This is a genomic window from Gammaproteobacteria bacterium (genome assembly GCA_029884425.1).
In the GTDB taxonomy this organism is placed as follows: Bacteria; Pseudomonadota; Gammaproteobacteria; order S012-40; family S012-40; genus JAOUHV01.
In genome coordinates, this window is sequence record JAOUHV010000013.1 from 1 (window position 1) to 56,926 (window position 56,926).

At 54.6% G+C, this 56,926-nt stretch carries 54 protein-coding genes and 1 riboswitch; of the genes, 34 read left to right on the forward strand and 20 right to left on the reverse strand.

Features of this window, described 5'->3' with window-relative positions:
• The 3 genes from gatB to gatC form a co-directional block, all read right to left on the reverse strand.
• A partial coding sequence (gene gatB, locus OEW58_05370; protein ID MDH5300776.1) for an Asp-tRNA(Asn)/Glu-tRNA(Gln) amidotransferase subunit GatB occupies positions 1-1,230 on the reverse strand: 1,230 nt, incomplete at its 3' end.
• A gap of 33 nt (positions 1,231-1,263) precedes the next feature.
• Positions 1,264-2,712, reverse strand: coding sequence for an Asp-tRNA(Asn)/Glu-tRNA(Gln) amidotransferase subunit GatA (gatA, locus tag OEW58_05375; GenBank protein ID MDH5300777.1), 1,449 nt, complete (start codon positions 2,710-2,712; stop codon positions 1,264-1,266).
• A 110-nt stretch (positions 2,713-2,822) separates the two neighbouring features.
• Complete coding sequence (gene gatC / locus OEW58_05380; GenBank protein ID MDH5300778.1) at positions 2,823-3,110, reverse strand: Asp-tRNA(Asn)/Glu-tRNA(Gln) amidotransferase subunit GatC; 288 nt, start codon at positions 3,108-3,110, stop codon at positions 2,823-2,825.
• A gap of 116 nt (positions 3,111-3,226) precedes the next feature.
• On the opposite strand from gatC, the gene OEW58_05385 reads away from it, so the two are divergent.
• The 16 genes from OEW58_05385 to OEW58_05460 all read left to right on the forward strand — a co-directional run bounded on the left by OEW58_05385 (position 3,227) and on the right by OEW58_05460 (position 19,497).
• Positions 3,227-4,273 (forward strand): rod shape-determining protein, encoded by a 1,047-nt coding sequence (locus OEW58_05385; protein ID MDH5300779.1) that lies wholly within the window; start codon positions 3,227-3,229, stop codon positions 4,271-4,273.
• A gap of 63 nt (positions 4,274-4,336) precedes the next feature.
• Positions 4,337-5,134 (forward strand): rod shape-determining protein MreC, encoded by a 798-nt coding sequence (mreC, locus tag OEW58_05390; GenBank protein ID MDH5300780.1) that lies wholly within the window; start codon positions 4,337-4,339, stop codon positions 5,132-5,134.
• Complete coding sequence (gene mreD / locus OEW58_05395; protein MDH5300781.1) at positions 5,131-5,616, forward strand: rod shape-determining protein MreD; 486 nt, start codon at positions 5,131-5,133, stop codon at positions 5,614-5,616. Before mreC ends, mreD begins: the two co-directional genes overlap by 4 nt.
• Before the next feature lie 16 nt (positions 5,617-5,632).
• Positions 5,633-7,480: a penicillin-binding protein 2 gene (gene mrdA / locus OEW58_05400; protein ID MDH5300782.1), complete on the forward strand. Its 1,848-nt coding sequence runs from the start codon at positions 5,633-5,635 to the stop codon at positions 7,478-7,480.
• 71 nt (positions 7,481-7,551) lie between these two features.
• Complete coding sequence (gene rodA / locus OEW58_05405; protein MDH5300783.1) at positions 7,552-8,619, forward strand: rod shape-determining protein RodA; 1,068 nt, start codon at positions 7,552-7,554, stop codon at positions 8,617-8,619.
• Between the two features lie 27 nt (positions 8,620-8,646).
• On the forward strand, positions 8,647-9,675 hold the full coding sequence (mltB, locus tag OEW58_05410; GenBank protein ID MDH5300784.1) for a lytic murein transglycosylase B: 1,029 nt from the start codon (positions 8,647-8,649) through the stop codon (positions 9,673-9,675).
• A gap of 76 nt (positions 9,676-9,751) precedes the next feature.
• The gene (locus tag OEW58_05415) at positions 9,752-10,525 is read left to right on the forward strand and encodes a septal ring lytic transglycosylase RlpA family protein (protein MDH5300785.1); all 774 of its coding nucleotides are present in this window, start codon (positions 9,752-9,754) and stop codon (positions 10,523-10,525) included.
• Between the two features lie 23 nt (positions 10,526-10,548).
• The gene (locus tag OEW58_05420; protein ID MDH5300786.1) at positions 10,549-11,697 is read left to right on the forward strand and encodes a D-alanyl-D-alanine carboxypeptidase; all 1,149 of its coding nucleotides are present in this window, start codon (positions 10,549-10,551) and stop codon (positions 11,695-11,697) included.
• A 2-nt stretch (positions 11,698-11,699) separates the two neighbouring features.
• Entirely contained in the window at positions 11,700-12,551 is an 852-nt protein-coding gene (locus tag OEW58_05425) for a D-amino acid aminotransferase (GenBank protein ID MDH5300787.1), read from the forward strand.
• Positions 12,552-12,583: 32 nt separating this feature from the next.
• Positions 12,584-12,856 carry a DUF493 domain-containing protein gene (locus OEW58_05430; GenBank protein MDH5300788.1) on the forward strand — a complete coding sequence of 91 codons (273 nt, stop codon included), beginning with the start codon at positions 12,584-12,586 and terminating at the stop codon, positions 12,854-12,856.
• A gap of 2 nt (positions 12,857-12,858) precedes the next feature.
• Positions 12,859-13,494, forward strand: a complete 636-nt coding sequence (gene lipB, locus OEW58_05435; protein ID MDH5300789.1) for a lipoyl(octanoyl) transferase LipB — start codon at positions 12,859-12,861, stop codon at positions 13,492-13,494.
• On the forward strand, positions 13,484-14,425 hold the full coding sequence (gene lipA, locus OEW58_05440; GenBank protein MDH5300790.1) for a lipoyl synthase: 942 nt from the start codon (positions 13,484-13,486) through the stop codon (positions 14,423-14,425). The genes lipB and lipA overlap by 11 nt, the downstream gene beginning before the upstream one ends.
• 23 nt (positions 14,426-14,448) lie before the next feature.
• Positions 14,449-15,648, forward strand: coding sequence for a ChaN family lipoprotein (locus OEW58_05445; protein ID MDH5300791.1), 1,200 nt, complete (start codon positions 14,449-14,451; stop codon positions 15,646-15,648).
• 8 nt (positions 15,649-15,656) lie between these two features.
• Positions 15,657-15,869, forward strand: a complete 213-nt coding sequence (locus tag OEW58_05450) for a DUF4266 domain-containing protein (protein MDH5300792.1) — start codon at positions 15,657-15,659, stop codon at positions 15,867-15,869.
• A complete protein-coding gene (locus tag OEW58_05455) occupies positions 15,860-17,113 on the forward strand; it encodes a DUF3570 domain-containing protein (GenBank protein MDH5300793.1) in 1,254 nt (417 codons plus the stop codon). Before OEW58_05450 ends, OEW58_05455 begins: the two co-directional genes overlap by 10 nt.
• Before the next feature lie 140 nt (positions 17,114-17,253).
• Positions 17,254-19,497 carry an ATP-binding protein gene (locus OEW58_05460; GenBank protein MDH5300794.1) on the forward strand — a complete coding sequence of 748 codons (2,244 nt, stop codon included), beginning with the start codon at positions 17,254-17,256 and terminating at the stop codon, positions 19,495-19,497.
• Positions 19,498-19,515: 18 nt separating this feature from the next.
• Here OEW58_05460 and ubiD read toward each other — a convergent pair whose 3' ends face one another.
• Positions 19,516-20,982 carry a 4-hydroxy-3-polyprenylbenzoate decarboxylase gene (gene ubiD / locus OEW58_05465; protein ID MDH5300795.1) on the reverse strand — a complete coding sequence of 489 codons (1,467 nt, stop codon included), beginning with the start codon at positions 20,980-20,982 and terminating at the stop codon, positions 19,516-19,518.
• Positions 20,983-21,028: 46 nt separating this feature from the next.
• Positions 21,029-21,232 (reverse strand): SlyX family protein, encoded by a 204-nt coding sequence (locus OEW58_05470; protein ID MDH5300796.1) that lies wholly within the window; start codon positions 21,230-21,232, stop codon positions 21,029-21,031.
• Positions 21,233-21,386: 154 nt separating this feature from the next.
• On the opposite strand from OEW58_05470, the gene OEW58_05475 reads away from it, so the two are divergent.
• From OEW58_05475 to OEW58_05490, 4 genes are all read left to right on the forward strand, one after another.
• Positions 21,387-22,286: a hypothetical protein gene (locus OEW58_05475; protein ID MDH5300797.1), complete on the forward strand. Its 900-nt coding sequence runs from the start codon at positions 21,387-21,389 to the stop codon at positions 22,284-22,286.
• A 265-nt stretch (positions 22,287-22,551) separates the two neighbouring features.
• The gene (locus OEW58_05480) at positions 22,552-23,157 is read left to right on the forward strand and encodes a peroxiredoxin C (protein MDH5300798.1); all 606 of its coding nucleotides are present in this window, start codon (positions 22,552-22,554) and stop codon (positions 23,155-23,157) included.
• 212 nt (positions 23,158-23,369) lie between these two features.
• Entirely contained in the window at positions 23,370-24,569 is a 1,200-nt protein-coding gene (locus tag OEW58_05485; protein MDH5300799.1) for a trans-2-enoyl-CoA reductase family protein, read from the forward strand.
• A gap of 137 nt (positions 24,570-24,706) precedes the next feature.
• A complete protein-coding gene (locus tag OEW58_05490) occupies positions 24,707-25,741 on the forward strand; it encodes a phosphatidylglycerol lysyltransferase domain-containing protein (GenBank protein ID MDH5300800.1) in 1,035 nt (344 codons plus the stop codon).
• 42 nt (positions 25,742-25,783) lie between these two features.
• On the opposite strand, the gene OEW58_05495 is transcribed toward OEW58_05490, so the two are convergent.
• The 4 genes from OEW58_05495 to zapE form a co-directional block, all read right to left on the reverse strand.
• Positions 25,784-26,290: a hypothetical protein gene (locus OEW58_05495; GenBank protein ID MDH5300801.1), complete on the reverse strand. Its 507-nt coding sequence runs from the start codon at positions 26,288-26,290 to the stop codon at positions 25,784-25,786.
• Position 26,291: 1 nt separating this feature from the next.
• On the reverse strand, positions 26,292-26,825 hold the full coding sequence (locus OEW58_05500) for an N-acetylmuramidase (GenBank protein MDH5300802.1): 534 nt from the start codon (positions 26,823-26,825) through the stop codon (positions 26,292-26,294).
• Between the two features lie 311 nt (positions 26,826-27,136).
• A complete protein-coding gene (locus OEW58_05505) occupies positions 27,137-27,424 on the reverse strand; it encodes a hypothetical protein (protein MDH5300803.1) in 288 nt (95 codons plus the stop codon).
• A gap of 20 nt (positions 27,425-27,444) precedes the next feature.
• Complete coding sequence (gene zapE / locus OEW58_05510) at positions 27,445-28,539, reverse strand: cell division protein ZapE (protein MDH5300804.1); 1,095 nt, start codon at positions 28,537-28,539, stop codon at positions 27,445-27,447.
• A gap of 200 nt (positions 28,540-28,739) precedes the next feature.
• Here zapE and OEW58_05515 point away from each other — a divergent pair, with 200 nt between their 5' ends.
• From OEW58_05515 to OEW58_05525, 3 genes are read left to right on the forward strand one after another with little or no spacing between them, the layout of a single operon-like run.
• Positions 28,740-29,306: a hypothetical protein gene (locus OEW58_05515; GenBank protein ID MDH5300805.1), complete on the forward strand. Its 567-nt coding sequence runs from the start codon at positions 28,740-28,742 to the stop codon at positions 29,304-29,306.
• A 19-nt stretch (positions 29,307-29,325) separates the two neighbouring features.
• A complete protein-coding gene (locus tag OEW58_05520) occupies positions 29,326-32,340 on the forward strand; it encodes a hypothetical protein (protein MDH5300806.1) in 3,015 nt (1,004 codons plus the stop codon).
• Positions 32,341-32,389: 49 nt separating this feature from the next.
• Positions 32,390-33,595, forward strand: a complete 1,206-nt coding sequence (locus OEW58_05525) for a sensor domain-containing diguanylate cyclase (GenBank protein MDH5300807.1) — start codon at positions 32,390-32,392, stop codon at positions 33,593-33,595.
• 55 nt (positions 33,596-33,650) lie between these two features.
• On the opposite strand, the gene OEW58_05530 is transcribed toward OEW58_05525, so the two are convergent.
• Entirely contained in the window at positions 33,651-34,118 is a 468-nt protein-coding gene (locus tag OEW58_05530) for an HU family DNA-binding protein (protein ID MDH5300808.1), read from the reverse strand.
• A gap of 194 nt (positions 34,119-34,312) precedes the next feature.
• Here OEW58_05530 and OEW58_05535 point away from each other — a divergent pair, with 194 nt between their 5' ends.
• Positions 34,313-35,044, forward strand: coding sequence for an ankyrin repeat domain-containing protein (locus OEW58_05535; GenBank protein ID MDH5300809.1), 732 nt, complete (start codon positions 34,313-34,315; stop codon positions 35,042-35,044).
• A 1-nt stretch (position 35,045) separates the two neighbouring features.
• Positions 35,046-35,453, forward strand: a complete 408-nt coding sequence (locus OEW58_05540; GenBank protein MDH5300810.1) for a secondary thiamine-phosphate synthase enzyme YjbQ — start codon at positions 35,046-35,048, stop codon at positions 35,451-35,453.
• A gap of 40 nt (positions 35,454-35,493) precedes the next feature.
• On the opposite strand, the gene OEW58_05545 is transcribed toward OEW58_05540, so the two are convergent.
• From OEW58_05545 to OEW58_05560, 4 genes are all read right to left on the reverse strand, one after another.
• A complete protein-coding gene (locus tag OEW58_05545; protein ID MDH5300811.1) occupies positions 35,494-36,153 on the reverse strand; it encodes a hypothetical protein in 660 nt (219 codons plus the stop codon).
• Between the two features lie 25 nt (positions 36,154-36,178).
• A complete protein-coding gene (locus OEW58_05550) occupies positions 36,179-36,712 on the reverse strand; it encodes an ankyrin repeat domain-containing protein (protein ID MDH5300812.1) in 534 nt (177 codons plus the stop codon).
• 247 nt (positions 36,713-36,959) lie between these two features.
• A complete protein-coding gene (locus OEW58_05555; protein MDH5300813.1) occupies positions 36,960-37,910 on the reverse strand; it encodes a hypothetical protein in 951 nt (316 codons plus the stop codon).
• 209 nt (positions 37,911-38,119) lie between these two features.
• A complete protein-coding gene (locus OEW58_05560) occupies positions 38,120-39,544 on the reverse strand; it encodes an FGGY family carbohydrate kinase (GenBank protein MDH5300814.1) in 1,425 nt (474 codons plus the stop codon).
• Positions 39,545-39,558: 14 nt separating this feature from the next.
• Between OEW58_05560 and OEW58_05565 the strand changes: the two genes are divergently transcribed.
• Complete coding sequence (locus OEW58_05565; GenBank protein ID MDH5300815.1) at positions 39,559-39,936, forward strand: VOC family protein; 378 nt, start codon at positions 39,559-39,561, stop codon at positions 39,934-39,936.
• On the opposite strand, the gene OEW58_05570 is transcribed toward OEW58_05565, so the two are convergent.
• Both OEW58_05570 and OEW58_05575 read right to left on the reverse strand, forming a co-directional pair.
• The gene (locus OEW58_05570; GenBank protein MDH5300816.1) at positions 39,933-41,336 is read right to left on the reverse strand and encodes an L-glutamate gamma-semialdehyde dehydrogenase; all 1,404 of its coding nucleotides are present in this window, start codon (positions 41,334-41,336) and stop codon (positions 39,933-39,935) included. The genes OEW58_05565 and OEW58_05570 overlap by 4 nt on opposite strands.
• 1 nt (position 41,337) lies before the next feature.
• Positions 41,338-43,035: a proline dehydrogenase family protein gene (locus tag OEW58_05575; GenBank protein MDH5300817.1), complete on the reverse strand. Its 1,698-nt coding sequence runs from the start codon at positions 43,033-43,035 to the stop codon at positions 41,338-41,340.
• 145 nt (positions 43,036-43,180) lie between these two features.
• Between OEW58_05575 and OEW58_05580 the strand changes: the two genes are divergently transcribed.
• The 3 genes from OEW58_05580 (at position 43,181) to OEW58_05590 (ending at position 47,565) form a co-directional block, all read left to right on the forward strand.
• The gene (locus OEW58_05580; protein ID MDH5300818.1) at positions 43,181-44,059 is read left to right on the forward strand and encodes an arginase; all 879 of its coding nucleotides are present in this window, start codon (positions 43,181-43,183) and stop codon (positions 44,057-44,059) included.
• A complete protein-coding gene (rocD, locus tag OEW58_05585) occupies positions 44,040-45,254 on the forward strand; it encodes an ornithine--oxo-acid transaminase (GenBank protein MDH5300819.1) in 1,215 nt (404 codons plus the stop codon). Before OEW58_05580 ends, rocD begins: the two co-directional genes overlap by 20 nt.
• A gap of 202 nt (positions 45,255-45,456) precedes the next feature.
• On the forward strand, positions 45,457-47,565 hold the full coding sequence (locus OEW58_05590; protein MDH5300820.1) for a PAS domain S-box protein: 2,109 nt from the start codon (positions 45,457-45,459) through the stop codon (positions 47,563-47,565).
• Here OEW58_05590 and OEW58_05595 read toward each other — a convergent pair.
• The 4 genes from OEW58_05595 to OEW58_05610 are packed head-to-tail and all read right to left on the reverse strand — an operon-like array spanning position 47,546 to position 51,532.
• Positions 47,546-48,208, reverse strand: a complete 663-nt coding sequence (locus OEW58_05595) for a TonB family protein (GenBank protein MDH5300821.1) — start codon at positions 48,206-48,208, stop codon at positions 47,546-47,548. The two genes, OEW58_05590 and OEW58_05595, sit on opposite strands and share 20 nt — an antisense overlap.
• Complete coding sequence (locus OEW58_05600; protein ID MDH5300822.1) at positions 48,180-48,620, reverse strand: biopolymer transporter ExbD; 441 nt, start codon at positions 48,618-48,620, stop codon at positions 48,180-48,182. The genes OEW58_05595 and OEW58_05600 overlap by 29 nt, the downstream gene beginning before the upstream one ends.
• Positions 48,620-49,219 carry a MotA/TolQ/ExbB proton channel family protein gene (locus tag OEW58_05605; GenBank protein ID MDH5300823.1) on the reverse strand — a complete coding sequence of 200 codons (600 nt, stop codon included), beginning with the start codon at positions 49,217-49,219 and terminating at the stop codon, positions 48,620-48,622. The genes OEW58_05600 and OEW58_05605 overlap by 1 nt, the downstream gene beginning before the upstream one ends.
• Positions 49,220-49,222: 3 nt before the next feature.
• Complete coding sequence (locus tag OEW58_05610; GenBank protein ID MDH5300824.1) at positions 49,223-51,532, reverse strand: TonB-dependent receptor plug domain-containing protein; 2,310 nt, start codon at positions 51,530-51,532, stop codon at positions 49,223-49,225.
• A 194-nt stretch (positions 51,533-51,726) separates the two neighbouring features.
• A riboswitch (glycine riboswitch) is annotated at positions 51,727-51,813 on the forward strand.
• 145 nt (positions 51,814-51,958) lie between these two features.
• Here OEW58_05610 and gcvT point away from each other — a divergent pair.
• Genes gcvT through OEW58_05635 form a run of 5 tightly spaced genes read left to right on the forward strand, consistent with a single transcriptional unit; the run spans position 51,959 to position 56,671 of the window.
• Positions 51,959-53,044 (forward strand): glycine cleavage system aminomethyltransferase GcvT, encoded by a 1,086-nt coding sequence (gcvT, locus tag OEW58_05615; GenBank protein ID MDH5300825.1) that lies wholly within the window; start codon positions 51,959-51,961, stop codon positions 53,042-53,044.
• Positions 53,045-53,072: 28 nt separating this feature from the next.
• Positions 53,073-53,468, forward strand: coding sequence for a glycine cleavage system protein GcvH (gene gcvH / locus OEW58_05620; GenBank protein ID MDH5300826.1), 396 nt, complete (start codon positions 53,073-53,075; stop codon positions 53,466-53,468).
• A gap of 17 nt (positions 53,469-53,485) precedes the next feature.
• A complete protein-coding gene (gcvPA, locus tag OEW58_05625; GenBank protein MDH5300827.1) occupies positions 53,486-54,838 on the forward strand; it encodes an aminomethyl-transferring glycine dehydrogenase subunit GcvPA in 1,353 nt (450 codons plus the stop codon).
• Between the two features lie 10 nt (positions 54,839-54,848).
• Positions 54,849-56,309 carry an aminomethyl-transferring glycine dehydrogenase subunit GcvPB gene (gcvPB, locus tag OEW58_05630; protein MDH5300828.1) on the forward strand — a complete coding sequence of 487 codons (1,461 nt, stop codon included), beginning with the start codon at positions 54,849-54,851 and terminating at the stop codon, positions 56,307-56,309.
• Complete coding sequence (locus tag OEW58_05635) at positions 56,309-56,671, forward strand: diacylglycerol kinase (protein MDH5300829.1); 363 nt, start codon at positions 56,309-56,311, stop codon at positions 56,669-56,671. The genes gcvPB and OEW58_05635 overlap by 1 nt, the downstream gene beginning before the upstream one ends.
• Positions 56,672-56,926: the final 255 nt, after the last annotated feature.

The following is a 56,926-nucleotide window of genomic DNA, read 5'->3' on the forward strand; positions in this document are numbered from 1 at the left end:
AGCATCAATAATTTGATCTGCATCACCTTCGCCATTCCACATCGCCTCAAACACAGTCTTGGCAATTTTGCCGGAGATGGTATTGTCCGCAATGCGCTTGATCATGCCACCCAGCATTTGCGCGCTGACTGGCGCATCTGGAATTTCCTTGCCTTCCTTGTTCAGGAAACCAGAGAAATCACCCATTACCCAGTTGGCACACAGCTTGGGCTCACCACCAGCCGCCTTGATTGTTGCTTCGTAATAGTCAGCAATTTCCCGACTCGCGGTCAGCACGCCCGCATCGTAGGCACTCAAACCAAACTCGCTCATGAAGCGCGCTTTCTTCTCATCTGGCAACTCGGGCAATGTTTTGCGCACAGCACTGATAAAGTCGTCATCCAGCACCAGCGGCAACAAATCTGGATCAGGGAAGTAACGATAGTCCATCGCTTCTTCTTTGGAACGCATGGAACGCGTTTCACCCTTGTCTGCATCGTACAAGCGAGTTTCTTGCACCACTTTGCCGCCGCTTTCAATCAGCGCAATCTGGCGATCCACTTCGTAGTTAATCGCCCGCTCGACGAAACGGAAAGAGTTCAGGTTTTTGATTTCTGCGCGCGTACCAAATTTCTCCTGGCCTTTAGGACGCACGGACACGTTGGCATCACAACGGAACGAACCTTCCTGCATGTTGCCGTCGCACACTTCCAGATAACGCACCAGGCTATGGATTTTTTTCATGTAGGCAACAGCTTCTTTGGCGCTGCGCAAATCCGGCTCGGAAACGATTTCCAGCAGCGGCGTGCCAGCACGATTCAAATCGATACCGGTCATGCCCTGAAAATCTTCGTGCAGCGATTTACCCGCATCTTCTTCCAGATGCGCGCGAGTAATGCCTACGGTTTTAACCACGCCATCATCCAGCTCAATATCAATACTACCTTTGCCCACGACAGGTAATTCAAATTGTGAGATCTGATAACCTTTGGGCAAGTCCGGGTAAAAATAATTTTTACGCGCAAACACCGAGCGACGGGTAATTTCGCAATTGTTGGCCAAACCGAATTTCACCGCCATTTTGACGGCTTCTTTGTTCAACACCGGCAATACACCCGGCAAACCCAAATCAACAGCACAGGCCTGAGTGTTCGGCATCGCGCCATAGGCGGTAGAGGCCCCAGAGAAAATCTTGCTCTTGGTCGCCAACTGGGCGTGGATTTCTAATCCAATGACAACTTCCCATTCCATATTTTTATCAACCTCGTTTATTCGTCGCGTCAATTAAGCAAACGGAGTGCGCTTGTGCCAGTCAGTTGCCTGCTGGAATTTATGCGCAACATTCAACAGTTTTGCTTCAGCGAAATAATTACCAACAATCTGCAATCCCACAGGCAATTGACCGGCAAAACCGGCAGGAATGGACATGCCTGGCAGACCCGCCAAGTTCACCGCGATGGTGTAAATATCTTCGAGGTACATACTCACTGGGTCGCTGTTTTTCTCACCCAGTTTGAAAGCTGTACTCGGCGCAGCGGGCCCCATGATCACGTCAACTTTTTCAAAGGCTTTTTTGAAATCATCGCTGATCAAACGACGCAGTTTTTGTGCTTGCAGGTAATATGCATCGTAGTAACCCGACGACAGCGCATAGGTTCCCACCATGATGCGGCGTTTCACCTCGTGACCAAAACCTTCGCCACGCGAACGCTTGTACAAATCTTCCAGATCTTTGGGATTTTCGCAGCGATAACCAAAACGCACACCGTCCATGCGCGACAGGTTTGAAGAACATTCCGCTGGCGCAACCACATAGTAAACAGGCACCGACAATTTGGAATTGGGCAGACTGATCTCGACTACTTCTGCGCCCAGTTTTTTGTATTCGGCTATTGCGGCTTCAACCACTTTTGCCACGTCAGCATTCAGGCCGGCTTCAAAATATTCTTTAGGCAAACCGATTTTCAAGCCACGCAGATCGTTATTCAGCGTTGCGGTGTAGTCAGGCACCGGCTGATCCACACTGGTCGAATCCTTGGGATCAAACCCCGCCATTGCCCCCAGTAATAGTGCGGCATCTTCTGCGCTACGCGTCATCGGCCCTGCCTGGTCCAGGCTGGAAGCAAACGCAATCATGCCGTAACGCGAAACACGGCCATAAGTAGGTTTGATACCGGTAATTCCACACAATGATGCAGGCTGACGAATCGAGCCACCCGTGTCAGTACCGCTCGCGGCCGGCGCCAGGCCCGCAGCAACCGCCGCCGCCGAACCGCCAGAAGAGCCACCGGGTACGCGCTGTAAATCCCAGGGATTTTTTACTGGACCATAAAAACTGGTTTCATTGGACGAGCCCATGGCAAATTCGTCCATGTTGGTTTTACCCAACATAACCATGCCGGCATCCGCCATTTTATCGACCACAGTCGCGTTGTACGGTGCAATAAAACTGTCCAGCATCTTCGAACCACAGGCGGTGCGTACACCATTTGTGCAGAAAATGTCTTTGTGGGCGATAGGCACACCCGTCAAAATTCCGCCTTTGCCTGAAGCTATTATTTTGTCAGCAGCACTGGCCTGCGCCAAAGCAATGTCATCACAAATGGTAACGTAGCTGTTTGTCTGGGCATTCAGCTGATGGATGCGTTGCAAGTAAGCCTGAGTCAATTCGGTACTGGAGAGCGTTTTGGCACGCAACTCCTTGGATAATTCTGCAATGGTCTTGTCGAACATGGGAACTCTCATTTAGCCGTCAATATTTTTATACACGACGGGAACAGTTTCTGCATAATGTTGTTATACTGATGAACAGGAATAATAACCCGTTCAAGTTTAATGTGTTATCACTCGATAACTTTGGGCACCAGGTAAAGTCCGTTTTCCACGGCAGGCGCAAATTTTTGAAAGTGATCGCGTTGATCAATCTCAGTAACCTCATCGGAGCGCAAGCGCTGTACAGCATCCAGAGGATGAGCCATCGGAGCCACACCCGAGGTATCGATACTGTTCATTTGTTCAACGAGATTAAGAATATTAGAAAGGTTTTCGGCGTAAGCAGGAATGTCTTTTTCATCCAGGGACAGACGCGCAAGATGAGCGATTTTTTCGACATCAGCTTTTTCCAGAGACATGGCTTGCTCCACTTTTGGGGGTTAAAAACAGGATGAGAACCTTACCACAGTTGGCTGCTTGCCCAAAGCCTTTCCCATTGGTAGATTACGCAACAATTTTATAGGACAGAAATCACATGTTTGGAAGTTTACGCGGCGTTTTTTCCAACGACCTATCCATAGACTTGGGTACGGCCAATACTCTCATCTATGTTCGTGGCAAAGGCATCGTGCTGGCGGAACCGTCTGTGGTAGCCATCCGCCAGGACCGTGGACCCGGCGGTCCCAAGAGCATCGCGGCGGTTGGCCTGGAGGCCAAACGCATGCTGGGCCGTACGCCAGGCAACATCACCGCCATCCGCCCTCTAAAAGATGGGGTTATTGCTGACTTCACCGTCACCGAAAAAATGCTGCAGCACTTCATATATAAGGTGCATGAATCACGCTTTTTCCGCCCCAGTCCGCGCGTACTGGTCTGCGTTCCCTGTGGCTCCACCCAGGTAGAGCGCCGCGCGATCAAGGAATCCGCTGCTGGCGCGGGCGCCCGCGAAGTGTTCCTGATTGAAGAGCCCATGGCTGCCGCCATCGGGGCTGGCATGCCGATCGGCGAAGCCAGCGGCTCGATGGTCGTGGACATCGGTGGCGGTACCACCGAGGTTGCGGTTATGTCACTTAACGGTATCGTTTATTCCGCCTCGGTGCGTATCGGTGGCGACCGTTTCGACGAAGCCATCATTAGCTATGTGCGTCGCAACTACGGCACCCTGATCGGTGACGCTACCGCCGAAAAGATCAAACAGGAGATCGGCACCGCCTATCCTGCTGACGAAGTTCGCGAAATCGAAGTCCGTGGTCGTAACCTGGCGGAAGGTGTGCCTCGCAGCTTCACCCTGAACAGCAACGAAATTCTGGAAGCTTTGCAAGAGCCACTGGCCGGTATCGTTGCCGCCGTTAAATCCGCGCTGGAACAAACACCACCAGAACTGGGTTCTGACGTTGCTGAACGCGGCATGGTGCTCACCGGCGGCGGCGCTCTGCTGCGCGACCTGGACAGACTGTTGATGGAAGAAACCGGTCTGCCGGTTATCGTTGCCGAAGACCCACTGACCTGTGTGGCTCGTGGCGGCGGTCGCGCCATGGAGCTCATTGATGAGCACGGCGGCGAAATCTTCACTGTCGAATAATCCAGGAGATCGGCCATTAAACCGCTGTTCGTCTACGGCAAGGCGACCCTGCCCCGACTCCTAATGTTGGCAACATTGTCCGTTGGCCTGATGGTCGCGGATCATAAGCAACATTATCTGGATGTGGTCAGGTCGACCTTGTCGATATTCCTCTATCCCCTGGAATACGCAGTAGATCTGCCGTTCAGCGCTGGCAGTTGGGTGGGCGAAAACATGTCGTCCCGCGAAACGCTGCTGGAAAACAATGCCCTGCTAAAAACCAAAAACGAATTTCTGCAGGCTCAGATGCAGAAATACGTTTCGCTGGAACTGGAAAATCTTCGCCTGCGCGAACTGCTGGAGGCATCCAAGCGTGTTCCCGATCGTGTGCTTGCTGCCGAACTGTTTGCGCTGGATTTTGACCCCTTCAGCCACAAAGTTCTTATCAACAAGGGTCAACGCCACGAAGTTTATCTGGGACAGCCCGTTATTGATGCCTACGGCGTCTTCGGTCAAACCGTCGCGATCACGCCGTTAACGACTTCAGTCATGCTGATTACCGACCCCAACCATGCGCTTCCCGTGCAATTCAACCGCACAGGCTTGCGCTCTATTGCCACAGGCACGGGCAGTCTGGGTTCGCTGGATCTGCAATACATCCCTAACAACGCCGACATCCGCGAGGGCGACCTCGTTGTCACTTCCGGTTTGGGCGGAATTTATCCCAAAGGTTACCCGGTAGCCAAAATAACCCGTTTTGAGCAAGACCCCACCCAGCCTTATGCCCGAGTTCAAGCCGAGCCATTGGCGCAACTTGATCGCAGTCGTGAAGTCCTGCTGGTGTGGACACAATCGTCGATCGACGAGGACGTTGCGCCATGATCCACCGCCAAAGCCACATCGGCATTATCACCCTGACGTTCATCGCTGCGTTCGCGTTGAGCCTGATCCCATTACCACACTGGGCTGGCTCGTTTCGCCCGGCTTTCGTGCTGATGGTGCTTGTCTATTGGTGCATAGCGCTACCGAACTCAGTCAATATCAGCGTGGGCTGGATCGTTGGTTTCATCACTGACATCATGGTCGGCACCTTGCTGGGGCAGCACGCTCTGGCCTTTGCCATCGTCGCCTTCCTCGCCGTTAAACTGCATCAACAGATTCGCGTTTACCCTCTTTGGCAACAGGCCCTGAGCGTATTCACCCTGGTGGCACTGGCGCAACTGCTGGTGGTTTGGGTTCTTGGCATCATTGGCCAATCGCCCAATTCCTGGCTGTACTGGATGCCCTCGTTCACCAGCGCACTCATCTGGCCTTGGACCTACATGCTTATGCGAGATCTCCAGCGCAAATTCGGCGTAACCTGAGGCGATGCGATAATCCATGGCCAAGGACATTTTACGCGATCATATTCAAGAAACCTCGCTGTTTTCCAACCGTATCATCACTGCCGCTGTCATTACGTTCATACTGCTGCTGGCTTTGATCGTCCGGATGGTGTACCTGCAAATCGTCAAATTCGAACACTTCAGCACCCTGTCGCAAAACAACCGCGTTGCGCTCGTTCCCATGCCGCCCACGCGGGGCCTGATTTATGACCGCAGCGGCGTGCTGATGGCGGAAAACATTCCATCGTTCACCCTGGAAATCACGCCCGCCCATATCGAGGACATGGACGATGTTTTGCGCCGACTTGGCAAACTGATCGAAATCACCCCACGTGATCTCGAAAAATTCCACAAGGCGCGCAGACAAACATCACGCTTCAAACCGGTGCCACTGCGTTTCCGCCTCACCGAGGAAGAAACCGCCAAGTTTGCTTCGCGCAGCCACTTATTCCCTGGCGTGGAAATTCAGGCACGTCTGACCCGTTATTACCCGTTTGGCCCACTGGGCGTTCAGGCCGTGGGTTACGTGGGCCGCATCAGCGAAGACGAAATGGCCACACTGGATCAGGCCGAATACAACGGCAGCACCCACATCGGCAAAACCGGGGTTGAAAGTTTTTACGAAACCGAACTCCACGGCAAGGTGGGCTACAAGAAAGTAGAAACCAACGCCCGGGGGCGCATTTTGCGCATTTTGGAAGAAACACCACCCCAACCCGGCAATAACTTAATCCTCAATCTGGACGCGGCCACCCAACTGTCTGCCGAAAATGCCCTGGGTGCTGAGCGTGGTGCGGTTGTCGCTATCGATATCAAAACCGGCGGTGTCGTTGCCTTGGCCAGCATGCCCAATTACGACCCCAACCTGTTCGTCAACGGTATCGATTCCAAGACCTATGCCGAGCTTAGTGGCTCACCCGACCAGCCATTATTTAACCGCGCCATCCGCGGCCGCTACCCACCAGGCTCCACCATCAAACCCATGGTTGGCCTGGCGGGCCTGGAATACGGCTTAAGCAAACCCGAACAGGCGATCGATTGCTACGGCTGGTACAGCCTCAAAAACGACGACCACCGCTATCGTGACTGGAAAAAAGAAGGCCACGGTCACACCAATCTGAATCTGGCCATCGTCGAATCGTGTGACGTGTACTTCTACGATCTGGCTCTGGATCTGGGTATAGATCGCCTGTACGAATACATGAGTCATTTTGGTCTGGGCAAACGTACCAACATTGATATTGGCGGCGAACTGCCCGGTCTGATGCCCTCGCGTGAATGGAAGCGCCGCACTAAAAATGAATCCTGGTATCCCGGCGAAACTCTGATCACCGGCATCGGCCAGGGCTTTAATTTGACCACACCACTGCAGCTGGCCTCTGCAACCTCGCAATTGGCAGGCTATGGCACCGGCAAACGCCCCCGCCTGGCTTATGCGTTTGAGGATTACCTGACCAAGCAGCAAACCATTCTGCCAGCCAAACCACTCGACCCCATCCCGATTAACAACCGCTCCAACTGGGAAGAGGTTATCCAGGGCATGAAGGATGTCGTGCATGCAGCCCGCGGTACTGCTCGTGGCATTAGCCGCGATGTGCAATACACCATCGCTGGAAAAACGGGTACTGCCCAGGTGTTTGGTATCGCCCAGGGAGAACAATACGTCAAAGAGGATTTGGACAAACGGCTACATGACCACGCATTGTTTATTGGCTTCGCCCCGGTCGAAGACCCTGTCATTGCCGTCGCCGTCATTGTCGAGAACGGTGGTAGCGGTGGCAGCGTTGCCGCCCCTGTCGCCCGCCAGGTGATGGACACCTACATGCTGAGGACCCGCCCATGAAGCTCGAAGACCGCTATCGTCCCTGGATAGATCGACGCCGCAAGCGCGGCGCACTCGGTTTGGTTCGTGGCATGCACATCGACTGGCAACTGTTTGGCGGTCTGGCCGCGTTGCTATTACTGGCATTATTTGTTCTGTACAGCGCAGGTGGAGCCAGTTTCGACACTGTCTCGGCCCAGGCAGTACGCCTGCTGCTGGCGCTGATTGTGCTGTTCGCCATTGCGCAAATTCCCCCACATCACCTGGCGTTTTGGACCCCCTGGTTTTACGGCCTGGGCGTCATACTGTTGCTGGCGGTCATGCTGTTTGGTGATATTGGTAAAGGGGCACAGCGCTGGCTGGATCTGGGCTTTATGCGTTTTCAGCCCTCGGAAATGATGAAACTGGCGGTTCCCATGATGGTCGCCTGGTATTTGTCGACCAAAAACATGCCACCACGCCCGCAGCACTTGCTGATTGCCTTGGCAATTATCTTCGTTCCTGCTGTACTCATTCTTGAACAGCCGGATTTGGGAACCGCCATTCTGGTGGCCAGTGCCGGCCTGTTCGTGCTGTTTTTGACGGGTCTCAGCTGGCGCCTGATCGGCGGCTTCGGCCTGATCATGGCCATCGTCGCGCCAATCATGTGGTTTTTCATCATGCATGATTATCAGCGCCAACGGGTACTAACTTTCCTCGACCCCGAATCGGACCCGCTGGGTACCGGCTACCACATCATCCAGTCCAAAATTGCGATTGGCTCAGGTGGCGCCTACGGCAAGGGCTGGCTCAATGGCACCCAGTCACAGTTGGACTTCCTGCCGGAACGCCACACCGACTTCATTTTTGCGGTGCTCGCCGAGGAGTTTGGCCTGATCGGCGTCATCGTCCTGCTCTCTATTTATCTTTACATTGGTTCACGCGGCCTACAAATTGCGTATCAAGCCCAGGACTCGTACACCCGTCTGTTGGCTGGCGCACTCATCCTGACATTCATGGTTTATGTTGTGGTTAACATCGGCATGGTCAGTGGCTTGCTACCGGTAGTGGGTGTGCCATTGCCGCTGGTCAGCTACGGTGGTACGTCCGTTGTCACATTGATGGCAAGTTTTGGCATCCTGATGTCGATACAGACTCATAGGAAGCTTTTGCAGAGCTGAGACAACCCCGAATGAGGTGGAATAACCATGGGCCGCACGCCAACCAAACCCGTCTGCAGCGCACTATTATGTGCGCTAACCCTTGTTTTTAGCAGTAACGCCAGCCAGGCGAGTTCTGAAGTCCAGCAACGTCCGGAAGTGCAGAAACTCATTAAAGAGTTGGTTTCTGAGCACAAATTTTCCGAGGACAAGCTGAACAGCATATTCTCCCAGGTCACGCTGCTGCCCAAGGTCATCGATTCGATGAACCGCCAGGCTGAAGCCCTGCCCTGGCATCGCTATCGCTCCATTTTCCTCAAGAACGAACGCATCGAACAGGGTGCCCGTTACTGGCAGGAAAATGCTGCTGCCCTGCTGCGCGCTGAACAAAAATATGGCGTTCCCTCGGAAATCATTGTCGCCATCATTGGCGTCGAGAGCCGCTTTGGCGAGCACAAGGGCAGTAATCGCATCATTGATTCGCTGACCACACTGGCCATCGACTACCCCCGCCGCGCCAGTTTTTTTACCAATGAACTCAAAGAGTTCTTGCTGCTATCCCGCGAAGAGGGCATGGACCCACTTCAAGTTAAAGGCTCGTTTGCCGGCGCCATGGGTAAGCCACAGTTTATTTCCAGCAGTTACCGCCAGTACGCCGTGGACTTTGACGGCAATGGCGTGCGCGACCTGATCAGCAGTCACGAAGACGCCATAGGCAGCGTTGCCAACTATTTCAAACAAAACGGCTGGAAAACCGGTGAACAGGTTGCTGTCCCTGCCCAGGTCAGCGGCAACAAGTACCGCCAGCTGGTTGAAAAAGGCTACCAGCCCAACGTCGCCCTGCGCGAAGCCCGGACCATGGGCGTCAGCTGGAACAGCGCGCTGTCTGCCGATGAAAAAGGCGCGCTGATAGAGTTGCAGCAAGTTGATGGCGCCGAGCACTGGCTGGCGCTGCAAAACTTTTACGTTATCACCCGCTACAACCGCAGCCAGCACTATGCCATGGCCGTGTTCCAGCTCTCCGACGAAATCCGCAAGCGTCACGCGCAGTTGACCTCGGCTGCCTTGGAACAGTAACACTATGCGTCAGGGGTTTGACCCAGGCAGGGTCAAACCCCTACAATGAAACAAGTGACCACGACGCCCGCCTGCCATGCTGAATTTATTGCACTATCTTCTTGTCCCGGTTCTGATTTTTACTCTCTCTGCCTGTAGCAGTACCTCCCGACTTGTTCAGGACGGGCCACCGAATCGGGTTGATATCGACCTCAATCGTGTCAGCGATGCCACGCCACGCGCCGAACCCCGGGCTCGCTATGGCAATCCCGCGTCGTATCAGGTCTATGGCGTCACCTATGTACCGCTCAAAACTGCCCAGGGATACCGCGAACAGGGCTTTGCCTCGTGGTACGGCACCAAGTTCCACGGCGTCCTGACGTCCAGCCGTGAACCCTACGACATGTACGCCATGACTGCCGCTCACAAGACGCTGCCTCTACCAACCTACGTGCGCGTCACCAATCTCAGCAACAACAAATCCGTGATTGTACGAGTCAATGATCGCGGCCCCTTCCACTCGGATCGGATTATCGATCTGTCCTACGCCGCCGCCTACAAACTCGACATGCTCAAAAAAGGCACCGCACCGGTGCTGGTTGAAACTATCGACACTGCCGTGCAACCAATCGATGCCAAGACGGTCTATCTGCAGGTAGGTGCTTTTGATCAATTTGAAAATGCCGAACAGATGCGACAAAAATTACTGGATGCTAAAATAAGTAGCGGTATAAAAATTGCTCCTAAAAACACCAGCAATTCCCTTTATCGGGTGCAGTTAGGCCCATTCACTAATCGCGAACAAGCCATGGAGTTCCGTGCACAGCTGGCCAGGTATGGCGTAGACAGCGCGCATGTTGTTAGCGATTAACAATCGTAAGTTGAATATTTGCTATGAAATCATCACTCCGCCGTTTTTGTTCACAGCTAACCGCTGTTTCCATACTTAGCCTCAGCTGGGGTATCGCCAACGCTGTGGTTGCCACCTCCCCCAAACTGGACGCCAAAGCGTACATTTTGATGGACTTCAACAGCACCAATATCATCGCCGAACTGGACAGCAAGCGTACGGTTGAACCTGCCAGTCTGACCAAAATGATGGCTGCGTACATCGCCTTTCACGAGCTGGAGGCGGGTAAGATCCGCGCAGAAGACCAGGTCGTGATCAGCAAAAATGCCTGGAAGATGCAGGGCTCTCGGATGTTTCTCGCGCTTGACTCGTCCGTCACCGTCAACGAATTGCTGCACGGCATGATTATTCAGTCTGGCAATGACGCCACTGTTGCCTTGGCCGAACACATCGCCGGCAGCGAAGAGTCGTTTGTGTCACTGATGAATCATTACGCCAAAAAACTGGGCATGAACAGCACTCACTACATGAATGCCACAGGCTTGCCCCACAAAGAACACTACTCCACCGCGTACGATCTGGCCCTGCTGGCACGCTCCATCATTGCCGAATTTCCGCAACACTATTCGCTGTACTCCGAAAAGGAATACACCTACAACGGCATCCGCCAGTACAACCGCAACAAGTTGCTGTGGCAGGACAAATACGTTGACGGCATCAAAACCGGCCACACCGACTCCGCCGGTTACTGCCTGGCCTCGTCCGCCAAGCGCGGCGACATGCGCCTGATTTCAGTCGTACTGGGTACCGACAGTGAAAACGCCCGCGCCACCGAGTCGCAAAAACTGCTCACCTACGGTTTCCGCTTTTTTGAATCGCACAAACTCTACTCCGCTGGCCAGGTGCTGACCAAATCACGCATCTGGAAGGGCGATGCTGACGACATCGCACTGGGACTGAGCAAAGACATGTATGTCACCATTCCCCGCGGCCAGTACAAATCACTGAAAGCGGCCATGAGTGTCGACAAGAAAATCATCGCACCTGCCGCCAAGGGTCGCGTTTACGGCAACGTGACAATTTCCCTGGGTAATCAAAAAATTGCTGACGGCCAGCTCATTGCGCTGAAAAACGTCAACGAAGCCAGCTTTGCCTCCTCCCTGGTGGACGAAGTCTTCATGTTCTTCGAATAACGATGAACACCGTTTATCTCAACGGGCAATTCATCGCCCGCGAACAAGCCACGGTTTCCGTTCTGGACCGTGGTTTTTTGTTGGGTGACGGCGTGTACGAAGTCATCCCGGTATACCACGGCAAGGCATTTCGCCTGGAGCAGCATTTACAGCGCCTGGAAAACAGCCTGCACGCCATTCACCTGCCGCCGCCGCTCAATGCCCGACAATGGACCGACATCGTCGGACGGTTAATCCAATTACACGGCGGCGGTGACCAAAGCCTGTATTTACAGGTCACCCGTGGCCCCGGCATGCGCGACCACCTGTTCCCGACCCAGATCAATCCGACGGTGTTTGCCATGACCACGCGGCTGCCAGTCGCCGGCACCGCCGAACCCGAAGCGGCCAGCGCCCTGTGCCTGGCCGACAGCCGCTGGGAGCACTGCAACATCAAATCGATTTCGCTGCTGGCCAACATTCTCGCCAAGCAGCAGGCCTTCAGCCAGGGCAAATCCGAGGCATTCCTGATCCGCGATGGCCTGCTCACCGAGGGCACGGCCAGCAATGTGTTCATGGTCAAGGATGGCGTGATCGTCACCCCGCCCAACGGCCCGCACCTGCTGCCCGGCGTCACCCGCGATCTGATTCTGGAGTTGGCGCATACCCACCAAATGCCGGCGCAGGAACGTGACATTTCGCAAGACGAACTATACCTCGCCGACGAAATCTGGCTCACCAGCTCGGCCCGCGAAATCGTCCCGGTCACCGAACTGGACAACCGCCCGGTGGGCAACGGCCAGCCCGGCCCGGTCTGGCGGCAAATGCTGCGACACTATCGGCAATTCAAGGCCAATTTGGCGACTCAGGCTTGAAAAATGCGCCGATCGCCCCTATTCTCCCCGCCATGACTGACACGACACCTGACAACCTCATAGAGTTTCCCTGCCACTTTCCCATCAAAATCATGGGACTGCATTGCAGTGAATTTGAAATCGCGGTACTGGAAATCATCCGCCGCCACAGCCCCGACCTGGCGGAGGATGCCATTCGCAGCCGACCAAGCAAGGGCAACAAATACCTGGCGCTGACGATCACCATCGTTGCCACCAGCCGCGAGCAACTGGACAACATCTATCGCGAACTAAGCGCTCACGAGCTCGTCACCATGGCCCTATAGCCATGACAAAACAGCTCATTCGCAAAGATCTGGGGGTATGTGATTATTTACCCACTTATCTGCGCATGCAGCAGTTCAGCGCCCAGCGCCCCCCGGACCAAATCGACGAACTCTGGCTGCTGCAACATCCGCCGGTATTCACCCTGGGCCGCAACAGCAAACCCGAACACCTGCTCGCGCCGGGCGATATCCCGGTCGTCCCCATCGACCGGGGCGGCCAGGTCACCTACCACGGCCCCGGGCAACTGGTCGGCTATATCCTGCTGGACGTCAAACGCAATGGCTTTGGCGTCCGCCAACTGGTCACGGCGCTGGAGCAAAGCATCGTTGCCCTGCTGGCCGATTATCAAATCGACAGCCACGCCAAACCCGATGCCCCTGGGGTCTACGTTGGCGAGCGCAAAATCGCCGCGCTGGGACTGCGCATCAAGGGCGGCAAAAGCTACCACGGCCTCAGCCTGAACCTGGACATGGACACCGAGCCCTTCAGCCGCATCAATCCGTGTGGTTACGCGGGCCTGCAAATCGCACAGATGCGGGAATTTCTCGACCCGATTGATGAACAACAGATAAAATCCCGTCTAACCGCCCACTTGGCGCGCATTCTGGGGTATGACGAGGTAATCGATGGACACTAAAGGCAACAAACAGCGCGGCGCAGACAAGGTCGCCCGCATCCCCGTCAAAATCGAACCCACCCAGCAGATGCCTCGCAAACCTGCGTGGATTCGCGTCAAAGCGCCCAAGGGTCAGGCCGTCAGCCAGCTCAAGGCCGTGTTGCGCGAACACAATCTGCACACCGTCTGCGAAGAAGCCTCCTGCCCCAATCTGGGCGAATGCTTCAGCCACGGCACCGCCACCTTTATGATCATGGGTGACATTTGCACTCGTCGCTGCCCGTTCTGCGACGTTGCCCACGGCCGCCCCAATCCGCTGGATGACAACGAGCCGACCAATCTGGCCGGCACCATCAAGGCGATGAATCTCAAATACGTCGTCATCACTTCGGTGGATCGTGACGACCTGCGCGACGGTGGTGCCGAACATTTCAGCCGCTGCATCCAGGCCGTGCGAGAGCAATCACCGCAAACACGCATCGAAGTGCTGGTTCCGGACTTTCGCGGCCGTCGCGAAATTGCGCTGAAAATTCTTTCGCAGTCACCGCCGGACGTGTTCAACCACAATCTGGAAACCGTGCCCCGCTTGTACAAACAGGCCCGCCCCGGTGCGGATTATCAGTATTCGCTGGAATTAATTCGTGAATTCAAACAACTCTACCCCCACATTCCCGCCAAATCTGGTTTAATGCTGGGATTGGGCGAAACGCTGGAAGAAATTCGCGAAGTGCTGCGTGACCTGCGTGCCCATCAGTGTGACTGGTTAACCCTGGGCCAATATTTGCAGCCGAGTCTACATCACCACCCGATCGACCGCTTCGTTACCCCGGACGAGTTTGACCAACTTGCCGACTACGCCAGATCCATTGGTTTTACCAATGTGGCTAGCGGCCCCATGGTACGCTCCTCCTACCACGCGGACTTACAGGCTGCAGGTGAAATTATTAAATAACAACAACAAAATGAGGATGTGCCATGAAAGGATTTGCTGGCTCGTTACTGGTCGGTAGTTTGTTAGTGGGTAATGCAGCCTGGGCGGCCACCAACACCGCCTGCGTCGCCCCGGGACAGTGGCTTCACATCAGCGATAACAAAAAATTGACGCCCACCGACGCCATCCGCGATCTGGCGGCACAGCAGGTGGTATTACTTGGCGAAGACCACGACAATGTCCAGCATCACCGCTGGCAATTGCATACTATTGCCAAACTCCACGCCCTGCAGCCCGACATGGCCATTGGCTTTGAATCTTTCCCGCGCCGACTGCAACCCGTGCTCGATCGCTGGATTAACGGCGAACTGACCGAAAAAGAATTCCTCAAAGCCACTGACTGGGAAAACATTTGGGCCTACGACGCCAACTACTACATGCCCATGTTCCAGTTTGCCCGCATGCACCACATTCCCATCTACGCCATGAACGTGGATCGCAGCCTGATTCAGCGCATTGGCCAGAATGGCTGGGCCAGCATTCCCGCCGAGGAACGCGAAGGCATCAGCGACCCCGCCCCTGCGACCGAGGAATACGTCAATTCGCTCGCTGACATTTTCAGCCAGCACATGCCGCATAACAGTGGCGAACAAAAGAAATTTAACGTCACCGACCCAGGCTTCCTGCGTTTCGTTCAAAGCCAGCAAATCTGGGATCGCGCCATGGCTGAAACTGCCCATCGCGCCGTCGGCCAGGACAAACACCGCTTGTTCGTTGGCATCGTTGGCGCCGGCCACATCATGGGCGGTTATGGCATTCCCTACCAGCTCAAGGATCTGGGCGACCATACCTTGCGCACCCTTATGCCCTGGGACGGCGCCATCGACTGTGACCTGTTGCAACCGGGTTTGGCCGACCTTGCCTTTGGCATGACACCGCCCGACAAAGACAACGATGCCACCCAGAAAAAACACCGCCAGATGTTGGGAATTTATCTGGAGCCTTCTGAAAAAGGTATAGGCGTCACCAAGTTAGTGCCCGGCAGCCTCGCCGAAGCCATGGGCATGAAAACCGGCGACGTGATTGTGCAAGTCGCCGGCAGCCCGGTCAGCAAGGTCAATGATGTCGTTGATGTTGTAAAAAATATGCCAAGGGGCACCTGGTTGCCGATAACAGTACAGCGTGGGAATAAAACCCTTGAGCTGATTGCCAAGTTCCCCCCGCACAAACATTCTGCGGAGTAAGTTCAACTTTGCGTTTCGTTTTAGTTGTATCGATTTGCCTGCTCGCTGGTGGTTGCGCCAGCGAGCCACTCAAGCCCTGGCATAGAGACATTCTGGCCCAGCCACACATGCAGTTATCCGGCGACCCCATGGCGGGCGCGCTGGACGACAAAATCCACTTTTCCCGTGAAGCCAGTCGCGCCGTCAGCGGTGTCGCCGGTGGAGGTTGTGGATGCAACTGAAAAATATCAGCCTGCTGCTATCTGCCGCCACCAGCACACTGCTGGCCCCAACAATCCAGGCCGCGGCATTAAGCAACTCCGGCATCAATGTCACCACCGCTTTTTATGCCGAGGAAAACGGCATCAGCGTTAACGAAAACATTCTTCAACTGCGCAAGGAAATCAGCGAATCTGACAGCATCAGCGTGCTGCTGCAACATGACACCATGACCGGTTCATCGCCCAGCGGAGCCATTGCCGATGGTCACCTCTACACCACCACTACGGCCTCGAACAAAACGGTACAAGTCAGCGCCAATGAAACACCGCACGTGCCGTTTGCTGACGAGCACTACAACACCAACCTCAGCTGGGATCACAAGTTTTCTGCCAGTTTCAGCAACAACCTCAACGCCAGCTACAGCGTTGAAACCGATTATCAGTCAACCGCCGCTGGCGACATGATCAGCAAGGAATTCAACAACCGCATGACGACCATCAGCGCTGGCGCATCGCTCACCGTCGACGACGTAGTGCCATCGCATCAAATCCCTCTGGGATTAACCACCACGACAGATTTATCAGCGCGTGAATTTTCCGCAACCAAAACTACACACAAATACAGTTTGGGCATCAGTCACATTCTGGACCGACGCAGCATTATTGCCGCCACCGTTGGTCAAGTGGTGCAGCAGGGGTACCTGACAGACCCCTACAAAATTATTTCTTACATCAGCGCCGCTACCGGCCTGCACCGCAATCTTGATCCGTACTACAACGAGCGCCGCCCTGATTCGCGAGTCGGCAACAGCCTGACGCTGCAATATCTGCATCAATTCAGCGACAACCTCACCAGTATTAACGCCAGCTATCAGTACTACCAGGATGATTGGCAAATCAACACCCAATCGCTGGCTGTAAAATTACACATCAAACTTTCCAACGGCAGTTACATCGAGCCGGAAGGGCGGATTTACCAACAAACCGCCGCCGATTTTTATCACTACGCGTTAGTCGATGGCCCGTCCGCCGATTACAGCAGCCGTGATATCGTCAGCAATATTGGCAATCTCGACTACGCCAGCGCCGACTATCGCCTGGGCTCCATGCAGTCCTACAGCGTCGGCGGCGCCATTGCCTGGCCACTGGGCAGCAGCGGCGAATTGAAACTCCGTGGTGTTTACCTGGAACAACAAGACATCAACGGACGCTTCGACACCCTCAGAGCATCACTATTTCAGGCCAGCATGAAATGGGACTATTAGCCTGAATTGGCCCGCGATCACTTTATTTCCGCGCAAAAAAACTGTTTATTTCCATCGGCAATCGCCGTTAAATCCTGCGTAGCAACGGAGTTATGCTATCACCCCAAAATCACTCAGAAAATTTCAATCAGCCAATGAGCATGACTAAAAAAATATTCCTGATAGCATTAATAAGCCTGCTGGCATATGCAGGCAATTTACTCAGCTTGCCATTATTGTTTGGCGTCGATTTTCTGTTCGGCAGCATAATCACCCTCGTCGCATTGCGCTATTTTGGCATTGCTGTGGCGCTGCCCGTCGCCATCATTGCCAGCACTTATACCTACTTTCTATGGGGTCATCCCTACGCGATCATCATTTTTTCGCTGGAGATTGCCGTCGTTCATCTGCTGTGCAAAAAACGATTTTCCAGTATTGCTGCGGCCGATGGCGTGTACTGGCTGCTTATTGGTATGCCTATCGTGTTTATTTTTTACGGCAATTTGCTCAACCTGGGCAGTACCGCCACCCAGCTAATTATGTTCAAACAGGCCATCAACGGCATCATCAATGCCATTGTTGCCACGCACCTCATTCACTTAATCACCATATTGACCCGCAGATTTAACCACCAAAACGGCGTAAAACTGGAACTGCGCGATGTGATTTTTTCCACTTTGCTGTCACTGTCTTTATTTGCAGCACTGACCATTATCATTCACCAAAACCAGGATTCATTGGACAGCAGCACCAATAACGTACTCACGGATTTAAAACTGCAAACCCAGGCAGTATCAAAATATATCAATCTTCACGCTGCCGATAACAATGACCCGGATCAACTTTCAAACACGTTCCGCGACGCAGCCAACATTTTTGCCGGCGACACCCAGCTTGCGCTCTTGAATAGCAACAACGAAATTCTTGCCAGCACCACCATATTTACGGCTAGCAGCATTTTCTCAGACCAGGGCAGCACGCAAACCTATCCGTCTGGTTTACAGATCTGGTGGCCAGAGAGAAACAGCATGCCACTCATGGTCTGGTGGAAAAAAGCGCTGTATTTCTATGAATCGACGGATGCGTCTAATCAATTTCGTATTCTGGCGGCACGCCCCAGTCTGGAGGTCATGAATGAGATCCAGAGCCACCAGATAGATTCTTTGAAAATACTGGCAATCGTTGTTTTCATCGCCGCCTTTATTGCCTTTGTAATCAGTCGCGCTCTGAGTTTACAAATCATCAGCCTGGCCAACACCACCCAAAACATCATCAACAAATTGCGTGATGGTGCATCACTGACATGGCCACAAAGCTCCATTTCCGAACTGCACCAGCTTTCCAGTCAATCGCAAGAAATGTCGCAGCACGTTGCGGAATCATTCAAAGAGGTTAATCTGCAAACCGATTCCATTTTGCAGCGTTCTATTGATGGCATTATTACTCTGGATCAACATGGCCGAATCGAAAGTTTTAATCACGCCGCCGAAGTCATGTTTGGGCAATCACCGAAAAATATTATCGGCAAAAACATTTCGACAATCTTCCCCGATTTTTTCTCGGGTGAGAACAACCAGGCAGGACGGCGCGAACTGTCCGCGCGCCACCGCGACGGTCGCAACTTTCCTGTTGAAATTTCCACCAGCGAAATTCACCTGAAGCGCGGCATCATTTTTAGCTGCATCATTGTGGACATCAGCCAGCGCAAAGAAGCCGAGCGACTCAAGCAGGAATTCATTGCCAATGTCAGTCACGAATTACGCACGCCACTGACATCCATTAAAGGCTCCATCGGCTTGCTGGCCTCTGGTGCCATGGCAAGCCAGCCCAATGAAGCAGCAAAGCTGCTCGACATCACCAGCCGCAACGTCGAGCGCCTGTCATTGCTGATCAACGATCTGCTGGATTTTGAAAAACTGGATTCCGGCGCCATGAGTTATCGTCTAAACACAATCGACGTTTGGCCACTGTTGCAACGCGCCGCTACGGACAATTTGCCCTTCGCGCAAAACATGGCGCGCGAATTGGTCATCGAACATTCCGCCGATCTTGCTGTCGTCGCTGACGCCGACCGTTTGTTGCAAATCATCACCAACTTTATTTCCAACGCCGTGAAGTTTTCGCCCCAGGGTTCTCGCGTGGGCCTTGGCATTGAGCAAGTGGACAATCAAGTCAAAATCTACGTCCGCGACCAAGGGCCAGGCATTTCCGACCCATTTAAGGACAGGATTTTCAGCCGCTTCTCACAGGCCGATGGTTCCGATGACCGCCCCGTCCAGAAAGGTACCGGGTTGGGACTGGCCATTTCCAAAAAACTGGCCGAAGACATGGGTGGAAGCGTTGGCTTCCACAACAATCCCGATAAAGGCGCAACGTTCTACGTCACCCTGCCGCTGGCGGCATAACACCGCCAGCGATACTCGTTACAGCAGATTCAGTTCCGCCCACATTGCATCAACACGCTGCTTGACCTCGTCGCTCATGGTAATGGGCACACCCCATTCGCGGGTGGTTTCGCCCGGCCATTTGTTGGTGGCATCCATACCCATTTTTGAGCCCAAACCAGAAACCGGCGAAGCAAAATCAAGATAGTCGATCGGCGTGTTTTCAATCATTGTCGTGTCCCGCGCCGGGTCCATGCGCGTGGTCATGGCCCAGATCACATCGTTCCAGTCACGCACGTTAACGTCGTCATCGCAAACAATCACAAACTTGGTGTACATGAACTGACGCAGGAAAGACCAGACCCCCAGCATCACCCGCTTGGCGTGGCCGGGATACTGTTTCTTCATGCTCACCACCGCCATGCGGTAGGAGCAACCTTCCGGCGGCAAATAAAAATCGACGATTTCCGGAAACTGTTTTTGCAGAATCGGCACGAACACTTCGTTCAGCGCCACGCCCAGAATCGCCGGCTCATCGGGCGGACGTCCGGTGTAGGTGGAATGATAAATCGGCTTGTCGCGATGGGTGATGCGCTCGATAGTGAACACCGGGAAATTATCCACCTCGTTGTAGTAGCCGGTGTGATCGCCAAACGGCCCTTCCGGTGCCATTTCGTCGGGATAAATGTGACCCTCAAGCACGAACTCGGCACTGGCTGGCACCTGTAAATCAATGCCTTTGCACTTCACCACTTCGGTTTTGCTGCCGCGCAGCAGGCCGGCAAACGCATATTCCGACAAGGTATCAGGCACCGGCGTCACCGCGCCCAAAATCGTCGCCGGATCAGCGCCCAGCGCCACCGCCACCGGGAAAGGTTTGCCCGGATATTTTTGCTGCCACTCGCGAAAATCCAGCGCGCCGCCACGATGCGCCAGCCAGCGCATGATGACTTTATTCTTGCCAATCACCTGCTGGCGATAAATGCCCAGGTTCTGCCGTTCCTTGTTCGGCCCCTTGGTGACGACCAGCGCCCAGGTAATCAGCGGGCCAGCATCGCCCGGCCAGCAGGTCTGGATCGGCAGCTTAGACAAATCCACCGCATCGCCTTCGATCACATGATCCTGACACGGCGCACGCGATACTTCTTTGGGCGACATGTTGAGCACTTGCTTGAACACCGGCAATTTTTCCCAGGCATCTTTCAGCCCCTTGGGCGGCTCGGGTTCTTTCAGGTACGCCAGCAGTTTGCCCACTTCGCGCAACGCTTCGACACTTTCCTCACCCATGCCCATGGCGACGCGCTCGGGCGTGCCAAACAAATTGGCCAGCACCGGGATGTCATAACCCTTGGGATTTTCAAACAACACCGCCGGCCCCTTGGCGCGCAAGGTGCGGTCGCAGATTTCGGTCATTTCCAGATTGGGGTCCACGGGCAGGCTGACACGCTTTAGCTCGCCACGCGCTTCGAGGTTCGCGATAAATTCGCGCAGATCCTTGTATTTCATTGATTCTCGCCGGAATGGTTTGATTTTCGGCGATTATAGCACTGCCTCAATAATGGGGGGGCGGCGTTTCCTGGCTCAGATCCACCACGTTCGACGGCGTCACCGCCAGCATCTGCTGCCGCAACAAACCGATCTGCATCGCCTGCTTGTCAATCTGCAACTGCTGCTCGGCAATGCGGTCATTGAGCTCCTGCAGCAGGTCCTCCTGGTAGGCCAGACGGGTTTCCAGTTCGATGATGCGTTCTTCCACGGTTCGACCCTCACAAAAAACCGCATTCTAGCCCACATCCAGCACCGTATGTAAACCGACAGCTCAAGTAGGCCCACATCAAGGTCGTTAGTGGATTTGCGGCCAATAACCGCACAAGGATTATTCAAACCCATTCAAATCACAGGAGTGCATTATGTTTAACTCGACCCTACGCCTCGGCTTCATTTCACTGCTGTTGGTAACCGCCGTCAGTGGCTGTAATGACGGCGGCGGTGGCGGTGGCCCAGCCCCCGCTGTTCTCGGATTTAGCGGCACCACAACCGCCGCCGCCATCGACAGCAGCAACGCCGACACCCTTGGCCTGGCAGCCACCGAAGCGGTTAACTTCGGCATTACTTCAAACAACAATCCGCTGGGTTCTTCAGGGCTAGTCATGAAGGCCAAGGACTCGGTTGGCTTCATTAGACAAAAAGCAGCCAGCGCCGAGACTGCTGGGCAACCCAAGCTGGCCGCCCAAACCATACCCGGCGACTGCGGCGGCTCTGCCACCATGAATGGTGATCTGACGTCGGGAAGCATCGTCTACAACAATTTCTGCATGGATATGGACTTCGGTTTTACAGGCACTCCTGACCCAATCCTTATTTCCGGTAGCATCTCCTATTTCGACGACAACGCCACTTTCCAACGCATGACCTTCACCAACGTTACCATCATCTATCAGGGTGAAACCTTCACTTTCAGCGGTGGTTTTGAATACGACTATGTCAACATGACAACCACTGAATTCAGCGACTTCCGTGGCACTGACGGCACCGTGTACCGCGTCGAAAATGCCGACGTAATTGGCGACAACGCCACGGGATACACCGTCAACGCCCGTATCTACCATCCAACCCACGGCTACGTCGACATCACCACCTACCCAGCCCTGAAGTTTAACTGCGCTCCAGCCTGGCAACCTTCTGAGGGCAGCATCACGGTAGCCGACAGCCTCGGTAACACGGTTGAGGTGGTGTTCAACAGCTGCACCGACGCAACCATTACCAGCACCATCGGTGGTACCGTCGTGGCCAATACTCACACCTGGTAAGGGCAATCCATCGCCAATATCTCAAAGGGCCACCATTGGTGGCCCTTTTTTTTAGTCGCGCCAGCTTAACTTCCCCATGCAAGTCACCCAAAAACACAGCGTCCCACACAACGGCTATTATTCTTGGACTAAATTTGAAGTGTCGCAGGTTTCCCAGTAGACTAGTGGGAGATTTACCCCTTCTGGGTATCAAAGAATTATCCCGCAATCTACCTCACGGTGGTAAGCGGCTTCTTAAATCCACCTTGCTGATAAGGAGACCATCATGGGCGTACTCGTAGGACGTCAAGCACCAGACTTTACTGCACCGGCAGTATTGGGCAGCGGCGAAATCGTTGATACATACAACTTTGCCAAGGCCACCAAAGGCAAATACGCAGTGGTATTTTTCTACCCACTGGATTTCACTTTCGTTTGCCCTTCCGAGCTGATCGCGTTCGATCACCGCATGGACGAGTTCAAGAAGCGCGGCGTGGAAGTGATCGGCGTGTCCATCGACTCTCACTTCACCCACAACGCCTGGCGTAACACGCCCGTGAACAAGGGCGGTATCGGTCCAGTGAAATACACTCTGGTGGCCGATATGACTCACGCCATCTGCAAAGCCTACGACGTGGAACTGCCAGACGGTTCAGTTGCATTCCGTGGTTCGTTCCTGATCGACAAGACCGGCAAAGTGCGCCACCAAGTGGTAAACGACCTGCCACTGGGCCGTAACGTTGACGAAATGATCCGCATGGTTGACGCGCTGCAGTTCACTGAAGAACACGGCGAAGTTTGCCCAGCTGGCTGGAACAAAGGCGACAAGGGCATGACCGCTTCACCAGACGGTGTCGCTGCTTACCTGGCCGGCAACGCCGACAAGCTGTAAGAAATTTTGCGATCGATAAAAAACCGGAGCTTGCTCCGGTTTTTTTGTGCCGGTGACAACCCCTCACCCAGCAACGACTAGCTACACCAATCAGCACCCGCCCTGGCATTCACGCTCAATCGATGAAACCTGCGGCATATTCTGCGATAATCCCCAACAGTGACCCTTAAACCCAGGCCGTGCCTGATAACTTTCTTGAGGAAAAACTAGCTGTGATCATCAAGCCCAAGACCCGTGGTTTTATCTGCACCACCACTCATCCCACCGGCTGTGCCCTGAATGTGGCCGAACAGATCGACAAAGTGAAGGCCGGCGGCCCGGTTAAAAACGGCCCAAAAAAGGTGCTGGTGATCGGCGCCTCGACTGGCTATGGCTTGGCCTCGCGTGTGACTGCCGCGTTTGGCTCTGGCGCAGCCACCATTGGCGTGTTTCTGGAAAAGCCCGCCACCGAAACCAAACCCGGCACTGCTGGCTGGTACAACTCCGCCGCGTTTGAAAAATTCGCACACGGTGCTGGGCTGTACGCCAAGAGCGTCAACGGCGACGCGTTCTCGCACGAAGTGCGCGCCAAAGTCATCGAAATGATCAAAGCGGATCTGGGCCAGGTGGACATGGTGGTCTATTCGCTGGCCTCCCCAGTGCGCAGATTGCCAGACAGCGGCGAACTGGTGCGCTCCGCCCTCAAACCCATCGGCGAAACCTACCGCGCCCGCGCTGTTGATACCAGCAAGGACGTGATGATCGACGCAGTGATTGAACCTGCCAGCGAAGAAGAAATCGCCAACACCGTGACCGTTATGGGCGGCGAAGACTGGGAACTGTGGATGAAAGCCCTGCTGGACGCCGGCGTGCTGGCCAAGGGCGTTAAAACCGTCTCCTACGGCTACATCGGCACTGACATCACCTGGCCGATCTACTGGCACGGTGCTCTGGGTAAAGCCAAAGAGGATATGGACCGTGCCGCTGGTGCCCTGCGTAAACTGTTAGCCCCGGTGAACGGCAGCGCCAATGTCGCGGTGCTCAAGAGCGTCGTCACCCAAGCCTCGGCGGCGATTCCGGTCATGCCGCTGTACATCGCCATCTGCTTCAAGCTGATGAAGACTCAGGGCATTCACGAAGGTTGCCTGGAGCAAATCGACCGCATGTTCCGCACCCAGATTTACAAAGACGGCGGCGCCGACCTGGATGACAGCCAGCGCATCCGTATGGATGACTGGGAATTGCGCGAGGAGATCCAGCGTTCAGTCAAACAAATCTGGCCCCAGGTCACCTCGGAAAACATCTTCCAGCTGTCCGACTATCAGGGCTACAAAGACGAGTTCCTGAAATTGTTCGGCTTTGGTGTACAAGGCGTTGATTATGATGCGGATGTTAATCCCGTCGTCGATTTCCACCCCGTCACTGTCGAATAAGGCTGTACCCAGGCGGGCAAAATATATTGCCCGCCGCCCCCCTTCCCCATCTTCTCTTTTCCCTCAATTTGCTTTATAAACCCGCCGATAAACGGCTCGACCGTTTAACTCTGACGCGCAGGAGCGCAACCAAACCCATGTCCGAATCTGACTTGCTTGATGACCTACAAAGTCCCATCGTTGCTTCACCGTTGCCCATTCCCGCCGCCCACGAACACTATCCCATAACCGAATGCTACCTTGGCATCGGTGACCAGAAACTGATTCCACTGACCATAGACAGCAAGGCTGTTTTTGATCGCTACGTCAATTCGGCCGACAGCCTCCTTGCCGATTTCAGTTTTTCCAATAATTTCATCTGGATGACCCGCATGAGCGGCTTCTACCAGATTTTCAACGATTGCTTTTGCCTGTTCAGTCTCAACGGCGACCACCTGACCATGCTGCTGCCGCCCATCGGCGAACCCGAAAACCAGCGTCAGGCACTGGCCCACTGTTTTGACCTGATGGATTTTTATAACCACCGCCGCCGCTGGTCCAAGGTAGAGTACGTCAGCGCGCATTTCGCCCAATTGCTGGAGGGTGATGCCCAGTGGCTGCTGGAAAAACTGCCACCTGATTACATCTACAACACCACGGACCTGATCGAGCTGAAAGGCAATGCCTACAAGAGCAAGCGTGGCGAGATTAATCAGTTTTTGCGCCTGTTCCCCGAGCATCGCCTGGAGCCCATGCGCGCCGATCATCACGACGGTATTCGTGATCTGCTCAACACCTGGTTGCGCGACCGCCTACAGCCATTGAGCGGAACCACATTGGCGAATTTCCTTGCCTCTGCCGAGCTGGAACGTCAGGGCATCGAACGCATGCTCGAACATTTTGACGCGCTCCATCTCAGCGGCCTGTGCCTGATCGTCAACGACAAACTGGAAGGCTTTACCTTCGGCGAGCGCATCAACGCCGACATGGCCAGCATCCTGTTCGAGAAGACCAATTTCTCCATCCCTGCTGCCGCGCAGTATTTGTTCCGCGAATTCTGTCGCAGCCTGGCGGATTGTCGCTACATCAATGCCGGCGACGATATGGGCCTGGAAAATTTACAGCGAGTGAAAATGAGCTATCGCCCGGTCATGTTCGGCGAGCGCTATGCACTAAGACGGGTTCGGTATTAGAAATAAGGGGCGAAACGCCCCTTAGTTTTTTGCGAAGTAAAATTATTTCTCAGTCGCGCGAGCCGACATTCTGTCCATAATTTCGCTTTTCTTCGCACTGCCCTGGCTGGAGCCGTAGTAGTATGCCGCCACCTGGGTGGAAATCGTGGTCAACGCTCCGAGAATGTAGATCACAATCTCTTTCACGCCACTGCTCTCCAAATGCCCCGCTGGCGCACTGATAATCCAGCCGTACATGCCAAAAGTTAAACCTACGATGCCAATAGCCATCAATGAGTGCACATTTTTCGCCAACCAGCTGGCATGCTCGCTCACCTGAATCTGGGTTTGATTTGTCCGAGCGCTCTGGGTATCCCCCAGATATGCCTCTGTTTCCTTGATGCCCAACGCACGCATTTCCATGTCGTGGTTCATTTTGGCTTTGGCCGCTTCATTTTCCAGCGCTTTACGCTCTTCATCCGAGGTGACGTTTTTGTCAATCGCAGTACCTACGGCATCCACCAAATTTGCCGCGCCCTTGCTGAATAAGTTGCTTAACAAATTTGCCATGTTACACCCCCTCCAAAGAACGCTTTATCCATCCGAAGAAATACTTTCTGTTTTCATTTCGCTGTTCACATATGTGAACGTAACGCGCAATCTTGGCAACCGTGAACATCGCAATAAACTTGGCCGGGTCCATGGCGTTAATCTTTTCCACGCTCTTTGGACCAATCACGCCATCAGCGGTCGCTTCAGCCACTTGCTGCGCCAATTGCGCCGAGATTTTGGTTCCGGCATTCACTGCAAAATCAAAAATGGTTTCCGCTACATCCTGGTCAACGATTTCGTCCCCCATGACGCGGTCCCAAAAATTGAAGTGGTAAAATTTTTCGACCGCTTTTTGCAGCGGGTCATTCGCCCCCAGGCTGTTGGGAAAATTTCCCTTGTTTTTGGCCATGTCGATCATCACCCAGCCTTCCCACTTGGGGAAATAGCGACGTGATACACCACGGTATGTCTCGCCACCCAGATCATCTGGATCAAAGACATAACCGCCTTCCATTTTCAACGTATGCTCAAACGCCTTGCCAAAATCTGCCATATGATTTCCTTCGTTTAGCTTGTGAACTTTCCCAATGTGCCGTTGCTCTCTGCAGAAATGATCTTCACATCCTTGATCACTCACTGACTTACACTTCGATTTGCAGCGTTGCGCACATTATAGAACTACTGTTTCACCACTAAAAAAATTTATTCAATACGCTCGTCGTCGCAACTGGCGGCCACACATCAAAAGCTAGCCAATTTTAATTCTAGCCCATCCTCTGCGGGTTGCTGCCCGAATCGCCATCTGATAACCATAAAAAAAACCGCGCTGATGCGCGGCTTTTTAGACATGGATACAAGCCGCTATTACTCGGCTTTAATCCATTCCTGCAAAGCATTGATGATTTGCTCCGCCTGGTCGCGGCTGGAAATATTGAATTTTGATTTTGTCATGTACTCGCCATTGCGTTTTTGATAGCGACGAATGGTGTACTTGTCCGGACCATACTGTTCTTTGGCGCGGTCCCAATCCTGATAGCGGAAAATCAGTGTGGCCCAAGCGCCCTTGGTCAGCACCTTTTTATCCAGCTCCTTAACCGTGGTAATACCGTCTTCAACATATTCCACGGTGAGTTCATCAACAGTTGACGCCATTTTTGCTCCTTACAATCTCATTAATCATTCTGTTTGCCGTGTTTGCGCCCCAGGTATTCATGACTGCGCATTTCAAACAAGCGGCTTTGGGTTCGTTGAAACGGGAACGCCAGGCGTCCCTCACCATACAATTCATCCGGCGCTTTTTCTGCGACCACGACCAGCTTCACGCCGTGATCATACAGCGCATCCACCAACTGGATAAAACGCTGTGCTGCGTCGTCCCGCCCGCCCCGCATGGACGGGACCCGCCCCAGTAGCAAGGTCTGGTACTCCTGGGCAATGGCGATGTAATCCAATGATGATCGAGGTGTATCACAAAGCGCGGCAAAATCAAACCAAACGACATCACCATGACAGCCACGAACCGGAATTTGCCGACCGTTCACCGTCATCACTCCCGACGCTGGGGTCTGCTGGGTCACTTTGGCAAACTCCGCCGACAGCAGCTCATCACCTTGATCAAACCCCAGCACATGATAGGTTCCGTCTTTTTCCAGCAACTGCAACCGATAGTCGGTGGCGCTGTCCAGAAACACGGTTTCGGTGTGCTGCTTCAGCAGTCCGATGGCCGGCACAAACCGGCTGCGCTGCAAGCCGTTGAGGTACAAGTCGTCCGGCGCAATGTTCGAGGTCGTCACCAACGTCACCCCTTGGGCAAACAATCCCTGCAGGAAGCCGGCAAGTATCATGGCATCGGTGATGTCCAGCACCTGAAACTCGTCCAGACACAGCACGCGAATTTGCGCCGCCACCTGTGCCGCCACCAGCGGCATCGGGTCCGGCGTTTTGGGTAAATCCTTCAGCGCCTGATGAATGTCTTTCATAAAATGCTGAAAATGCACCCGTCGCTTTTGCGTAAACGGCAATGCGTCGAAAAATGTGTCCATCAGGTAGGTTTTACCGCGCCCGGTATCGCCCCACAGATACAGTCCACACTCCGGCGCCTTGGCCGACCGCTTTCCCATCAGCCGACCTAACAGTCCCATCGCCTCCTGTGGCTGCAGCAAACGCTCATACAAATCCTGCAGCCGCTGCACTGCCCGCAACTGCGCCGCATCGGGCGTCAAGTCGCCCCTGGCCAGATCAGACTGGTAGCGCTGCATCGGTGACATAGGATTTTCGGTAGCGGCCAACATGTCCCCCTAGTCGGCTGAGCGGGATTATTTCTTGAAGTGGCCGCTTTTTAGCACAGCCGGCCCGGCCACTCAAACTCGTCACCAAATACGCCCTCCTCCAAGGGTGTCGTAAACCAAGCTTTGCGGTACACTAACACGCACAATAAAAACGATAAGCCCAGATGGAGGGAATCCTCATGAGAAGCACGCTCGCCTTGCTGTTTGCGTCGCTGGTATTAACATTGGCTGGCTGCAGCACCACCACCAAATTGATCGCCAACCACCCAGCCATCATCAATTCCGAACAAGCCAGCCACGCCAAGGTATATTTTTTACGCGAGATTCCCGAACGCAGCCGTGGCGTCGCCGACGACAATCTTCGCATCGAAATCGGCAAACAGCCGCTGCTGTCACTGGCGCAGGGTGAATACAGCCTGATTCGCCTCAAACCCGGCCAATACGATATCGTGATTTTCTCCCGAACCAGCTTAACCACCAACCCTGCACCGGTAGAAGTCTGGCGCGCCCGGCCGTTTGATTTTGTCGCCGGTGAATCCTATTACATCCACACCAAGGCTTTTCAGGAAGAATGGCGTGGTTTTTATTATGTACCCGAATCCATTGGCGAAACCGAAGCGAAAAGTATGGCACGGGTAATGACCGCTGCTGGCGAGCTCACCCAGGCACAGCCACTATACATTCCACCCACACCCGCTCCCGCAAAGTCTGCGCCGAGAGATCCAATTGCGGACGTTTTGAAATAACTGAAAGATGTGATTGCTCGTGAATAAACTGCCTGTTTTTCTCCCAGGGTCGCTACTGGCCCTGGGTCTGCTTAATGCCTGTAGTACCGCCCCCGCCGCCCGCCTCCAGGTTGAAAGCGTCGAGCCCAGCCAGGTTCTGGTGCGCCACGCTCAACAGGTCAACATCAAACTCGATCGCTGGCCTGCCGGCAGTCAACTAGCACTGCTGCCCGGCGATCCGTACATCCAGCAACGTGTCCCGGCACAAGGCAGCCAGGTCATCAGCCAATACGGCATGAGCTGGGTTAACAGCGGCACACAAATCAACGGTTATGCGGAAGGCGCACAAGGACTGGAGTTCATCAGCGAATTCCACACCGAACAGCCGATTCTGGCCATCAGCAGCCAGGAACAACTCATCTATCTGAGCGACGCCCACCCGGCAATCACCGTGGTGGACGCCTCCGAGCCCCTTGATGTACGCAAACTTGGCGAGCTGCGTCTGTCCGCCCCGGTACAGACCCTGGCCAGCACAACCGACCATCTGTGCGCACTGCAAGGCAAAACCCTGCTGTACATTCCGCTGGAAAATGGTTTGCCACAAGCCATCCAGGCACAAACGCCGCTTGAGCGCGCCGACGTCTCACTCAGCGCCGCCCCCGAAGGCTGTCTGGTATTGGACCCTCAACAGGGCCTGCTGGATTTTCAGCGCCATGGTCAACAACTCAAACTGCAGGGCCAGTATCGCTCCAATGCGCAAAGCTTTCAGTTGTCCGGTCAGCAATGGCCCATCGCCGTCGCCGATGGCCGTACCGGCCTGACGCTGCTGCGCCGCGATAACCAGCAAAAACTGCAATGGGCCGGCAGCTACAACAAACTGGGCAGCATCAGCCAGGTCAGCAAGCTCAACAACCGCGTCCTGGTGGCCGATGATCGCGGCGTGTTATCGCTGTTCGACATCACCCGCCCGGAAACACCGCTGCTGCTGTCTGATTTTCGCCTGCCCGCACCGCCGCGCTCCATCGCCCTGGAGCAAGGTCTGGCCCACGTGCTTACCGACAGCGAGCTGCTGATTATCGATTTTTCTGCCGAAAGCACCCCGGCAATCAGCAACCTAGGCGTCAATCTGGGCGGCAGCCGCCGCTCGTTTATTCAGGACGACTTGCTGTACGTGGCCGACTGGTTCTCCGGCCTGCACATTTATGACATCAGCGTGCCGCATCGGCTGAGTCTGGTTTCCAGTTTCAAGACGCCGGGCTCACCCAAGGGCGTGCTGGTGCGCGACGGCATCGCCTACGTGGCCGACGATGACAAGGGCATGCAGTTCATCGACGTGAGTAACCCGCGCCATCCCAAACTGATTTCACATCTGCCGCTGGACGGCTTGGCCTACACCATGAAACTGCGCGGCGATTTGCTCTACCTGGCGGCGCATTACGGTGGCTTTCATATTCTCAACGTCGCCGACATTCGCCATCCGAAATTGGTCGGCACCGTCAACACGCCCGCCAAAGCCTGGGCCGTGGCGCTCAAGGACAACCTCGCCTACGTGGCCGACGACAACAGCGGCATTCTGATTTTTGATGTCAGTGATCCTGCCAATCCCGGTTTGAAAGGCGTGTACGATCCCAAAGGATTTGCCGAAGACATCGTCATCCGCGACAACATTGCCTACGTCGCCTTTTTTGACCAGGGCCTGCACATTCTGGATCTGCACAACCCCTCCCAACCGCGCCTGATCAGCAAACTGGCCACCCCCGGCAATGCCCGTGGCATTGAACTGGTGGGCGATCGCCTCTACCTGGCCTCATGGGAGGCGGGCGTACACATCATCGATATCAAGAATCCTGGGCGCCCAAGCATCATCAGCCGCTACGACACCGTCGGCGCCAGCTGGGGACTTAGCGTAAAGAATGACTCGATTTTCGTTATGGACTGGTGGGGCGGCGTGCGCAGCATCGACATCAGTGACGAAACGGCACCGATTGAAGTCGACCAGTACCAGGCAGGCGGCCAAATCCGCGCCCTGGCCCTCAAAGACAACTTTGCCTTCGCCGCCAGCGGCTCACGTGGCCTGCAGGTGTTTGACGCCACCAACGTGCTCAACCCGGTTTGGGCAACGGGGGTTGATCTGGCCGGCGATGCCCGCGACGTGGCGCTGCAAGGCGAGACGGCATTTGTCGCCGCCGGCGATGGCGGACTGGTCAGTATCGACATCAGCAATCCGTTCCAGAGCCACTGGATCGGCCATCTGCCACTGCAGGGCAGCGCCGACCGGATCGTGCTCGCGGGCAATACCGCCTTCGTTGCCGAACAATCCGGCGTGCTGCGCATTATCGACATCAGTCGTCGCACACAACCACGTTTGCTGCGCAGCTTGAATCTGCAGGTACGCGATCTCTGGCTGGAGCAGCAGCATTTGTTCGTAGCTTCTGACAACGACCAAGTCGCCATTTTTGATGTCAAAAATCTGACCAATTTGACACCAAACCAAATCATCCGCGTCAATCAGCCAAAAATCGTGCGCGCCTGGGGCAAACAACTGTTCGTCGTCAGCCAAAAATTTGGCATTCAGCGTTTCAGCCGCCGCGATAACCAGTATGTCGCCGATGGCGAATTGCGCTATCAAGGCAACCTGCAGGACCTGCAACTGCGCGACAACGTGCTGTACGCCGCCATCCAGGACCAGGGTCTCCTGCGATTGGACGCCACCAGCCTGCAACTGGAAACGCTTTACCCCAGCACTCACGACCTCAGTCGCATTGCACTGACCAAGGACGCCATTTTTTTCGCCGGCGAGCCCATCATCACGTCCGCCCAGCTGCTGTCCAACATCCAGCAACAGCAGCACGGCACACAAATCACCCTGTCGCTACCCAATGATCTGCCGCTGGGCAGCTATCACTTGCTGCTGCAGCAAAACAACGGCGAACAGCAATGGCTGCACAACGCCTTCAAGGTCAGCATCCCCAAGGCCAAAAAGCAAAAGTTCACTTTAGATGATTTAAAGAACGTGATGAAACAACAGGAATTTAGCGGTCAGGCGCCAAAATAACGGCACGCCATCTGCATTAGGTTAACAAACCAGCAGATGGGTGCGCCGTATGACCGCTGTGAAAAAAAACTTTGGGTTCTCCGACGACTCTACCCCAGCGTTTTCCGCCGGCTTGCAAACCACCAGCAATCTTCGCGAGCTGCAGTTTGAAAACCAGCGTCTTAGCCGACAGCTCAAATCCTTCATTGCCAAAGCCCGGCAAAATGAAGAAAAGCTGCGTCGATTCCAACAACTGGAATTGCAACTGATCGAGTGCGGCTCGCTGCACCAATTGCTGCAGCTGGTGCTCAACGACTACCGCCATACCTCCAAACTGGAACAGGTCAGCATCAAACTGCATGACCCGGAATACGAATTGCGCCGCATTATCGAGACCGAGCATGCGGAACTACTAACTCACCCCGGTTTAATCTTCACTGAAGAGCAGCGCGATTTAACCGCGATTTACCGGCATAACTTTTTACCGCTGCTAGGCCCGTATCGTCGCGATCTGCACGAAGGGCTGTTCGTTCCCAGTTCAATGACGCTTCGCAGCGTCGCGATGCTGCCAATGATTCGTAATGGCCAGATCATCGGCAGCCTGCAGCTGGGCAGCAGCAGCGAAGAACGCTTCACCTCCGGCAGCGGCACGGATTTTTTGCAGCGGCTGGCCAATATTGTTGCGGTGTGCCTGCACAACGTCGCCACCGCCGAGCGATTAAAACAGGTCGGCCTGACCGACGTGTTGACTGGCGTCAATAATCGCCGTTTTTTTGATCAGCGCCTACAGGAAGAGAGCAGCGCCGCCAGCCGTAAAAAGCACCCACTGTGCGTCCTGTTCTTTGATGTGGATCATTTCAAGCAAATCAACGACAGCTATGGTCATCATGCCGGCGACATCGTGCTAAAAGAAGTTGCCAACATCATTCGCACCCAACTGCGCACCAGTGATGTGCTGGGCCGCTATGGTGGCGAAGAGTTTTCGGCACTACTGGTCGACACCCCCCTGGAAAAAGCCGTGGAAATTGCAGAACGTGTGCGCAAGGCTATTGCCAGCACACGCTATGCGATCAAATCGCAGCAATCACTGCATGTCACCATTTCCATTGGCATCGCCGCCACGCAATGTAATGAAAATTCGCCCATGACTGCGGACAAAATAGCCGCTCAACTCCTGGCGCAGGCCGATGCCTGCCTGTACGACGCCAAGCACCAAGGGCGCAACCGCGTCATTTGTCGCCAGTTTGCCCAGGCTGCCGCTGATGTCATGGAATAAAAAAGGGCGCTAAAAGCGCCCTTTTTTATTTACCCAAATTTCTCGGCGACTGATCTTATGCCACCATTCCCTTCAGGCTCTTCAGTGCCTGCACCTTAACAGCGCGGCTCTTTGGCTTGGCTTTGAACATGACTTCTTCGCCAGTGAAAGGATTAATACCCTTACGTGCTTTGCGCGCAGGCTTGTTAATTACCTTGATCTTCAGCAGACCAGGCAATTTGAACTCTTCTGCGGAATTCTTCTTAACGTGACGTTCAATAACCACAGTCAATTCGTTAAAAATAGCGACTACGTCCTTCTTGCTCACCCCAGTCACTTCAGACAGGTGGGTAAACAAGCTAGCCTTGCTCATAACATCCTTGATGGGCGAGGTTTCAGACTTTTTCAGCGGCGCTGTAACTTTCTTCGCAGCCGTTTTTGCCACGGCGCTGGCTTTGGAGGAAGCTTTTTTCGCTACCGTCTTCTTGGCAACAACTTTCTTTGCTGCTGCTTTCTTTTTAGTGGCCTTTTTCTTGGCTGCCATGGATATCTACTCCTAAATTAGGGCATTAAACTATTCACCGTGAAAATATATACCGAAATTTGAATGTTTGTTAAGACATTTTCTCTTTTTGCGCTAATTTTTACGGTTTTACTCATCCTGCCATGTAAACGTCGCGTAAACACACAACACAGGCTAAAATGCCCGTTCCATCCGCTACAAAAAACATGCGCACAATGAAACATTTTATCTTTGTTCTGCTTTTCGCCCTTGCCGTTTCAGGCTGCACGGGAGATTCCTACACCGAGCTGCAACTGGCCGCCGCTCGTGGTCAAGCCGATCGTGTAGACGTATTGCTGGATCAGGGCGCCAACGTCGACGAAGCCAATAAATACGGCAAAACCGCATTGATGCTTGCCGCCGAAGCCGGCCACAGCGACACTATTGCGGCCCTGCTAAAACGCAACGCGCAAGCTAATCTGCAAGACATTGATGGCATGACACCCTTAATGTTTGCTGCGGCCAACGGCCATGCTGACGCCATCAAGGTACTGCTGGACAAAGGTGCCGACCCCAACGTCACCAATCGCTACGATGCCTCGGCATTAACCAACTCGGTATTTTTTGGCCACGATGATGCCACTCGCGCACTGCTGGCGGGCAAGACCAAACTTAACAAAGCTACCGTGGAGTACGCGTTTTTAATCAGCGCGGGCTTGGGACGCAATGAACTGCTCAAGCAATTACTCGATTATGGCGTAGACATCAATGCCCGTGGCAAAAACAAGCGGACCGCATTGATTGCTGCCACGCGCTTTGGCCACGCGCACGCGGTGAAATTCCTGCTGGATAAAGGTGCTGATGTCACTGCCCGTGACGATGAAGGCAAAACAGCGCTTGAAATCGCCGAGGAAGAAGAACTCAGCGAGATCGCCACACTGATCAAGTCAGCCAAAACCAGCGGCTGACATGATCCATACCTTACACATCAAGGTCGGCAAGCAAGGTCTGCTCAACATTACCCCGCAAATCGAAAAGCTGGTTAACGACGCTGACGTGAGCGAGGGACTGTGTACTGTTTTTGTGCGCCATACCTCCGCCAGCCTGATCATCCAGGAAAATGCGGATCCTTCGGCAAAGCACGATTTGGAACGCTGGCTGAACCGGCTGGTGGCAGAAGATGATCCGCTATACACCCACACGCTGGAAGGCTCGGACGACATGCCTGCGCATATCAAATCAGTGCTTACCCAGGTGTCACTGGGCATCCCGATAATACATGGCCAACTGGCATTGGGAACCTGGCAGGGTATTTATCTCTGGGAACATCGACACATGGCCAGCGCTCGCGAAATCGTCGTCCACGTCGGCGCATAAAAAAGCCTGCATTTGCAGGCTTTTTTCTACCGATCGAGAGTTACTGCCCCCGTTGCACCGGCATAGGATTATCGCTGTTTCGCCACCACGCCGGCGGCGAACCCGAATGTGGCACGCTGTGACAACGCTCGCAAGTCCACAACGCAAACGCAACCTTGTCATGGCAACGGCCACAATATTCGCCAGACAGAATCGCATCCATATTGATTTTATTCGCCCCTTTTTGCGGCACAAAAATCGCGGGATGACAATTTGAGCAATCCAACCAGCGCGTGTGCGCCAAATGCGGGAAACGGACCCACGGCATCTCCGCCGTGTTCTTCAGCAGGATATCCATATCCATCACTTGCATCTCCCCATCACCAGTGCGAGTGGCGCGCGGCGCGATCAAACCCTCATCAATCGCCTTCGCCCAGTTCACCATACCACGACGATCGACCGGAAAATCTTGCATCGCCGCCGCTGGCTCCTGCAAAGAGGAAATTTCCTGTCCTTCAGGATCGTGAATACCATCTTCCATCAAGGGCTGAAATATCGGCTTTTCTTTAAACACACGGGAATCGTCTTCGACATAGGCGCTAACATTGCCGCGTACCGTGTAGTCCGTGCCAGGCCGGCTACTCTGGCTACCACATCCCACCAACAACACACCAGACAGCAGCGCCAGCATCACCTGCACTCGCATGGAACACCGGGTCATTCCCATCCCCCCTCATTCGTGCCAACTACCAAGCCTTGGCGCCAGCATCTTGTAATATTTGTAATATCTCGTTGTGTTCTTCAGTAATCGCAATCACCAACGGCACTCGACCATCCTCAGTCTTTGCCTGCAAGTTAGCGCCTCGCTTAACCAACAGACGCACAACCTCGGTGTGTCCTTGCAGCGTCGCCCAAAGCAATGGCGTCCAACCCGTGTCCGTCGCCAATTCTTTGTTCGCCCCCAGGTCCAGCAAGCGTTCAACCGCTGCCGCGTGCCCTTCTTTCGCTGCACGGGTCATCGCTGTCCAGCCCGCGTGATCGGTTGCATCCAAACTGGCTCCCTTGCTGGCAAGGTACTCAATCATGGCAACATCACCACTGCGGGCAGCGTACATCAGCGCCGTCCAGCCATAACGGTTGGTTTGATTAACGTCCTGACCATTGGCAACATAGCCTTTGGCTAGTTCATTTTCACCTTTGGCGACTGCGCTCAAAAATTCAGAATTGCCGTCACAGCCCACCAGAACCACGGCGAAAACCAGCAAAATAATTCGTTTCATGCCATCACTACAGAACTGAAATTGACAGGCCTCACGCACCGCTCAACGCATATTAGCGTTCGGACACGCTGGGCACAACGGGAACATTATCACCCACACTTCCTATAATCGAGCGTGGTTTTTCATGCGGAACAATTACTAAGGCAAAGCCCCGGGTACGCTTTACGGACAACCATCCCCTCCCAAAGATGCCGCCATTTGGCGCGTTGCCCCATACCCGGGGTTAGCCATTTACCAACCGTAAAAATTAGAAACCAAGATTACCTGCGGTGTCAGGTCTGTCGCCCAAGGTAATGCTGTCGATGCTGATATTGGATATTTCATGGTCGTACGCAAACGGTGAAATACCGTAAGTCATACCACGCGGATCGACGTTGCTTGTCTCTACACCGTACAGCATGTCCGCAACCCAAACGCTTTTGTTAATACCATGGTCGCCACTGAACACTGTCAGACCCGAACGCAACGACGCGGGTTGACCTGGTACCACGGGAAATTCGTAGTATGCGGTAATACGGTATTCAGTCTCGTCAACCATCACTTCAACGGCGCTAGGCACATTGGGCAGGAACGACGTCATAAGGAGCTTGCTTGAGCCATTATTGTTAAAGCGCAGCACGCGCAATTCGCGGTTCGCAACAAATTCGAAGCGCAGGTAACTGGCCAAATGCCGGCGCTGGGAGTTGGCATACAACTCAACCTTGAAGCCGCGTTCATAGTCGTATGAGTTACCGGAACTTTCTATACCTTTGACGCGGATATAGCGACTGGGCATGGAAACCTGGGTTTTGTTATCCAGAAAATGCATGCGAGGATCCAGCGTATTACGCAACGTATCGCCAGACGCCAGCGGATAGTTCCCGCCGTAGCGCCACAAACCTACAGCCTCAGGATTCGCCGTGTTACCACTCAACACCCGATTTAGCATGATACCGCCGCCACCAAAAACACCTGCTGGCAACTCAATATTCAATCGCCCATTCGCTTCAGTCACCGTAGGTTGTTCACTGGGAAATGCCGAAGACGAATATCTTTGCCAATAGTACGGGACAACCACACCAGCCGCTGAACTCGCAATGTACGGATCGCCGTTATTGAAATCATCGTGTAAAAACACTTCGGCACTGGCTGCGCTCGACACACACAGCGCAGCAGCTACGAACACAGTTTTCTTCATCCAATTTGGCATAAAATTCATTAAAATCATCCTCAAATCAAACCAATCCCAACGTTCCCTGTCCATATCCCGAATGATCTCAGCACGGCAGCTGCGGATAAATATGCCGCTCACAGTACTGGTTTAATCTTAGGTTTCCTTTAAGGGAATGTGCATTGACCGCGAAACCCTGCCGTCGTGGTCAAAATTTACCACAACCTCTATGGAAATGTTAACTTGGTCTAACTCGTTTACTGGATTTGTGCGAGAAAGCGCGAGTATCCGGCGCGAAAAATATCATTTTTGCGAGGAGAAAAGAAATCAAAATTTGATGTTTGCCAGGAGAATTCGGGCAAACCAGCCAACAGATATGCCAAGCCGCGTGCCGTCGCCTCATGCTGATGCAGGCGATGAACCGGCAGTTGGGCAAGGTCCGCCAGGCGTTGACACAAGCCATCGGAGCGCGCCAAGCCGCCACTCAGTAACACCCGTCCGGGCGTCGATTGCCCAACCATGCCGTGCATGTTGTGGTTCAGCAAAAAAACAATACTCTCCAGCACTGCCACAAATTGCTGCGGGATCGTGGCCGCGCCCTGAAAATAACTGCGTCCTTGCGCCCGCCAGAATGGCGAACCCAGGCCGGACACCTGATTCACAAACAACCCTGGCTCGGTGTACACCTGCAGCCAGCCTTCCAGTTGATTGCGCCAGTCTACCCCCGGATGCTGCTGCGCCAGCCAGTCGAGCGCCCTGGCAGCACCATTGACCGTCCCTTCCAGCACGCGCCAACGTTGCGCACCATCACTGTAGACCACGCTGTGCAAATGCCGCGGTGCAAACTGCGCATCGTCACACAAGCGCTGCACAAAACCGCCGGTTCCCAGATTGGCATACCAGCAATCCGACTGCGGTGCCCCCTCGGCGAACAGTGCCGCCGATTGATCACCAGTACAAACCGTCAGTGGAATCCGCCACTGGCCCAGCTGCAGATGCCCAAAGTCGAACCGACAATCCACCAATGTTGGCAGCCACGCCCGATTTAAGCCAAACAAAGACAACAACTCATCGTCCCAGCGCTGCACCTGCACATCCATCAACAGGGTTCGCTGCGCATTGGCAGGATCAGCCAGCAGAGGCCGCTCCTCGAGCAATGCAAACAACAAATAACTCGCCAGCGGCCCCATCACTAGGTCGCCACGCTCGGCCGCCTGCGCCACCGCAGGAAGATGCTGCAAGCACCAGCTCATTTTGCTGGCACCATAGTGCGCATTGGCGAACAATCCGGTTTTTTGCCGCATCATCTCGGTCTGAGCACTCAGGGTGGCAACAAATTCCTCGGCCCGCGTATCCTGCCAGCTAATCACTGGCGTCAATGTCTGCCCAGTGCGTCTATCCCAGCACACCATGCTTGAACGCTGCGTCGCCAATCCTGCCGCCCGCACTCGCGCCGCCGCCTCACCCAACTGCAGCAATACCTGCTCACAGGCCGCGCGCACCGAAGCCACCATCTCTGCGGGTGAATGCTCAACCTGCGAAGGTACCGGCGCATGGGTCGCGATGGCCACCTCGGCCTGCGCATAACAGTGGCCGCGAGCATCAAACACCAGCGCACGACTGGCATGGCCACCCTGATCAATGGCAAGATAGAGTGCTTGATCATCCTTGCTCACCGCCACACTAAGAACCTCACATGATTGAATATTCTGGAATTCTACACAGCAGCTTGATCGTCGCCAGCACTGACCGGGCACTGCAGTTTTATTGCGAGGTGCTGCAACTGGAGCTTGATCCACAGCGGCCATCGCTGGGTTATCCCGGAGCCTGGCTGAACATCGGCCCACAGCAAATTCATCTGCTGGAACTGCCCAACCCCGATCCGGTGGATGGCCGCCCCAGTCATGGCGGACGTGATCGTCACACGGCCATAGGCCTAGCCCAACTGGACACCCTGATCAGCCGCCTGGATGCCGCCGGCATCACCTACACCCTGAGCAAATCCGGTCGCCGCGCGCTGTTTTGTCGCGACCCGGACGGTAATGCCCTGGAGTTCATCGAATTCGGCCGCTAATCCATGCCGCCGAGTAACTGGGCATTGCCGCCAATCGCCGCCGTGTTATTGGTGAGCGTTTGTTCGCTGCAAAACCGGAACAAATAATTTGGCCCACCCGCCTTGGGACCAGTGCCGGACAAGCCCTCACCACCGAACGGCTGAACACCGACCACCGCGCCAATCATGTTGCGATTCACGTAAACATTGCCTACCCGCGCGTGATTCTGGATGTAGCGAATATTTTCATCCACCCGTGAGTGAATCCCCATCGTCAGGCCATAACCACTGGCGTTGATCTGCCGCACCAATTCCGGCAACTCGCTCGCCTCATATTCGAGAATATGCAACACCGGCCCAAAAGTTTCCTCGGTCAATTCGGACAACTGCCGAATGCGATACACCTGCGGCGGGAAATAACTGCCGCCGGCCAATTCCGCCGGCACGGACAAGCGCGCGATCAGCTCCGCTTCGGACTCCATGCGCTGCACATGTGCCTGCAGAGTGGCCGCCGCTGCCGCATCAATTACCGGCCCCACGTCGGTGGACAACAAATTCGGCAATCCCAAGCGCAATTCCTGCATCGCGCCTTTGAGCAACTCAATCACCCGGGGGGCAATTTCCCGCTGCAGCATCAGCACCCGCAGCGCCGAACAACGCTGTCCCGCACTGTTGAACGCCGACAGCATCGCGTCGCTCACCACTTGTTCAGGCAAGGCCGAACTATCCACCAACATGGTGTTCAAGCCACCGGTTTCAGCGATAAACGGTACAATCGCCCCATCACGCGCCGCCAGTTGTCGATTGATGTAACGCGCCGTGTCCGTCGAACCGGTAAACACCACTCCGGCCAAGGCCGAATGCGCCAGCACACTTTCACCTAACATTCGTCCCGGTCCCGGCACCAATCGCAATGCCGATTTGGGCACACCGGCCTGATGCAATAAATCCACGCAATACGCAGCACACAATGGGGTTTGTCGCGCAGGTTTGGCCAACACCGAATTCCCCGTCACCAGCGCGGCCATCACTTGCCCGGAAAAAATCGCCACCGGGAAATTCCACGGACTAATGCACAAAAACATACCGCGACCGTGATAGCGCAACTTGTTTTCTTCTCCAGTCGGCCCTGGCAGCGGATGCTCTTTGCCGAACATGGTTTCAAACTGCGTCGCGTAATAGCGTGCAAAATCGATCGCCTCACGCACTTCACTCAGCGCATCACTCAGGGTGCGGCCACCTTCGGCGACAATCAGCGCGGCCAATTGCGGCGAATGCTGCTGATACAAGTCCGCCGCGCGTCGCAAAATATCAGCCCGTTCGTTGGCAGGCACCATACTCCAGTGTTCATAGCCTTGCTGCAATTCATCAATCAGCGCCGAAATTTGCGCTGCCGCCACTTCGCGGATTTCGCCAACCACTTCACCGGTTGCAGGATTGTGACTTTGATAGATTTCGCCTCAATCCGCTGTCGGGCCGATAGCCTTTTTTGCCAGGAAAATCCTTCATCGCCGCTCCCAGTTCATTTAATTCTGCTTGATTGTGCAACGCTACCCCGGCGGAATTTTCACGCTGGTCGCTGCGATAAATATCTCTCGGCAATGCAATGCGCGGATGCCGTTTTGATGCATGCGTTTGTGCTTTCTGCAATGGATCGGCAATGATTTGTTCCACCGGCACTTGCTCATCTTCGACCCGATTCACAAACGAGGTGTTGGCACCATTTTCCAACAATCGCCGCACCAGATAAGGCAACAAGTCCTGATAACTACCCACCGGCGCGTATACCCGACAGGCATAACCGGGCCGCGCCAAAACCTGTTCGTACAGCGCATCCCCCATACCGTGCAAACGCTGGAATTCAAAACCTGCCGAGCTGGGCATCAACTCCATGATCGCCGCCACTGTTTGCGCATTGTGCGTGGCAAACTGCGGAAAAAATAAATCAAGGTTATTCGCCAAAAACTGTGCGCAATAACGATACGCCACATCGGTATTTTCCTTGCGCGTGTACACTGGATAATCGCGCAAACCGCGCTCCTGGGCGCGTTTGATTTCCGTGTCCCAATACGCGCCTTTGACCAAACGCACCGGAATACGCCGCCCTTGTTGCCTGGCTAATTCGGCCAGCCAACGCAACACCGCTGGCGCACGTTTCTGATAGGCTTGCACCACCAGACCAAAACCATCCCACGCCCCCAGTTGCGCTGAAACCTGCTGATACACCGCCAGCGAAATTTCCAGACGATCCGCTTCTTCTGCATCCAGCGTAATCCACACACCGCTGTCTCGCGCCAGCTTTGCCAAGGTCAACAACCGCGGCGTCAACTCGGCCAGCACGCGTTCATGGCTAAAAAAGTCATAACGCGGATGCAATGCCGATAATTTGATAGAAATCGATGGTCGCGCATGAGGATCACCCGTGGCGTGTTGCGCCAGTGCTTCAATCGCATCTCGATATGCCCGCGCATAACGCTCGGCATCGGCTTCAGTCAACGCTGCTTCGCCGAGCATGTCGAATGAATAACGGTATTGTGCGTACTCACCCTGCACAGAACGCTGCAGCGCATTCTCAATGCTGTCACCCATTACAAACTGATGACCGAGCAAACGCATTGACTGCTGTATGGCCTTGCGCACAATGGATTCGCCCAGCCGGGCGACCAAACGTTTGAACAACGCCTCGCCATCAAAACCACCGCGAACAATCGTCCCGGTCAACACCAATCCCCAGGTGGATGCATTGACAAACAGCGAGTGACTTTTGCCCAGATGCCGCTGCCAATCGGCAGACGTAATTTTGTCGCGAATTAATTTGTCTGCAGTTGCCGCGTCGGGAATCCGTAACAATGCCTCTGCCAGACACATCAGCACCACACCTTCTGGCGAGGACAATTCATATTCGTGCATGAACGCAGCAACGCCAGCATGCTTGCGCTGCGCCTGACGTACCGAGCGCACCAGATCTGTCGCACACAAATCAATGTGCGACTGCATATGCTCACTCAGTTGCAGTTCGGCGAGCATCCGATCGACGCACACAGCTTCATCGGCAAGATAATCCGCCGACACCGCCTGATGCACCGCCTGCAATACTTCACTGCCCTTGGCAAAAAACATTATTCACTCCCGGTTCTGTACCACATGACATCACTCTGTATCCGTGTGGTTAAAGAACGGCACGAACCATGCCACCTAAAGTATAAAATTAAATGCGTCGCCCACGCCGGTCGACAATGTAGCAAACCAAAAGCCGCGAAAAGCCATGAAATTATCCTTGATTGGAATGGCCTCCTGCTGGGGGGCACAAGACAAGCGCTGCGATCTAGGCCCAATGCATTTGCAGCAACTTGCCATAGAACGCCAGTTACAGAGTGAAGGCATAGACGCACACTGGCAAGCCATGATTCACAGCGCCGTTCCGGCGCATGACCGCGACGACTGGCATCATGTGATCAGCACCTGCCAACAACTCGCGGACACCACTTATCCACTGGCACAGCAAAAACAGGCGTTTTGCGTCTATGGTGGCGACCACTCCGGCGCCATCGGCACCTGGTCAGGCGTCAAAAAATCGTTAAATGCAGACTTTGGTCTCATCTGGATTGACGCGCACATGGACAGCCACACACCGCAAAGCAGTCACAGCGGCGCCATTCACGGCATGCCACTGGCCAGTCTGCTGGGACATGGCGACAACCGTACAACCCAAATGGCTGGTCCGGCACCAAAATTGCGACCAGAGCAAGTATGCGTCATCGGTGTTCGCAGTTACGAGGCCGAAGAACAACAATTATTGCAACAACTTAAGGTACGCGTTTTCACCATCGAAGAATGTTTTCAACGCGGATTGGCAGATGTGTTCAAGGAAGCGCTGAACATCGTCAATACCAAGACCTGCGGCTATGGCATTTCACTGGATCTGGACGCCATTGACCCATTACACGCACCGGGCGTTGGCTCGCCGGCAAGAGGAGGACTTCGTGCCAAAGAACTATTGCATGTGCTGCGCACCATGCGTGGCCCACAACCGCTGATCGGATTGGAAATCGCTGAATACAATCCCACCAGAGACGTTGACAACAAAACGGCGCAGTTAGCCGTTGAAATTACAAAGAGCTGTTATGCCCATATTAAAAACTGAAGATATTATCGAGCGCGAAGGTCGTTTTTGTGCCCACAACTATCATCCATTGCCCGTGGTACTCACCCGTGGTCGTGGCATTCATGTCTGGGACGATCAAAACCGCCGCTACATCGACATGATGAGCGCCTATTCCGCCATCAGCCTTGGGCATCAACATCCGCGCATCATCAGTGCGCTGTCCTCGCAAATGTCAAAACTCACCGTAGTGTCGCGCGCTTTTTACACCGACAAACTCGGTCCCTTTTTAGAGAAAGCCTGTCAGCTCACCGCCCAGGACAGAGCGTTGCCAATGAACACTGGCGCGGAAGCAGTGGAAACCGCCCTCAAAGCTGCTCGCAAGTGGGCCTACAAAGTCAAAGGCGTGGAAAAAGACAAAGCCGAAATCATTGCCTGCGAGGGTAATTTTCATGGTCGCACCATCGCCATTGTCGGCATGTCTTCCGAGGAACAATACAAAGACGGGTTTGGCCCATTTCCGCCCGGTTTCAAACTGGTACCCTATGGTGACGCCGCCGCACTAGAGGCCGCCATCACCCCCAACACTGCCGCGTTCATTGTCGAACCGGTGCAGGGTGAGGCTGGCATTATTGTTCCACCGCCTGGTTATCTGGCGGAATGCGCCCGTATCTGTAAAAAGCACAACGTGCTGCTGATTGCTGATGAAATTCAAACCGGCCTGGGCCGCACCGGCAAATTCCTCGCCTGCGAACACGACAACGTCAAACCCGATGGACTGATTCTGGGCAAGGCGCTGGGCGGCGGCATTCTGCCAGTCTCCATGTTCCTCGCCAGAGAAAATGTCATGAACGTTTTCACCCCCGGCGATCACGGCTCCACCTTTGGCGGCAATCCACTGGCCGCCGTTGTCGGCTACGAAGCACTGTGCGTGGTCACCGAAAAGCGCCTGGCCGAACACGCCGAAGCCATGGGCGAACACTTTTTGACTGAACTGCGAAAAATTGACCATCCCTGGATCAAGGAAATCCGCGGCAAGGGCCTGTTGATCGGCATGGAAATCGACCCAAATCGCGGCAATGCCCGCACATTATGTGAAGCACTGATGGCCAAAGGCCTGCTGAGCAAGGAAACCCATTCCACCGTCATTCGCTTTGCGCCGCCACTGATCATCACCCGCAATGAGCTGGATCAGGCAATTGGTTGCGTGCGCGACGCGATGAAAGAACTCAAATAGGCTGACCAATTGCCAACTACGTGTTTTTATAGGGTTAAGTCCCCCACACAATGTGCCGTTATTGGTGTGAATTCTAAAAGGACCGTACCGGCAACCGATTATGATATTGCCCAAAACAACGACAGCCAACAACGCGAGAGGCTTTTTAATTGCCATTCTGGTGCTAGCTGGGTCGGTTCTAATTTCCTTTTATTTGATGGTATTGAATTCAACTTCACTGATCCAAAACAACTGGAATGCATTCGATTCTGCCCGCCAAACCAAAGCAATCTATCTCATCGACCTCAACGGCGCCTTGGGTTATGACGGCCTTATTCATCATTTAAAAAATTTCATCATTCACCGCGACGAATACAGCCACGACCGTCTGCATGAAAGCCTGGGCAAGGCCCTCATTACCACCCAGCACTATCTGGAACAAAACCCCAGCGAAGAAGAGCGCATGGCCCTGGCCGACATTAACGGCGCATTGGCCAAATACGCCCAGGCGACATCTCTGCTCGAAGCGCTGCACGGCGTACAATCGGTGGGCGGTCCCCAAAAAAATTCGTTTGGCCAGCAGCCGCCGCAAGATCTGGACACCATGATTAAAATCGATGACAGCGGACTTTCCCGAGCACTGAATTTTCTGAACAGCCGTCTGTGGATGGCCAATATCAAACATTCCAATAACAAAGCCATTCTACTCAGTAAACTGCGTGCAGCCCTTGGCTACAACAAATTAATTCATCACTTCAGTGATTATATTCTGCATGACGATACGCAATATGTTTCCTTGATTCGCGATGACATTGCCGAAGCACAGCGAGTACTGAGTGAATATGCCCACCTGAATCTTTCCGCCGAAGAACGCGCCGCGATCAACGATCTTAACGACATTCTCGACCAATATGATCAATCGATAACGACAATCATTGATCTGCACTTACAACACCTGACCGCAGAACAAATTGATCAATCCATTGAGATTGATGAAAAAAAAGCCGTGAGCTCGATGATCACCCTCATGCAGGGAATGGCCAAAGATGACCAACTTCGTGCCCAAGAAATTCAGCAATCTCTCGAACACATTTCCAGCTCCACACGCACGGGTGCCGTCATCACCAGCTTTGCCGTTGTGCTGTTTTTGCTAATGAGCCTATGGTCTTACATTGACCAGCGCAAATACGACCGAAATTTGCGCTTGGCCGAGCGCAGACTCAGCGCCATTTTGGACAATACCGCCGATGCCATTATCATCAGCGACGAGCTAGGCATAATCACAGAATTCAATCGCGCCGCCGAAAAAATGCTGGGCTACACTGCCGAAGAAATCATCGGCCAAAACCTCAGCACCATCATGCCTAAAAATCACGCCCAGCGGCATGATACATATCTGCGCCGCTATCGCGATATCGGCGTCGCCAAAGTCATTGGTATTGGTCGAGAAACCATGGCTCGTCACAAAGATGGCCACGAATTCCCTGTCATGCTGTCGGTAGGAAAATCCATCGTCAACAAAAAAACTGCATTCACTGGCATTCTTCGTGATGTCACGCTCGACCACAACATTCGCAACGATCTGATCAAAGCCAAGGAACAGGCCGAAGAGGCCAATCGTGCCAAGTCACAATTTCTTGCTGCCATGAGTCACGAACTGCGCACTCCGCTCAACGCCATTATCGGCTTAAGTCAATTGTTGGCCACGGACTCCGAACTGAGTAAAAACACCCACGCCAATGAAGCACTCCATGACATTCACCGCAGCGGCTTGCACCTGCTGAATCTGATCAATGACGTTCTGGATTTTGCAAAAATAGAGAACAACAAACTCAATCTTGCGCTGCATAATTTTTCGCCCATTGAATGCCTGTCCACCGCTTTGGCCATGACGCAACCACAGGCGCAACGCTTTAGCGTCACCATAGAACCGCATTTCAGCCAGGATCTACCCATGGTGTACGCCGACATGCTCCGCGTCCGACAAATCCTGCTGAACTTTTTATCCAACGCGGTGAAATACAATGTGCCAGGCGGCACCGTTCGAATCTACGTCACCACTCACGACAAAATGTTGCGTTTCAGTGTCAGCGATACCGGCAAAGGCATTTCCGAAAATGAACAAACCGACTTGTTCATGCCGTTCAAGCGACTGGGTGAGGAAGGCGGCAACATTGAAGGCACTGGAATCGGTCTGAGCATCTGCAAAACATTGGTAGAAAACATGGGTGGTCGAATCGGTTTCGAATCCATGTTAGGCAAGGGATCAACGTTCTGGTTTGAAGTTCCGCTCAGTCATCAAACAGAGCACGCTAACGCAAGCGAAACTTAACCGGCATATTCAGCCGCACCGGCACTTTTTGTCCACCGATCCGTGCCGGTTCAAAATTCGATGCCTTCATCGCCGCCACCGCCGCGCGGTCAAATGCTTCACCGCCTGACTGAACAATATCAATTTTTCTCACCCGCCCCTGCTCATCAATCAACACTGATAATTTGACGGTCGCCTCACGGCCTGCCAATTTTTCTGCCCGCGGATAAGCCGGCTGTTCTCGATGTAAAAAACTGGGCATGGTGCTCAGTTGCGCCAGCGCCACAGGCACCGGCAACGCTTCCTCGCTATATGGAAGATCGGTTTGTTCAACCTCGGCCTGTGGCTGTTCCTGGATCGGCGTGGGTTCGGGGAGCTTTTCCTGCGTCACCTGCTCGGCCAGCACTGGTTCCCGCACCACGGGTTTGGGCTGTGGCTCCACGGGTGTTTTTTTCACTGCTGGCTTGGGCTGTGCTTTTGGCGGCGACTGCGGTGCGGCCGGTGGTTGCCAAGGGACGAAATCAATTTCTATCACCGAATTCGGCGGCACTTCGCTACGACTGGCAAGATAGGGCAAGCTCAGCGCCAGCAGCCACAACAATGCGCTGCCCAACAGGACCGACACTGGCCAGGGATTAGTTTGCGGTCGTAGCACTAGCTGCATTGGTGGCAATGCCTACCTGTTTGGCACCGGCCAGTTTGCATGCGTCCAACACGCTTACAAAAACTTCGGTGGAAGCGGCTTTATCGATTTGCACCAACACTGCGGTATCCGGCGCAGCCGCCAATTGTTCGGTCACGATGCGACGAATGTCAGCAACATTGATGATGCTGCCCTTGAATTCCACTTCGCCGTTGGCGGCAACAAAGAACGTCATTTTTTTCATCGCCAATTGTTCTGCCGCCTGCGATTCGGGCGGCGTGATCACCAGTCCGCGATTTTCCGGAAACACCGTGGTCACCATGAAAAAAATCAGCAACAGAAATACCACGTCAATCAGCGGTGCCATGGAAATTTCCGGATTACCCGCCTGCAGTTCCGGTGCGCGAAACAGATTTTTGTGTGAGTCCTGCATCAGTCCAGTCTCGATTCGTAACGAATGTACACCGCGTGCATGCTTTGTTCTGTGACGCTGATAATGGAGCGCAATTCACGCACCAGCAAATGGTGAAAAAAGATCACCGGAATGGCGATAATCAAACCACTGGCGGTGGTCAGTAGCGCCTGTGAAATACCATCGGCCATTTGTTGCGGATCACCGGTGCCGTGCAGAGCAATAACATGAAACACTTCGATCATCCCCATCACCGTGCCCAGCAACCCCAACATTGGCAACAGCGATCCTAGCACCGCAATGGTCGGCAAACTGCCTTCCATGCGCGGCATCAATTCGCTCAACTGGATGCTCATATGCTCGGCCAGATCCTGACGCTTTTTGATTTGCGACCAATCCAGCGCCGCCACAATCTGTGCAATCGGACTGTGACCTTTGGGCAGAGTGTCGTCTTTGGTTCCCTGCAATTCGCGTTGCGCCTGCGCCGCACTCTTGCGCCAGGCAATGACACGCAGTGTTCGTTCGCACAACAGAATAAACGCAACCCAGGCGACCACAAAAATCACCCACATCACCGGGCCGCCCTGGTCCATTAACTCCATGAAACCCACACCGTTCATGCTTTAAAACTCCGCCTCAATACCAAACGTTGGAAACAACGGCGCCCCCGTCTGTTCGATAGGATCATTGACCCGTTCCCATTCACTGCCGTAATCATACCCCGTCACATTGGCGCGATTGAGCACATTTAAAATGTCCACATAGAAATTCATTTTCCAGGTGTTGTAGAGGAACGCTCGGTCCAGCCTCATGTCCAGCTGCCAGTAATCAGGCAAGCGCGCTGCGTTTTTCTTGCTCGGATAAATCGGCACGGTGCGACCGTTGCCATCGGTGGTAGTGCCCAGCACTGGATCATAGGGCTGGCCGGTGTGATACTGGAAGCGGAAACCCAGATCCCACTTTTTCCAATCACCACTCAAGCCCTGACTCCACATCGCCGTCAGCGTGTGCGGTTGATCGCCACTGAATTTGCGCAGCACACCATCCGCACCAGCACGACGCGCTTCCAGATACGAATACGCCAGCCAGCCGGTGCGACGATTTTGCAAATCGCGCTTGATCAGCACATCCACACCTCGTGCGTAGCCGTACCCCAAATTCTGATAATTATCTGGTGGCAGTTTGCCGTTCACAAAAGTCACCAGCTTATCCATCGGCTTGTCGAACAATTCCAGTTGCAGCGTCCACACTGAACTGGGTTTATGCTTGATACCGACGATGCGATGTTCCGCTTCTTCGTAGCCCAATCGTGGATTTCCTGCACCACTGGCAAACTCATTGCCCTGCGGCACCTGCACATATTGCCCCCAGGAACCAAGCAACCAGGTATTTTCAATCACTTCGTATTCGGCATTGATGCGCGGCAACACTCGCTCAAACGCCATTCCGCCGGTGATGCGCACATAACTGTATTTTCCACCGACGGTGGTCACCAGTTTGTCGTTCCAGTGATAACGATATTTGATGTACGGCGCCACGATGCCAGCACGGAATACACTGTCGAGCCCGTACACATCGCGCGAGCCGAAATCGATTTGACCAATGTCTTCCTCGCCCGGCTGGCGGACAATATTGGCGCTCACCGGCGTGCGTGAATACCAGCCGGCACCACCCACACTCAGCAGATTTTTGCCCTGCGCAATGCGAACTTCAGGCTGAACAAACAGCGCGTCTTCGGAAATTTTCAGGTAATAGGGCTTGCCGTTGACATCGGTGCCTATGTGAAAACTGTTTTCTGTACTGAGTATGGTCACCGGCATCACGTGGTTGACGTTTTCACTCCAGCGCCGCTCCCAATTGAAGTTAGCGCTCTTAAATCCGGCACGAACACCAATCTCGCCGGCAGATTGCGGATCAATCAGTTTGTTGCGATTATTCAGCACTTTGATTTCATCCGATGCGTAGAAATAGCGCAGCGTCAGTTTGTCCTGCTCGGTGCGGTATTCCCATCCTGCCTGCAGATCTTCAAACACCGGCACCTGGATTATTTTTACCTGCAAATCGTCGGGCCTGTCATCGTCCTTGATCAAGCTGCTCAGATCATCCGGGGTAAACACCGCATCGATATAGGAACGTCGTGCACCGATGAAAAAACCGTGGCGACTGCCTGCTTCACCGATCGGGCCTTCCAGCAAAAACGACGAAAGATACGTGCCCACACTGTATTTTTGATGCAGCCGATCACGTTCGGGCGAACGCAGCTTCACATCCAGCATACCGCCCAGCACATCGGGATATTCCACCTGAAAACCGCCCAGAAAGGCGTTGAAGTCCTGCAGCAGCTCCGGCTGTAAAGTCGAGTAGAGCCCGCCCATGTGATAGAGGTAAGCGATGGGTGTGCGATCCACCCACACCAGACTTTCACCACGGTCACTGCCGCGAATATAAAACCCCGCCCCACTCTCACCGCCGCCCGGCGATGTCGGCACCACCACTCCCGGCAGCGACGCAACCACCGCCACCGGATCACCGCCGGTTCCCGGCGCACGTTTCAGCTCTTGCGCGCTAAGTGCCACCTTTGAGCTTTTCTGCTGCACCCGTTCCTCGACCACCACCAGCGCCTCGCCTTCCACCGCCAGTGGTTCGAGGTAGACCGTCAGGCTGGTATTGCCCGCCGCCAGCGGTTGCTGCCAGGTTTCATAGCCCACGGCCAGCACCTTGACCTGCTCAGACGCGCTGGCGGCGGCAAATCGGGCCCGGCCGCGTTCGTCCGTGGTTTCTGACTCACCGCCGTTGATCAACAGCACGCTGGCATCGGCAATGGGATCACCGCTACCTTTTTGCAGCACCGTCACCGCCAACTCCGCCGCCGACGCCACACCGACCACCATCAACAGAAAAAATACCTTGAACACCAGAGCGATAGCTTTCATCAGATCCATCCAGATACCTTGCGCGACCAACGAACAGAGTCTACACCTCTGCAGCGAAAAGCCATGCTAGCAAACACAAGTCGCATATGCAAACTATTGCATAACGATATTCCCTTGGCCTTCCCGCCATTTTCCAACCAAATCAACCACTCTTTTCATCCTTATTGTTTACCGGTATGATCGGTCGTTCAACATCAGCCCCCCTGGGAGAGTCCCTTTGATGGGACGCCGAAGGCGCAACCGGCCCGGAATCGCTCAGGCAACAGGACCGGGGGACGGCAGTTGACTCTGGAGAGCGATAGCCATCAAACCGACAGGCTATCCACCGAAGGGGAGGACGGTTCCCACCGTCTAAACTCTCAGGTTTCGTGGACAGAGGGGCCCACAGCTGTGCAATCCGTCTTCTAACTTTGGAAAGGATGAAACGTGGGCAATCGTACCCCTTTATTTGAAAATCACCTGGCCGCCGGCGGCAAAATCGTCGACTTTTCTGGCTGGGACATGCCCATTCACTACGGCTCACAAATCGAAGAGCACCATCAGGTGCGCAACGACGCCGGCATGTTCGACGTATCCCATATGACCGTGGTCGACATGAAGGGCGAACGCGTTCGTGCCTTCCTGCAACACCTGCTGGCCAATGATGTTGGTCGGCTCAAAGATCCCGGCAAGGCACTCTACTCCTGCATGCTGCGCGAAGACGGCGGCGTCATCGACGATCTGATCACCTACTTCATGAGCGAAAACTGGTTCCGCACCGTGGTCAACGCCGCCACCCGCGACAAAGACATCGCCTGGATCAAGCAGCAAGCGACCGCCTTCGGCGTCAGCATTAGCGTGCGCGACGACCTGGCGATGATCGCCGTACAAGGCCCCAATGCCCGCGCCAAGGCAATGCAACTGATGGGCACTGAAACCCAAGCTGCAGCGGCCAATCTGGGCGTGTTTTTCGCTGTCGAAGCCGGCGACATGTTCATCGCCCGCACCGGTTACACCGGCGAGGACGGTTTTGAAATCATGCTGCCAGCGGACAAAGCCAGCGCATTCTGGGATCGCCTGCTGCAACAAGGTGTCAAACCTTGCGGCTTGGGCGCGCGCGACACCTTGCGCCTGGAAGCTGGCATGAACCTGTACGGCACTGACATGGACGAAACCACTTCACCACTGGAATCCGGCCTGGGCTGGACCATTGCCTGGGAACCGGCTGAGCGCAACTTCATTGGCCGCAGCGCGCTGGAAGCCCAACGCGGCAAATCCGAATTCAAACTGGTGGGACTGGTGCTGGAAGAGCGCGGCGTACTGCGCGGCCACATGAAAGTCTCCAGCGAACATGGCACCGGCGAAATCACCAGCGGCAGCTTCTCGCCCACGTTAGGCGTGGCCATCGCCCTGGCGCGCATTCCCAAAGGTGCCGAGCAGCGCGTCCATGTGGATATTCGCGGCAAGCAAGTGCCCGCCAAAATTGTTAAACCCTGCTTTGTCCGCAATGGCAAAGCGCAAATCGAACTGTAAACGACATTATTCTCAAGAGGACAAATTCATGAACGACGTTCCAGCCGGTTTCAAATACACCCAGTCCCACGAATGGGTCAGCGTTAGCGATGACGGCATTGTCACCGTTGGCATCACCGACCACGCCCAACAGCTGCTGGGCGATCTGGTGTACGTGGAAATTCCCGAAGAAGGCACCATCGTCAAAGCTGGCGAACCCTGCGCTGTGGTCGAATCCGTGAAGGCCGCTTCCGACGTTTACGCGCCCGTGTCTGGCGAAGTGGTTGCCCGTAACAGCGCGCTGGAAGACGCTCCCGAACAGGTCAACCAGGACGCGTTTGGCGAAGGCTGGATTTTCCGCATCAAAATGTCCAACCCCGGCGAACTGAAAAAGCTGCTGGACGCGGACACCTACGCTGATTTGGCCGCATCCGAATCCCACTAATTCGCCAGAGTACCGCCATGCCGTTTATTCCTCACACCCAAGATGATGTCAACGCCATGCTGGCCGCCATTGGCGTGTCCAGCATTGATGATTTGTTTGATGAAATTCCCGCTGAACTGCGCACCGGTCGCCTGGACGCCATTGCGCCCGGCCTGAACGAAATGCAGATCAACCGCCTGATGCAGCAACGCGCTGCCCAGGACGGGGTCAATCTGTGCTTCGCCGGCGGCGGTGCCTACGATCATCACATTCCGGCAGCGGTGTGGGAAATTGCCACCCGTGGCGAGTTTTATTCTGCCTACACGCCCTATCAGGCCGAAGCCAGCCAGGGCACTCTGCAGTTGATTTACGAATACCAGACCATGATGGCCAGCCTCACCGGCATGGACGTGTCCAATGCCTCGCTGTACGACGGCGGCTCGGCCCTGGCCGAAGCAGTGCTGATGGCGGTACGCGCCAATCGTAAATCCAAGAGCAAGCGCATCCTGATGCCACGCACCGTACACCCGACCTATCGCAAGGCGGCGCACACCACGGTGAAAAATCAGGGCATCTCCCTGGAAGAACTGGACTACGACACCGCCAACGGCGTGCTCGATCCCGCGTCACTGCCGGCCAATCCCGGCGATTTCGCCGCGCTGGTGATTCCACAACCCAACTACTTCGGCAACCTCGAAGAAGTCGACGCCCTGACCAACTGGGCACACAGCCACAACGCGCTGGTGATCGCCGTGGTCAATCCGCTGAGTCTGGCGCTGCTGCGCGCACCCGGCCAGTGGGGCGACAAAGGTGCCGACATCGCCGTCGGTGACGGTCAGCCACTGGGCATTCCGTTGTCCTCCGGCGGCCCCTACTACGGCTTCATCACCTGCAAGGAAGAACAGGTTCGCCAAATGCCCGGCCGTATCGTCGGTCGCACCGTTGACCTGGATGGCCGCCAGGGTTTCACCCTGACCCTGCAGGCGCGCGAGCAGCACATCCGCCGCTCCAAGGCGACGTCCAACATCTGCACCAACCAGGGTCTGATGGTGACTGCGTCCACCATCCACATGAGTATCATGGGTCCGCACGGTTTACAGCAGGCCGCCGCCGCTTCGGTCAACAACACCGCAGCGCTGAAAGCCAAACTGACCAAGGCCGGTTTCGCCACCCAGTTCGGCGGTCACCAGTTCCACGAAATCGTCGTCAAACTGGCCAGGCCCGCCGCGCAAGTCATCGACAAGCTGGCAGACCAGGACATCGTCGCCGGCATTGATTTGTCGATCGACTACCCGGAGCTGGGTAACACCCTGCTGGTGTGCGCCACCGAAACCAAATCCGAGGCTGACCTGGACACACTGGTTCAGGCCCTGTCGCAGTTGAGCAAATAAGGAATTCGCCATGCTGATTTTTGAAGAATCCCAAAGTGGCCGCATCAATCCCGCCCAGCAAGGTGGCAAAAAAGTCGAAGCCAAGGGCTTGCCCGCCTCGTTGCTGCGCCAGGACAAACCCAAGCTGCCCGAAGTGTCGGAAATGCAGGCGGTGCGTCACTACACCCGTTTGTCGCAGAAAAATTTCTCCATCGACACCCATTTCTATCCGCTGGGCTCGTGCACCATGAAGTACAACCCGCGCGCCTGTAACAAACTGGCGATGCTGCCCGGCTTTTTATCGCGTCATCCCAAGGCACCGGCCAAACTGAGCCAGGGGTTCCTGTCCTGCATGTTTGACTTGCAGGAAATCCTCAAAGAAGTCACCGGCATGAAGGGCGTATCGCTGGCACCGATGGCCGGCGCCCACGGCGAATTTGCCGGCATGGCGATGATCCGCGCCTATCACGATGCGCGCAACGACACCGCCCGCACTGAAGTGCTGGTGCCCGATGCCGCGCACGGCACCAACCCGGCCACGGCAGTGATGTGCGGCTACACGGTGAAGGAAATTCCCACCGACGAAAACGGTGACGTTGACATCGAGGCACTCAAAGCCGCCGTCGGCCCGCAAACCGCCGGCCTGATGCTGACCAACCCGTCCACCCTGGGCGTGTTCGAGCGCAAGATCAAGGAAATCGCCGGCATCGTCCACGAAGCCGGTGGCCTGCTGTACTACGACGGCGCCAACCTCAACGCCATACTGGGCAAGGTTCGCCCCGGCGACATGGGCTTTGACGTGATCCACATGAATCTGCACAAAACCTTCTCCACCCCACACGGTGGCGGCGGCCCCGGTGCCGGCCCGGTGGGCGTCAACTCGCGCCTGCTGCCCTACCTGCCGATTCCAGTGGTGGGCAAGGACGGCGACCAGTATCGTCTGTTTGAAGAAAACGACATCCCCGCCAGCATGGGTCGCATGTCGGCGTTCATGGGCAATGCCGGCATTCTGCTGCGCGCCTACGTCTACGCCAAAATGCTCGGCCGCGAAGGCATGCACCGCGTTGCCGAATTCGCCACGCTCAACGCCAACTACCTGATGGCCGAGCTGCGCAAGGCCGGATTCGACATGGCGTTCGACAACCGTCGCGCCACCCACGAGTTCATCGTCACCCTGAAAAGGCAGTCCAAGGAACTGGGCGTCAACACCATGGATTTTGCCAAGCGCCTGCTGGACATGGGCATGCACGCACCGACGACTTACTTCCCGCTGCTGGTGCCCGAGTGTCTGCTGATCGAGCCCACCGAAACCGAATCCAAGGACGTGCTGGATATTTTCGTTGAAGCCATGATCCTGATTCAGCGCGAAGCCGAAACCGATCCGCAACTGGTGAAAGGCGCGCCGCACACCATGCCGGTGCGTCGTCTGGACGAAGTCCGCGCCGCCAAACAGTTGGATCTGGTGTGGCGCGGCGAAGGTGAAACTGCCTGATGGCCAATCAACAACACAAAGGCTTTCAGCGGCTGATCAACGCCACCGGTTATTCCTGGAAAGGCTTCAAGGCGGCCTACGCCAACGAAGAAGCCTTCCGCCAGGAATTCTGGCTCACCGTCATCGGCATTCCGCTGGCCATCTGGCTGGCGGAATCCGGCATCGAACTGGCGCTGATGATAGGCGCGCTGATGCTGATCCTGATCACCGAACTGCTCAACTCCGGCATCGAAGCCGTGGTCGACCGCATCGGCCCCGAACACCACGAACTCTCCGGCCGCGCCAAGGACATTGGCTCGGCGGCAGTGTTTGTGTCGTTGGTGAATGCAGGTGTGGTGTGGGCTGCAGTGTTGTGGTTCTGAACTCTCTGCCATAACCGTAGGGTGCGCCGTGTGTACAGACCGGGGACATAGGTAACACCCTGTTCGGAGACATGGGTTACACTTTTATTTTCGCAAATCTAGTACACCTACTTTTTGATGTCGATAAGAGACGGCCAATATGCCGTCTACATTCGTTGGACGAATGGCAATCCGTCTTCCCGCAAACGCCTCACTGACCTTATAACCTTTTCCGCGGAGGCTGATTTGTCCATTTGGATTGACATGCCGAACCTC

Bases quoted from the DNA above. Each gene is read 5' to 3' on its own strand.
- gatC (MDH5300778.1), bottom strand. From the start codon at position 3,110: ATGTCTCTGGAAAAAGCTGATGTCGAAAAAATCGCTCATCTTGCGCGT.
- OEW58_05475 (MDH5300797.1), top strand. From the start codon at position 21,387: ATGTTTAACTCGACCCTACGCCTCGGCTTCATTTCACTGCTGTTGGTA.
- OEW58_05550 (MDH5300812.1), bottom strand. From the start codon at position 36,712: ATGAAACGAATTATTTTGCTGGTTTTCGCCGTGGTTCTGGTGGGCTGT.
- ubiD (MDH5300795.1), bottom strand. From the start codon at position 20,982: ATGAAATACAAGGATCTGCGCGAATTTATCGCGAACCTCGAAGCGCGT.
- rocD (MDH5300819.1), top strand. From the start codon at position 44,040: ATGCCCATATTAAAAACTGAAGATATTATCGAGCGCGAAGGTCGTTTT.
- OEW58_05575 (MDH5300817.1), bottom strand. From the start codon at position 43,035: ATGTTTTTTGCCAAGGGCAGTGAAGTATTGCAGGCGGTGCATCAGGCG.
- lipB (MDH5300789.1), top strand. From the start codon at position 12,859: ATGACAAAACAGCTCATTCGCAAAGATCTGGGGGTATGTGATTATTTA.
- zapE (MDH5300804.1), bottom strand. From the start codon at position 28,539: ATGTCACCGATGCAGCGCTACCAGTCTGATCTGGCCAGGGGCGACTTG.
- OEW58_05635 (MDH5300829.1), top strand. From the start codon at position 56,309: ATGGCCAATCAACAACACAAAGGCTTTCAGCGGCTGATCAACGCCACC.
- mreD (MDH5300781.1), top strand. From the start codon at position 5,131: ATGATCCACCGCCAAAGCCACATCGGCATTATCACCCTGACGTTCATC.
- OEW58_05495 (MDH5300801.1), bottom strand. From the start codon at position 26,290: ATGGCAAATTTGTTAAGCAACTTATTCAGCAAGGGCGCGGCAAATTTG.
- OEW58_05540 (MDH5300810.1), top strand. From the start codon at position 35,046: ATGATCCATACCTTACACATCAAGGTCGGCAAGCAAGGTCTGCTCAAC.
- gatA (MDH5300777.1), bottom strand. From the start codon at position 2,712: ATGTTCGACAAGACCATTGCAGAATTATCCAAGGAGTTGCGTGCCAAA.
- OEW58_05600 (MDH5300822.1), bottom strand. From the start codon at position 48,620: ATGCAGGACTCACACAAAAATCTGTTTCGCGCACCGGAACTGCAGGCG.
- gcvH (MDH5300826.1), top strand. From the start codon at position 53,073: ATGAACGACGTTCCAGCCGGTTTCAAATACACCCAGTCCCACGAATGG.
- OEW58_05420 (MDH5300786.1), top strand. From the start codon at position 10,549: ATGAAATCATCACTCCGCCGTTTTTGTTCACAGCTAACCGCTGTTTCC.
- OEW58_05555 (MDH5300813.1), bottom strand. From the start codon at position 37,910: ATGAATTTTATGCCAAATTGGATGAAGAAAACTGTGTTCGTAGCTGCT.
- OEW58_05535 (MDH5300809.1), top strand. From the start codon at position 34,313: ATGAAACATTTTATCTTTGTTCTGCTTTTCGCCCTTGCCGTTTCAGGC.
- OEW58_05610 (MDH5300824.1), bottom strand. From the start codon at position 51,532: ATGAAAGCTATCGCTCTGGTGTTCAAGGTATTTTTTCTGTTGATGGTG.
- mreC (MDH5300780.1), top strand. From the start codon at position 4,337: ATGTTGGCAACATTGTCCGTTGGCCTGATGGTCGCGGATCATAAGCAA.
- OEW58_05525 (MDH5300807.1), top strand. From the start codon at position 32,390: ATGACCGCTGTGAAAAAAAACTTTGGGTTCTCCGACGACTCTACCCCA.
- OEW58_05490 (MDH5300800.1), top strand. From the start codon at position 24,707: ATGTCCGAATCTGACTTGCTTGATGACCTACAAAGTCCCATCGTTGCT.
- OEW58_05445 (MDH5300791.1), top strand. From the start codon at position 14,449: ATGAAAGGATTTGCTGGCTCGTTACTGGTCGGTAGTTTGTTAGTGGGT.
- OEW58_05515 (MDH5300805.1), top strand. From the start codon at position 28,740: ATGAGAAGCACGCTCGCCTTGCTGTTTGCGTCGCTGGTATTAACATTG.
- OEW58_05430 (MDH5300788.1), top strand. From the start codon at position 12,584: ATGACTGACACGACACCTGACAACCTCATAGAGTTTCCCTGCCACTTT.
- OEW58_05565 (MDH5300815.1), top strand. From the start codon at position 39,559: ATGATTGAATATTCTGGAATTCTACACAGCAGCTTGATCGTCGCCAGC.
- OEW58_05580 (MDH5300818.1), top strand. From the start codon at position 43,181: ATGAAATTATCCTTGATTGGAATGGCCTCCTGCTGGGGGGCACAAGAC.
- OEW58_05460 (MDH5300794.1), top strand. From the start codon at position 17,254: ATGACTAAAAAAATATTCCTGATAGCATTAATAAGCCTGCTGGCATAT.
- OEW58_05595 (MDH5300821.1), bottom strand. From the start codon at position 48,208: ATGCAGCTAGTGCTACGACCGCAAACTAATCCCTGGCCAGTGTCGGTC.
- OEW58_05415 (MDH5300785.1), top strand. From the start codon at position 9,752: ATGCTGAATTTATTGCACTATCTTCTTGTCCCGGTTCTGATTTTTACT.
- OEW58_05545 (MDH5300811.1), bottom strand. From the start codon at position 36,153: ATGACCCGGTGTTCCATGCGAGTGCAGGTGATGCTGGCGCTGCTGTCT.
- OEW58_05455 (MDH5300793.1), top strand. From the start codon at position 15,860: ATGCAACTGAAAAATATCAGCCTGCTGCTATCTGCCGCCACCAGCACA.
- rodA (MDH5300783.1), top strand. From the start codon at position 7,552: ATGCACATCGACTGGCAACTGTTTGGCGGTCTGGCCGCGTTGCTATTA.
- OEW58_05425 (MDH5300787.1), top strand. From the start codon at position 11,700: ATGAACACCGTTTATCTCAACGGGCAATTCATCGCCCGCGAACAAGCC.
- OEW58_05385 (MDH5300779.1), top strand. From the start codon at position 3,227: ATGTTTGGAAGTTTACGCGGCGTTTTTTCCAACGACCTATCCATAGAC.
- OEW58_05605 (MDH5300823.1), bottom strand. From the start codon at position 49,219: ATGAACGGTGTGGGTTTCATGGAGTTAATGGACCAGGGCGGCCCGGTG.
- OEW58_05530 (MDH5300808.1), bottom strand. From the start codon at position 34,118: ATGGCAGCCAAGAAAAAGGCCACTAAAAAGAAAGCAGCAGCAAAGAAA.
- gcvPB (MDH5300828.1), top strand. From the start codon at position 54,849: ATGCTGATTTTTGAAGAATCCCAAAGTGGCCGCATCAATCCCGCCCAG.
- OEW58_05480 (MDH5300798.1), top strand. From the start codon at position 22,552: ATGGGCGTACTCGTAGGACGTCAAGCACCAGACTTTACTGCACCGGCA.
- mltB (MDH5300784.1), top strand. From the start codon at position 8,647: ATGGGCCGCACGCCAACCAAACCCGTCTGCAGCGCACTATTATGTGCG.
- OEW58_05500 (MDH5300802.1), bottom strand. From the start codon at position 26,825: ATGGCAGATTTTGGCAAGGCGTTTGAGCATACGTTGAAAATGGAAGGC.
- OEW58_05505 (MDH5300803.1), bottom strand. From the start codon at position 27,424: ATGGCGTCAACTGTTGATGAACTCACCGTGGAATATGTTGAAGACGGT.
- lipA (MDH5300790.1), top strand. From the start codon at position 13,484: ATGGACACTAAAGGCAACAAACAGCGCGGCGCAGACAAGGTCGCCCGC.
- mrdA (MDH5300782.1), top strand. From the start codon at position 5,633: ATGGCCAAGGACATTTTACGCGATCATATTCAAGAAACCTCGCTGTTT.
- gcvPA (MDH5300827.1), top strand. From the start codon at position 53,486: ATGCCGTTTATTCCTCACACCCAAGATGATGTCAACGCCATGCTGGCC.